At 72.3% G+C, this 45,588-nt stretch carries 47 protein-coding genes; 12 read left to right on the plus strand and 35 right to left on the minus strand.

The genetic code is table 11. The annotated features are described in order from the left end of the window. Window positions 1-124 precede the first annotated feature (124 nt). The 7 genes from Q1B24_RS20330 to Q1B24_RS20360 are packed head-to-tail and all read right to left on the minus strand — an operon-like array spanning window position 125 to window position 4,748. Window positions 125-541 (minus strand): pilus assembly protein TadG-related protein, encoded by a 417-nt coding sequence (locus Q1B24_RS20330; protein WP_299932155.1) that lies wholly within the window; start codon window positions 539-541, stop codon window positions 125-127. 23 nt (window positions 542-564) lie between these two features. Continuing rightward, window positions 565-1,068: a hypothetical protein gene (locus Q1B24_RS20335; protein WP_299932158.1), complete on the minus strand. Its 504-nt coding sequence runs from the start codon at window positions 1,066-1,068 to the stop codon at window positions 565-567. Next, on the minus strand, window positions 1,065-1,460 hold the full coding sequence (locus Q1B24_RS20340; RefSeq protein ID WP_299932161.1) for a TadE/TadG family type IV pilus assembly protein: 396 nt from the start codon (window positions 1,458-1,460) through the stop codon (window positions 1,065-1,067). The genes Q1B24_RS20335 and Q1B24_RS20340 overlap by 4 nt, the downstream gene beginning before the upstream one ends. 6 nt (window positions 1,461-1,466) lie before the next feature. Then, a complete protein-coding gene (locus Q1B24_RS20345) occupies window positions 1,467-1,652 on the minus strand; it encodes a hypothetical protein (RefSeq protein WP_299932164.1) in 186 nt (61 codons plus the stop codon). Between the two features lie 35 nt (window positions 1,653-1,687). Further along, window positions 1,688-2,629: a type II secretion system F family protein gene (locus Q1B24_RS20350; RefSeq protein ID WP_299932167.1), complete on the minus strand. Its 942-nt coding sequence runs from the start codon at window positions 2,627-2,629 to the stop codon at window positions 1,688-1,690. Further along, window positions 2,626-3,480, minus strand: coding sequence for a type II secretion system F family protein (locus Q1B24_RS20355; protein ID WP_299932170.1), 855 nt, complete (start codon window positions 3,478-3,480; stop codon window positions 2,626-2,628). Before Q1B24_RS20355 ends, Q1B24_RS20350 begins: the two co-directional genes overlap by 4 nt. Beyond that, entirely contained in the window at window positions 3,480-4,748 is a 1,269-nt protein-coding gene (locus tag Q1B24_RS20360; protein ID WP_299932173.1) for an ATPase, T2SS/T4P/T4SS family, read from the minus strand. Before Q1B24_RS20360 ends, Q1B24_RS20355 begins: the two co-directional genes overlap by 1 nt. A gap of 192 nt (window positions 4,749-4,940) precedes the next feature. Between Q1B24_RS20360 and Q1B24_RS20365 the strand changes: the two genes are divergently transcribed. The 3 genes from Q1B24_RS20365 (at window position 4,941) to Q1B24_RS20375 (ending at window position 9,605) form a co-directional block, all read left to right on the plus strand. Next, window positions 4,941-6,029, plus strand: a complete 1,089-nt coding sequence (locus Q1B24_RS20365; protein ID WP_299932176.1) for an SDR family oxidoreductase — start codon at window positions 4,941-4,943, stop codon at window positions 6,027-6,029. A 73-nt stretch (window positions 6,030-6,102) separates the two neighbouring features. Next, entirely contained in the window at window positions 6,103-8,190 is a 2,088-nt protein-coding gene (locus tag Q1B24_RS20370; protein WP_299932179.1) for a dehydrogenase, read from the plus strand. Between the two features lie 44 nt (window positions 8,191-8,234). Further along, window positions 8,235-9,605 (plus strand): wax ester/triacylglycerol synthase family O-acyltransferase, encoded by a 1,371-nt coding sequence (locus Q1B24_RS20375; protein ID WP_299932182.1) that lies wholly within the window; start codon window positions 8,235-8,237, stop codon window positions 9,603-9,605. On the opposite strand, the gene Q1B24_RS20380 is transcribed toward Q1B24_RS20375, so the two are convergent. The 4 genes from Q1B24_RS20380 to ligD (Q1B24_RS20395) all read right to left on the minus strand — a co-directional run bounded on the left by Q1B24_RS20380 (window position 9,535) and on the right by ligD (Q1B24_RS20395) (window position 13,355). Continuing rightward, complete coding sequence (locus Q1B24_RS20380; RefSeq protein ID WP_299932186.1) at window positions 9,535-10,725, minus strand: FAD/NAD(P)-binding oxidoreductase; 1,191 nt, start codon at window positions 10,723-10,725, stop codon at window positions 9,535-9,537. The two genes, Q1B24_RS20375 and Q1B24_RS20380, sit on opposite strands and share 71 nt — an antisense overlap. A gap of 33 nt (window positions 10,726-10,758) precedes the next feature. Next, window positions 10,759-11,451: a response regulator transcription factor gene (locus Q1B24_RS20385; RefSeq protein ID WP_299932190.1), complete on the minus strand. Its 693-nt coding sequence runs from the start codon at window positions 11,449-11,451 to the stop codon at window positions 10,759-10,761. 90 nt (window positions 11,452-11,541) lie between these two features. Then, window positions 11,542-12,444 carry a non-homologous end-joining DNA ligase gene (gene ligD / locus Q1B24_RS20390; protein WP_299932194.1) on the minus strand — a complete coding sequence of 301 codons (903 nt, stop codon included), beginning with the start codon at window positions 12,442-12,444 and terminating at the stop codon, window positions 11,542-11,544. After that, on the minus strand, window positions 12,441-13,355 hold the full coding sequence (gene ligD / locus Q1B24_RS20395) for a non-homologous end-joining DNA ligase (RefSeq protein WP_299932298.1): 915 nt from the start codon (window positions 13,353-13,355) through the stop codon (window positions 12,441-12,443). The genes ligD (Q1B24_RS20390) and ligD (Q1B24_RS20395) overlap by 4 nt, the downstream gene beginning before the upstream one ends. 84 nt (window positions 13,356-13,439) lie before the next feature. Between ligD (Q1B24_RS20395) and Q1B24_RS20400 the strand changes: the two genes are divergently transcribed. Next, a complete protein-coding gene (locus tag Q1B24_RS20400; RefSeq protein ID WP_299932197.1) occupies window positions 13,440-14,432 on the plus strand; it encodes a Ku protein in 993 nt (330 codons plus the stop codon). Between the two features lie 273 nt (window positions 14,433-14,705). Here the strand turns inward: Q1B24_RS20400 and Q1B24_RS20405 are convergent, their stop codons facing one another. The 3 genes from Q1B24_RS20405 to Q1B24_RS20415 are packed head-to-tail and all read right to left on the minus strand — an operon-like array spanning window position 14,706 to window position 17,658. Beyond that, complete coding sequence (locus Q1B24_RS20405) at window positions 14,706-16,169, minus strand: carboxyl transferase domain-containing protein (RefSeq protein ID WP_299932200.1); 1,464 nt, start codon at window positions 16,167-16,169, stop codon at window positions 14,706-14,708. Further along, the gene (locus Q1B24_RS20410) at window positions 16,166-17,368 is read right to left on the minus strand and encodes a CoA transferase (RefSeq protein ID WP_299932203.1); all 1,203 of its coding nucleotides are present in this window, start codon (window positions 17,366-17,368) and stop codon (window positions 16,166-16,168) included. The genes Q1B24_RS20405 and Q1B24_RS20410 overlap by 4 nt, the downstream gene beginning before the upstream one ends. Before the next feature lie 8 nt (window positions 17,369-17,376). Beyond that, window positions 17,377-17,658 (minus strand): hypothetical protein, encoded by a 282-nt coding sequence (locus tag Q1B24_RS20415; RefSeq protein WP_299932206.1) that lies wholly within the window; start codon window positions 17,656-17,658, stop codon window positions 17,377-17,379. Between the two features lie 132 nt (window positions 17,659-17,790). On the opposite strand from Q1B24_RS20415, the gene Q1B24_RS20420 reads away from it, so the two are divergent. Beyond that, a complete protein-coding gene (locus Q1B24_RS20420) occupies window positions 17,791-18,498 on the plus strand; it encodes a FadR/GntR family transcriptional regulator (protein ID WP_299932209.1) in 708 nt (235 codons plus the stop codon). Further along, window positions 18,495-19,265 (plus strand): sulfite exporter TauE/SafE family protein, encoded by a 771-nt coding sequence (locus tag Q1B24_RS20425; RefSeq protein WP_299932212.1) that lies wholly within the window; start codon window positions 18,495-18,497, stop codon window positions 19,263-19,265. Before Q1B24_RS20420 ends, Q1B24_RS20425 begins: the two co-directional genes overlap by 4 nt. Here the strand turns inward: Q1B24_RS20425 and Q1B24_RS20430 are convergent. Both Q1B24_RS20430 and Q1B24_RS20435 read right to left on the minus strand, forming a co-directional pair. After that, window positions 19,251-20,153, minus strand: coding sequence for an SDR family NAD(P)-dependent oxidoreductase (locus tag Q1B24_RS20430; protein ID WP_299932215.1), 903 nt, complete (start codon window positions 20,151-20,153; stop codon window positions 19,251-19,253). The genes Q1B24_RS20425 and Q1B24_RS20430 overlap by 15 nt on opposite strands. Then, on the minus strand, window positions 20,153-25,042 hold the full coding sequence (locus Q1B24_RS20435) for an NAD-glutamate dehydrogenase (protein WP_299932217.1): 4,890 nt from the start codon (window positions 25,040-25,042) through the stop codon (window positions 20,153-20,155). Before Q1B24_RS20435 ends, Q1B24_RS20430 begins: the two co-directional genes overlap by 1 nt. Before the next feature lie 74 nt (window positions 25,043-25,116). On the opposite strand from Q1B24_RS20435, the gene Q1B24_RS20440 reads away from it, so the two are divergent. Continuing rightward, a complete protein-coding gene (locus Q1B24_RS20440; protein WP_299932220.1) occupies window positions 25,117-25,584 on the plus strand; it encodes a DUF2505 domain-containing protein in 468 nt (155 codons plus the stop codon). 24 nt (window positions 25,585-25,608) lie between these two features. On the opposite strand, the gene Q1B24_RS20445 is transcribed toward Q1B24_RS20440, so the two are convergent. The 4 genes from Q1B24_RS20445 to Q1B24_RS20460 form a co-directional block, all read right to left on the minus strand. Continuing rightward, the gene (locus Q1B24_RS20445) at window positions 25,609-25,761 is read right to left on the minus strand and encodes a hypothetical protein (protein WP_299932223.1); all 153 of its coding nucleotides are present in this window, start codon (window positions 25,759-25,761) and stop codon (window positions 25,609-25,611) included. A 37-nt stretch (window positions 25,762-25,798) separates the two neighbouring features. Then, window positions 25,799-27,427, minus strand: a complete 1,629-nt coding sequence (gene pruA, locus Q1B24_RS20450; RefSeq protein ID WP_299932227.1) for an L-glutamate gamma-semialdehyde dehydrogenase — start codon at window positions 27,425-27,427, stop codon at window positions 25,799-25,801. A 70-nt stretch (window positions 27,428-27,497) separates the two neighbouring features. Next, entirely contained in the window at window positions 27,498-27,842 is a 345-nt protein-coding gene (locus tag Q1B24_RS20455; RefSeq protein WP_299932230.1) for a hypothetical protein, read from the minus strand. After that, window positions 27,839-29,290 carry a wax ester/triacylglycerol synthase family O-acyltransferase gene (locus tag Q1B24_RS20460; protein ID WP_299932233.1) on the minus strand — a complete coding sequence of 484 codons (1,452 nt, stop codon included), beginning with the start codon at window positions 29,288-29,290 and terminating at the stop codon, window positions 27,839-27,841. The genes Q1B24_RS20455 and Q1B24_RS20460 overlap by 4 nt, the downstream gene beginning before the upstream one ends. A 136-nt stretch (window positions 29,291-29,426) precedes the next feature. Here Q1B24_RS20460 and Q1B24_RS20465 point away from each other — a divergent pair, with 136 nt between their 5' ends. Continuing rightward, window positions 29,427-29,867, plus strand: coding sequence for a hypothetical protein (locus tag Q1B24_RS20465; protein ID WP_299932235.1), 441 nt, complete (start codon window positions 29,427-29,429; stop codon window positions 29,865-29,867). Between the two features lie 17 nt (window positions 29,868-29,884). Beyond that, window positions 29,885-31,207: a hypothetical protein gene (locus Q1B24_RS20470; RefSeq protein ID WP_299932238.1), complete on the plus strand. Its 1,323-nt coding sequence runs from the start codon at window positions 29,885-29,887 to the stop codon at window positions 31,205-31,207. Window position 31,208: 1 nt separating this feature from the next. On the opposite strand, the gene Q1B24_RS20475 is transcribed toward Q1B24_RS20470, so the two are convergent. From Q1B24_RS20475 to Q1B24_RS20485, 3 genes are read right to left on the minus strand one after another with little or no spacing between them, the layout of a single operon-like run. Then, the gene (locus Q1B24_RS20475; RefSeq protein WP_299932241.1) at window positions 31,209-32,066 is read right to left on the minus strand and encodes a calcium-binding protein; all 858 of its coding nucleotides are present in this window, start codon (window positions 32,064-32,066) and stop codon (window positions 31,209-31,211) included. Window positions 32,067-32,118: 52 nt separating this feature from the next. Beyond that, on the minus strand, window positions 32,119-33,402 hold the full coding sequence (locus Q1B24_RS20480; protein ID WP_299932244.1) for a hypothetical protein: 1,284 nt from the start codon (window positions 33,400-33,402) through the stop codon (window positions 32,119-32,121). Between the two features lie 14 nt (window positions 33,403-33,416). After that, window positions 33,417-34,133, minus strand: a complete 717-nt coding sequence (locus tag Q1B24_RS20485) for a hypothetical protein (RefSeq protein WP_299932247.1) — start codon at window positions 34,131-34,133, stop codon at window positions 33,417-33,419. 99 nt (window positions 34,134-34,232) lie between these two features. On the opposite strand from Q1B24_RS20485, the gene Q1B24_RS20490 reads away from it, so the two are divergent. Continuing rightward, complete coding sequence (locus Q1B24_RS20490) at window positions 34,233-34,478, plus strand: helix-turn-helix domain-containing protein (RefSeq protein ID WP_299932250.1); 246 nt, start codon at window positions 34,233-34,235, stop codon at window positions 34,476-34,478. A 15-nt stretch (window positions 34,479-34,493) separates the two neighbouring features. Here the strand turns inward: Q1B24_RS20490 and Q1B24_RS20495 are convergent, their stop codons facing one another. The 3 genes from Q1B24_RS20495 to sigE are packed head-to-tail and all read right to left on the minus strand — an operon-like array spanning window position 34,494 to window position 37,206. Beyond that, the gene (locus tag Q1B24_RS20495; protein WP_299932253.1) at window positions 34,494-36,056 is read right to left on the minus strand and encodes a trypsin-like peptidase domain-containing protein; all 1,563 of its coding nucleotides are present in this window, start codon (window positions 36,054-36,056) and stop codon (window positions 34,494-34,496) included. After that, complete coding sequence (locus tag Q1B24_RS20500; protein ID WP_299932256.1) at window positions 36,053-36,574, minus strand: anti-sigma factor; 522 nt, start codon at window positions 36,572-36,574, stop codon at window positions 36,053-36,055. Before Q1B24_RS20500 ends, Q1B24_RS20495 begins: the two co-directional genes overlap by 4 nt. Further along, on the minus strand, window positions 36,574-37,206 hold the full coding sequence (sigE, locus tag Q1B24_RS20505; RefSeq protein WP_299932301.1) for an RNA polymerase sigma factor SigE: 633 nt from the start codon (window positions 37,204-37,206) through the stop codon (window positions 36,574-36,576). The genes Q1B24_RS20500 and sigE overlap by 1 nt, the downstream gene beginning before the upstream one ends. A gap of 169 nt (window positions 37,207-37,375) precedes the next feature. Here sigE and Q1B24_RS20510 point away from each other — a divergent pair, with 169 nt between their 5' ends. Next, entirely contained in the window at window positions 37,376-38,035 is a 660-nt protein-coding gene (locus tag Q1B24_RS20510) for an O-methyltransferase (RefSeq protein ID WP_299932259.1), read from the plus strand. Window positions 38,036-38,083: 48 nt separating this feature from the next. Here Q1B24_RS20510 and Q1B24_RS20515 read toward each other — a convergent pair whose 3' ends face one another. The 3 genes from Q1B24_RS20515 to Q1B24_RS20525 are packed head-to-tail and all read right to left on the minus strand — an operon-like array spanning window position 38,084 to window position 40,157. Continuing rightward, window positions 38,084-38,422, minus strand: coding sequence for a hypothetical protein (locus tag Q1B24_RS20515; protein ID WP_299932262.1), 339 nt, complete (start codon window positions 38,420-38,422; stop codon window positions 38,084-38,086). Continuing rightward, the gene (locus Q1B24_RS20520; protein ID WP_299932265.1) at window positions 38,422-39,987 is read right to left on the minus strand and encodes a M17 family metallopeptidase; all 1,566 of its coding nucleotides are present in this window, start codon (window positions 39,985-39,987) and stop codon (window positions 38,422-38,424) included. Before Q1B24_RS20520 ends, Q1B24_RS20515 begins: the two co-directional genes overlap by 1 nt. 2 nt (window positions 39,988-39,989) lie before the next feature. Further along, window positions 39,990-40,157, minus strand: coding sequence for a DUF3117 domain-containing protein (locus Q1B24_RS20525; RefSeq protein WP_082602897.1), 168 nt, complete (start codon window positions 40,155-40,157; stop codon window positions 39,990-39,992). A 181-nt stretch (window positions 40,158-40,338) separates the two neighbouring features. Between Q1B24_RS20525 and Q1B24_RS20530 the strand changes: the two genes are divergently transcribed. Next, window positions 40,339-41,139 (plus strand): enoyl-CoA hydratase-related protein, encoded by an 801-nt coding sequence (locus tag Q1B24_RS20530; protein ID WP_299932277.1) that lies wholly within the window; start codon window positions 40,339-40,341, stop codon window positions 41,137-41,139. Window positions 41,140-41,141: 2 nt separating this feature from the next. Here the strand turns inward: Q1B24_RS20530 and Q1B24_RS20535 are convergent, their stop codons facing one another. The 6 genes from Q1B24_RS20535 to Q1B24_RS20560 all read right to left on the minus strand — a co-directional run bounded on the left by Q1B24_RS20535 (window position 41,142) and on the right by Q1B24_RS20560 (window position 45,435). Continuing rightward, window positions 41,142-41,909 (minus strand): M14 family zinc carboxypeptidase, encoded by a 768-nt coding sequence (locus tag Q1B24_RS20535; RefSeq protein ID WP_299932280.1) that lies wholly within the window; start codon window positions 41,907-41,909, stop codon window positions 41,142-41,144. Next, complete coding sequence (locus Q1B24_RS20540; protein WP_299932283.1) at window positions 41,909-42,331, minus strand: hypothetical protein; 423 nt, start codon at window positions 42,329-42,331, stop codon at window positions 41,909-41,911. Before Q1B24_RS20540 ends, Q1B24_RS20535 begins: the two co-directional genes overlap by 1 nt. 16 nt (window positions 42,332-42,347) lie before the next feature. Further along, the gene (locus Q1B24_RS20545; RefSeq protein ID WP_299932286.1) at window positions 42,348-42,683 is read right to left on the minus strand and encodes a DivIVA domain-containing protein; all 336 of its coding nucleotides are present in this window, start codon (window positions 42,681-42,683) and stop codon (window positions 42,348-42,350) included. Beyond that, on the minus strand, window positions 42,680-43,438 hold the full coding sequence (locus Q1B24_RS20550; protein WP_299932289.1) for a TIGR00730 family Rossman fold protein: 759 nt from the start codon (window positions 43,436-43,438) through the stop codon (window positions 42,680-42,682). Before Q1B24_RS20550 ends, Q1B24_RS20545 begins: the two co-directional genes overlap by 4 nt. 188 nt (window positions 43,439-43,626) lie before the next feature. Beyond that, on the minus strand, window positions 43,627-43,869 hold the full coding sequence (locus tag Q1B24_RS20555) for a helix-turn-helix transcriptional regulator (RefSeq protein WP_299932292.1): 243 nt from the start codon (window positions 43,867-43,869) through the stop codon (window positions 43,627-43,629). Window positions 43,870-44,229: 360 nt separating this feature from the next. Beyond that, the gene (locus Q1B24_RS20560) at window positions 44,230-45,435 is read right to left on the minus strand and encodes a type II toxin-antitoxin system death-on-curing family toxin (RefSeq protein WP_299932295.1); all 1,206 of its coding nucleotides are present in this window, start codon (window positions 45,433-45,435) and stop codon (window positions 44,230-44,232) included. Window positions 45,436-45,588: the final 153 nt, after the last annotated feature.

The raw sequence follows: 45,588 nt of genomic DNA on the forward strand, positions 1-45,588 counted from the left end.
AGACGCCACGCCCGCACCGCGTAGTGTCACCGATGTCCTGAGACATATGTGTCACCGATGTCCTGAGACATCACACGAGGTTCGGACCGACGGTCCTCATGACGTCCCGTGGTCGCGGCTCGCCTCAGCCGCCCGGCACGACCGTGACGGCCGCCGTGCTGCTGGCGCCGATGGTCGGGCTGCGGGGCGAGCCGGGGATCGTGAGCGGCAGCTCGAGGGGTGCGCTCAGCCGGACCGTGACGGAACGACCGACCGGGTCGACGCGTACGCCGACGGCGATGCCGGGGTATCTCGCGCCCGCGTCGGCGCGGGCGAGGTAGTCGCGCACCGCGGCCTCGACCGCCGCCTCCTGCTGGGTGAGGCGGTCACCGTCGAGGCCCTGCTCGTAGATGCCGGCCGCGCCGAGGTCGGCGCCGTAGAGGGCAGCGCCGTCGGCGAGGTTGTCGAGTCCCTGGCGCTGGAGGTAGGCCGCGGACGCGTCGATGACCACGACGATCGCCATCAGCAGGATGCTCGCGAAGCCGATGATCAGGAGCGTCACCTGCCCCTGCTCGTCGCGGCGCCTCATCGCTCGTCCGCCCCGTCCGTCCCGCCGTCGGACCCACCGTCGGAGCCGCTCTCGACGTACTGCCCGATCGGCACCGTGTGGGTCGCGTCGAGCGAGAAGACGGCGGCACCCTTGCCGAGGATCGCCGGGAAGAACGGCAGCTCCACCCCGGAGTCGACGCGCACCGTGATGACCGAGGTCCCGACGTGGCAGTTGCCGGCGGGGGCGTCGCAGGTGACGCTCACGCGGGCGCGCTGGCCGGGGGTGCCCTGGTCGGCGAGGACCTGGCGTACGACGGCCTCGGCCCGGGTCGCCCCGGTCGCGTCGTCGGGTGCCAGGGCGTAGGCCCGTCCGGCGGCACGGGCGGCCGCACTGGTGGCGAACGCGCCCTGCTGCACCTCGAACACCGAGATCACGATCCAGATGAGCGGTACCAGCAGGATGATCGCGAGCCAGCTGAGCTCGACGAGGGCCGAGCCGCGCTCGTCGCGCGTCCTCGCGGTCGGGCGCGGCCGGGTCACGGCGGCGCCACCTCCGCGATGGCGTGCCCGGACACCCGGACGGGCACGCCCGCTCCGCCGAACCCGAGCAGGCTCACGTCAGCCGTGACGACGGCCTCGTAGCCCGGCGCTCCGCCGACGAGCGCTGGGCGCACGGTCACCGAACGGACGAAGTCCCGCGACAGGGCACCGCTCACCAGCTCCTGCACCTTCGCCCGGCCCGCCGGCGCCGACGAACCGGCGACCGCGGCGTGCCGGGCCCCCTCGGCCGCTGCGGACGCGAGGGTGTTGCGCACGTGGAGCACCAGCGCGAGCTGGAGGATGCCGATGACCGGCGGGAGCAGGACGAGCAGGACGAGGACGAAGTCGACGACCGCTGCCCCGCGCTCGCCGGCGCGGGAGCGGCGAGGCACGTCGGCCTAGCCGCTGACCATCGCGAACGCCCGCGACAGCAGCGCACGCAGCTCGTCGCTGACGAACGGGGTGAGCGCGGCGACCACGATGGCGGTCATCAGCGTGACCATCACCCAGCCGGGCACGTCGCCGCGCTCGTCGCGTGGGCGTGCCGTCAGCAGGAGGAGGAGTCCCGAGAGGGACGGGTGCATGGCGTGTCCTTTCGTTGGAGTCGTCAGGGAAGGCGTCAGGGGGTGGTGAGCCGCAGGCCCAGCACCCCCGGGTAGAAGGCGAACAGGATCGTCACGGGCAGCACGAAGAACACGACGGGCGCCATCATCGCGATCTCCTTGCGGGCGGCGGTCTCGATGAGCAGGCGCCGACCGGCCTCTCGTACGTCGGCGGCCTGGGCGTGCAGGACGTCGGCCAGCGGGGTGCCACGCTCCATGGCCACGGTGATGCCGGTGGCGAACCGGGCCACGATCGGCAGGCCGGTGGAGCGGGCGAGCGACTCGAACGCGGCCCCGACCGGCTCCCCGGTGCGGATCCGGGCCAGCACCTGGGCGAGGTCGTCGGAGAGGGCGCCGTTGCTGCGGCGTACGACCCGGTCGAGCGCGGACACGGGGCTCTCGCCTGCCGCGACCGACAGCGCCAGCAGCTCGGCGACCGTGGGGAACTCGACGAGGACCTGACGCTCACGGTTCTTGACCTGGGTGCTGAGCCGGTTGTCGCGGAGGAAGACGCCGCAGACGAATCCGAGCACGCAGAACACCGCACCCGAGCCGACGCTGCCGACGCCGCCCAGCGCCCGCAGCAGGACGACGGCGGCAGCGGCCGCGAAGCCGACCAGCCCCCAGACGACCTGCTCGATGCGGAAGTCCTGGACGGTGCGGTCGAGGCCGGCGCGCTGGAGGCGGCGGCGTACGGACGTGCTGCCGCCGAGCACCCGCTCGACCAGGTCGGCGGCCCGGCGCAGCAGCGGGCCGAAGATGCCCGCGGCCGCCGAGGTGGGCGTGGACGTGACGGGCCGCAGGACGGAGGTCTCGTCGAGGCGCGGCACGTCGCGCAGGTAGGGCAGGACCCGCACCGAGAGCTGCGGGCGGCGCAGCACCGCGACCCGCAGCCCGACGAGGAGCAGCCCGGCTCCGGCCACGGCTCCGAGCAGGGCACCCCACACGGCGGTGCTCACGACAGGATCCGCTTCTCGGTCGGCAACCGCCCGATGCGCATCATCGAGACGTAGGCGAGGACGCAGACGCCGAACCCGATGCCCAGCACGAGCACGCCGCCGGGCGTGGCGTACTGCCGGATCGCGGTGGTCTGGAACGACATCAGCAGCAGCACGATCCACGGCGCGGCGACGGCCAGGCGGGCGCCGTTGACCGTCCAGGCCTGGCGCGACTCGAGCTCGGAGCGGGTGCGTGCGTCGTCGCGCAGGAAGCCGGAGAGGTTGCGCAGCAGTCGGCCGAGGTCGCCGCCGCCGACCTCGCGCGCGAGCCGCAGCCCCTCGATGACCCGGTCGCCGACGGGGTCGGCCAGGCGGTCCTTGAGCCGGTCGAGGCACTCGCCGAACCGGCCGGTGACCTGGTAGTCGAGGGCGAACTGCGCGAAGTCGGCGCGCAGGGCCTCGGGCCCGTTGGTGCCGAGCGCGGCGACGGCGTCGGGCAGGGAGAGGCCGGCGCGGACCGCGCTGGCGAGGTTGTCGACCGCCTCGGGCCACACCTCGGCGAAGTCACGGAGCCGACGGGCGGCTCGCTGGCGCAGGACGGCGACCGGGAGGTAGGCGGCCATGGTGGCGAAGACGAACGAGACCGGGACGGTCCGCGAGACGGCCTGGACGAGCGCGAACGCCACGGCGAAGAGCACCGCGCACAACGACAGCACGCTCGCCGGCGTGACGTCGGCGAGCCCCGCCCGGCCGAGGAGACGGCCCAGCGCCGTGGAGGTCGGAGCGGTCGACCGCGGGCGCCGCGGGAGCACGAAGGCGGACCAGATCAGCAGCAGGCCGACGCCCACCCCGAGACCGACGAGGGCGCCCATCAGCGCCCCACCTCCCCGGAGGCGAGCAGCTCGTGGACGTCGATGCCGACCCGCTCGTAGCGCTCGACCTGCGCCGGCACCCCTCCGGTGCGTCTCAGGTCGGCGCCGTGCCGCACGAAGATCGGCTCGACCTCGATGACGTCGGCCTCGACCCGCCCCGGCACGGACACGATCTCGTTGACGCGGCGTACGCCGTCGGCGCCGAGGCCGAGGTGGACGACGAGGTCGACGCTCGTGGCCACCGTCGGCACCACGAAGCGGGCGGAGATGTTGTCACCGGCCAGCAACGGCAGGGTGCACATCTTGACCAGCGCCTCGCGCGCACTGTTGGCGTGGAGGGTGCACATGCCGGGCAGGCCGGAGTTGAGGGCCAGCAGCAGGTCGAGGCACTCGGCCGCACGGACCTCGCCGACGAGGATCCGGCTCGGCCGCATCCGGAGGGCCTCCTTCACCAGGTCGCGCAGCACGATCTCGCCGGTCTGCTCGAGCCCGGCCTGCCGGGTCTGCATCGCGACCCAGTCGGGGTGGGAGAAGCGCAGCTCGAAGACTTCCTCCGCACTCACCACCCGTTCGCCACCGGGCACCGCGGCGGCGAGGCAGTTGAGCATGGTGGTCTTGCCGGCCTGGGTGCCGCCCGCGACGAGGACGTTGAGCCCGGCCCGCACCGATGCCTCGAGGAAGCGCGCCGCCTGGGGCGTGAGGCTTCCCAGCGAGACGAGGTCGGACAGTCGGTGGGCGCGCAGCAGGAACTTGCGGATGTTGACCGCGGTGAAGCCGCGCGTGATGCCTTCGAGGACGACGTGGAGGCGGTGGCCCTCGGGCAGCATGGCGTCGACGAACGGGGTGGAGATGTCTAGCCGGCGCCCGCTGGACTTGAGCATCCGCTCGACGAGCTCGTTGACCTGCGCGGCGTCGAGGCGGAGGTTGGTCAGCTCGTGGCGGCCGCGGCGGGCGATGAAGACCCGGCTGGGGTCGTTGATCCAGATCTCCTCGACCTCCGGGTCGTCGAGGAAGGGCTGGAGCGGGCCGAACCCCGACACCCGCGCGACCAGCTCGCCGACCATGGCGCCGTCGTCGGCGACGGGCGCCACGGCGCCGGTGAGGCTGAGGTCGTCGTGGTCGCGGACGACGTCCTCGGCGATGCGGCGAACGACCCCGGCCTCGCGCTGCGGGTCGACGCCCTCGCGTCGGACGCGCTCGCGCACCTGGAGGTCGAGCCGCTCGACGAGGTCGTCGGCGTGCGGTCGCGTGATGCGATCAACGGCCATCGTGCGGCACCTGCTTCCCCGAGAACGTGCTTTGTCACGCTACCCAGCGCGAGCCGTCCGGAAACAGGGGTGAAGCAAAGGTTGTGGAGAACCTGACCCATGCCGTCGGCGGCCGGGACGTTCGGCACTGGTGACGACCCCCGCGGGGCCGAAAGGCTGGGGGTACCGACGACCACGAGGTGTGAGCGACCCATGAGCGCACTGCTGATGACCGGGTTCCCCGGCTTCCTCGGATCCGCCCTGCTCGGCCGCCTGCTGGCACGGCGCCCGGGCACCACCGCGACCTGCCTGGTGCCGCAGCGCCACCTGGCGCTCGCCCGGGAGCGGCTGGCGGCGATCGAGCTCGACGAACCGCACGTCGCGGGCCGCGTCCGGCTCGTCGTCGGCGACCTCACCGCACCGGGCCTCGGTCTCGACGCGGGCGAGGAGGGCCTGCTCGAGGACGTCACCGAGGTGTGGCACCTCGCCGCGGTCTACGACCTCGCCGTCGGCGAGGAGGTGGCCCACCGCGTCAACGTCGACGGCACCGACCGGGTCCTCGACCTCTGCCGCAACCTGCCCGGGCTCCAGCGGCTGCACCACGTCAGCACCTGCTACGTCAGCGGCCGGTACGACGGCGAGTTCGGCGAGGACGACCTCGACGTCGGACAGACCTTCCGCAACCACTACGAGTCGACCAAGCACGAGGCGGAGCTGCTGGTCCGCAAGGCGATGGCCGCCGGGCTGCCCGCGACCATCTACCGCCCCGGCATCGTCGTCGGTGACTCCCGCACCGGGGAGACCCAGAAGTACGACGGCCCCTACTTCCTGGCCACCTTCCTGCGCCGCCAGCTCCCGGTCGCCGTCGTGCCCGCCGTGGCCGATCCCGACGCCGTCCGCTTCTGCCTGGTGCCGCGGGACTTCGTCATCGACGCGATGGACCGGCTGTCGGTGCTGCCCGAGTCGGAGGGCCGGACGTACGCCCTGACCGACCCCGACCCACCCACCGCCCGCCAGCTCGTCGACGCCTTCGCCCGCCGCCTGCACAAGCGGGTCGTCTGGGTGCCGCTCCCCCTGGGCGTGACGAGGGCCGCAGTGTCGCTGCCCCTGGCCGAGCGGCTGATGGGGCTCCCGGTCGAGGCGCTCGACTACTTCGCCTCCCCCACCACCTACGACACGACGCGCACCACGACCGACCTCGCCGGGACGGGCCTCAGCTGCCCGCGCTTCGAGGACTACGCCGACCGGTTGCTCGACTTCATGCTCGCGCACCCCGAGCACGACTCCGCGGCCATGGCGTGACCCCGGCAGCGCGCAACCGGCCCCACCACCCGACCCACCAGCGGACCGACCACCCGACCTCGGAAGGACCGACATGACACCCAGCACGACCGTGGTCCTCGAGCTCAGCCTGGACGGCCCCGAACGGGACCACGACACCCGCGTCACCTTCCTCGGGCAGCGCTTCCGGATCGTCCGCCGCGGCACGTCGGGCGATCTCGACGCGGCCACCGAGCTGGTCCGCGAGTGGGCGCCGACGGCGCGTGCCGTCGCGCTCACGGGCATCCGCGAGGCGCAGGCGGCGGGCCGGTACGCCGGCCCGGCCGACGCGGCCCGCAGGCGCATCACCCGCGAGGCGGGGTCCACCCCGGTCACCGAGGGCGACCAACTCCTCGAGGTGCTGCAGGAGTGGGCCGTCCGACGCGTCGACACCGAGCTGCCCGGCCACCTCACCAACGCGCGCACGGTCGTGCTGGGCGGACGCAACCACGAGCGCACGACCCGCATCCTGCGCGAGCACACCGACAACATCGAGCTCGCCGACCCGCTCCTGCGTCTCGACCTGTCCGACCGGCTGCACGCCAACCCGGTCGTCGGGCTCGCCGCCGACGTGCTCGGCGAGGTCGGCGCCCTGCCGGCACGGATGGTGCCGTACGCCCTGCGCACCCGGCTCCTCTCGCCCGCCCGTCAGGCGGCCCACGCGATGGCGCGCCGGGCCGCGCGGGACTGCGACGTGCTGGTGGCGACGTACGCCGAGCTGGCGGGGTTCGGGCTCGAGGACCTGGCCGGCAAGACGCTGATCACCTCGGCGATCGACGACCACCGCCTGGCCGAGCTCGGCGACCGGGGCGTCGACCTGGTCGTCGACATCACGCCCCAGCCGTTCGCCGTGGTCGTCGAGGCAGCCGTGCTCGAGGCACTGATGATCGCGTCGGTCGACGGCAACGCGCTCACCGACGACGACCTGCTGGACATGATCGTCGGCGCCGACCTGGAGCCCCGGCTGCTCCACCCCAACGGCCCGCGCCGCAAGAGCCGGTTCGCCTTCGTGATCCACCCGCTGTCGCAGCAGTACTTCCGCAACGTCGAGCCCCTGCGCACGGTCTCCCGGCTGGCCCCGCAGCCGGTGATGGACCTGGTGGAGAAGGTGGTGGCCTACAGTCCGCCGTTCACCTACAGCCACGTCACCGGCATCACCTCGCCGACCGGCGCCGAGGCGGAGGGCTGGCTCATCACCGTGGGCGGCACCCCGCGCGAGATGATGGCCCACGACCCCGAGTTCACCTATCGCCGGCTGCTGTCGGCGGCCGAGACGGCCCGCAAGCTCGGCGCCCAGATCATGGGGCTGGGCGCCTTCACCAAGGTGGTGGGCGACGCCGGGGTGACCGTGGCCCGCCAGGCGCCGCTGCCCGTCACCACCGGCAACAGCTACAGCGCGTCCGCGGCGCTCTGGGCGGCCCACGAGGCGTTGCACCGGCTCGACCTCGTCGAGGTCGGTGCCGACGGCGTCCTCGAGGGCAACGCGATGGTGGTCGGGGCGACGGGAGCGATCGGCTCGGTCTGCGCGCGCCTGCTGGCGGTCGCCGGGGCGCGGCTGTGGCTGGTGTCCCCGGAGTCGGCGAAGCTGCTGGCGCTCAAGGCGCTGATCGAGCGGGAGCACCCCGGCACCGAGGTCCACGTCGCGACCAGCCCCGACGGCGCGCTCCCCGGGATGGACCTCGTCGTGACCGCCACGTCGGGTGCCGGCAAGCGCGTCCTCGACATCACGGCCGTCAAGCCGGGCTGCGTCATCACCGACGTCGCCCGCCCGCTGGACCTCTCGGCGGAGGACGTCGCGAAGCGGCCGGACGTCCTGGTGATCGAGTCGGGCGAGATCGAGCTCCCCGGCCACGTGCGGATGCGCGACATCGGCCTGCCGGACGGCGTGGTGTACGCCTGCCTGGCCGAGACCGTGGTGCTGGCCCTCGAGGGCCGCTACGAGTCCTTCACTGTCGGGCGCAACATCGAGTGGGAGAAGGTCAAGGAGATCTACCGGCTCGGACTCAGGCACGGCATGCGCCTGGCGACGATCTCGGGCGTGAACGGCGTCGTCACCGCCGAGGACCTCGAGCAGGTGCGCGCACTCGCGCTGGCGGCCCGCGCCGGGACCGCGCCCAGCGACCTCGCCGGAGCGGTGCCATGACCAGCAGCGGCACGCGAGGGAGCGGCACCGACACCCGGAGGACCATGAGCGGCGCCGACGCGATGTGGCTGCACGCCGACCGCCCCAACCACCTCATGGTCATCGACGGCATCATGTGGACCGCCGAACCCCTGGACCCGGCACGCCTGCGACGCACCGTGCAGGAGCGGCTGGTCGACGTCTACCCCGTCTTCCACCAACGCCCCGCGGCCCCGGCGCACCCGTGGGAGCTGCCGGGCTGGGAGGACGACCCCGACTTCTCCCTGTCCCACCACCTGCACCACGCGAAGCTCCGCAAGCCCGGTGGCGACGCCCAGCTGCGCGCGTTCCTGGAGAAGAAGGTCCGCCGGCCCCTCGACCGCACCCGACCACTGTGGGAGACGTGGGTGATCGACGGGTACGGCGGCGGGTCGGTCGTCTTCTCGCGGCTGCACCACGCCATGGCCGACGGGATCGCGCTGGCGCAGGTGATGCTGACCCTGACCGACCCCACCCCCGACGGGCAGGACCCGCCCCCTGAGGTCGACGTCCACCGGGCGGGGCGCCTCGGCTCGCTCGTCTCGTCGGCGACCGGGCTGCTGCGCGCCACCGCGAGCCTCCCGACGGCACCGGTCACGGCCCTCAAGGGGGTCGGGGTCACCCGCAAGCTGCTGCTCGACGTGCTGCCCGACTCGCGGTTCAGCCACGAGCCCGGCGTGGAGAAGCGGCTGGCCTGGACCCGCCCCCAGCCGCTGGCCGACGTCAAGGCGATCGGGAGGGCGACCGGGAGCACGGTCAACGACGTGCTGATCGCCGCGCTGTCGGGCGCCCTGACCCGCTACCTGCGCAGCTTCGACGAGTCGGTCGACCGGCTGACGACGATGGTCCCGGTCAACATCCGGCCCCCCGACCAGCCGCTGCCCCGTGAGCTCGGCAACAAGTTCGCCCTGGTCATGCTGCACCTGCCCACCGCCGACATGTCCCCGCGGCAGCGCCTCGATGAGGTGCACCGGCGCATGGAGCACATCAAGCACTCCCCCGAGGTGTTCATCACCTCGGCCGTGGCCGAGGGGATCGGCCACCTGCACGCCGTCGAGAAGCCGCTGGTCGACTTCTTCGCCGGCAAGGCGGTCGGGGTCACCACCAACGTGGCCGGACCGCAGCAGCCGCGCTACCTCGCCGGCGTCGAGGTGACGGGCGTGCTCGGGTGGGTGCCCGGCTCGGGCGGTCAGACGCTGGGCGTGTGCATCTTCAGCTACGCCGGGACGGTGCGGGTCGGCTTCAAGGTCGACGCAGCCACGGTGCCGCAGCCGGAACGGCTGGTCGCGCTCGTCGAGGCCGAACTGGACGCGCTGCGCCGGCTCGTCACACCCGACCGCGCAGGATCCGACGCCAGTAGACCTGCGGCAGCACGTAGCGGTCCACCCACCACGTGACCGCGCGCGGCACGGTCAGGTCGGGGAACGGCACGGTCGGTCGCGGCCGGCCGTCGCGGTCGACCTCGACGAGCATCAGCCGACGGCGCCCCGTCGTGATCGGCATGACGGTGTAGCCGTCGTAACGCTGCAGCGGGCGGCCGAGGCGGGCAGCCAGGATGTTGGGCGCCAGGACCGCCACCTGCTTGCGCAGCGCTCCCCCGGACGGTCGGGTGCCCAGGTCGGCCACGTCGCCGAGCGACCACACGTCCGGGAAGGAGTGGTGCCGCATCGTCTCCGGGTCGACGTCGACCAGACCGGCCGGGTGCTCGCCCGCCAACCCGGCGTCGACGACCCAGCGGGGCGCCCGGTAGCGCGGCACCACGTGGGCGAACGCGACGTCCTCGATCGTCTCCGCCCCCGTCGGCGTGGCCAGGGTGACGCCGCGGCCGTCGAGCCGGGCGACCGTCGACCCGCGGTGGACGCGGACGCCGTACGACGCCAGCGCCGCCTCGAGCCGCGCGTCCGGGCCGTCGAGTCCGAGCGGCGAGGCGCCGGGGAGCACCAGGTGCACGTCGACGTCCTCGAGCACCTCGGCGCGGCGCCAGTGGTCGCAGGCCATGAAGAGCGGCTTGAGCGCGGTGGCGCCGCACGGCGCCGGCTCGGGCGGGACGGTGAAGACCACCCGCCCGGACTGCAGGCCGCGCAGCGCCGGCCAGACCCGTGCCGCGGTGTCGTCGTCGAAGGTCGACGCCGCCCAGCCGGCGTCGTACGTCTCACGCAGGCCGGGGGTGGCGTCCCAGTCCTCGTCGAGCCCGGGACACACGACAAGGCTCCTGCACGTGAAGCGGCGCCCCGACCGGGTCAGGACCGACGGTCCCGCCGGGTCGACGGAGACGACCTCGTCGCGCAGCGTCGTACCTCCCTCCGGGACGACGGTGTCGGCCGGGCGCGAGAGCGACGACATGCGCGCCTCGCCCCCGCCGACGTAGCTCAGCAGCGGCCGGTAGCGGTGGACCGGCCGCGACTCGATGACCGCCACGTCGGGCGCGCCGTCGCGCAGCAGCCGGGCGGCCAGGGACGTGCCGGCGTTGCCGCCCCCGATGACCAGGACGTCGTGGTGCTGCGGGTTGTCGGGCACGCTCCCAAACTAGCCCCGGCGTCGCGAAGGGGCTCAGACCCCGGTCTCGAGGCGGAAGCCGACCCCGCGGATCGCGACGACCTTCTCACCGGCCGCGGCGGCCTCGAGCTTGCTGCGCAGGCGGCCGATGGTGACGTCGAGGGTCTTGGTCGAGCCATACCAGTTCTGGTCCCAGACCTCGTTCATGAGGGTCTCGCGGGGGACGACCTTGTCGTGGTTGTTGGCCAGGACTGCCAGGACGTCGAACTCCTTGGCGGTCAGCGCGATCTCGCGGTCGCCGAGGTGGACGCGGCGCGAGCCGGCATCGATCCGCAGGCCCGAGGAGGTGGTGACGGTGGAGTCGTCGGGCGCGGGGGCGCTGCCGCTGCGTCGCAGCAGCGCGCGCACGCGCGCGAGGAGCTCGGCGAGACCGAACGGCTTGGCGAGGTAGTCGTCGGCTCCGACGTCGAGGCCGACGACGCGGTCGAGCTCGCCGGCACGGGCGGTCACCATGATGATGCCGCCGAGGTAGCCCCCCGAGCGCATCTGGCGGCACACGTCGATGCCGTCCATGTCGGGCAGGCCCAGGTCGAGGATCACCACGGCGGGCCCCTCGCTCACGGCGAACGACACGGCATCGGCGCCCACGGACACGCGATTGACCTCGTAGCCCTCGCGCTCGAGCGTGCGCATGAGAGGGACGGCGATGTCTTCCTCGTCCTCAACCACCAGCACGTCGTGAGCCATGGCGATGAGCATAGATGCAGGTCCTGACGCGGGGGCCCGAATCCCGGGGGTCGTCGGACCAGGGCACCCGCACGGGGGGTCGGGCCGGGGTCAGGCCTCGAAGACGTCCCCCAGCTCGGCCACCCGCTCCAGCACCTGGTCCATGGTGAGCTGCTCGAGCGCCAGGTCGTCCTCGGCGCCCTCCTCCACCTCGTCCCACGTCAGCGGGGCGGCGACGGTCGGTCGCTCCCGACCGCGCAGCGAGTACGGCGAGATGGTCGTCTTCGAGCCGGAGTTCTGCGACCAGTCGAGGAACACCTTGCCGGGCCGCTTGGCCTTGGTCATCACGCTCGTGACGAGGTCGGGGTGCTCCTTCATCAGCTCCTCGGCGACCTCCTTCGCGAGCGCCGTGGTCCCGTCGCTGTCCAGGCTGCCGCGTCCGGTGGGCAGCGGGGCGTAGAGGTGGAGGCCCTTGCTGCCGCTGAGGACGGGCGTGCACCCGAGGTCGCGCGCGGCCAGCGCGTCGCGCACCATCAGCGCGACCTGGGCGCACTCGTGGAGCCCGGCCGGCTCGCCGGGGTCGAGGTCGATCACCAGGCGGTCGGGGTTGCGCGGCCGGCCCTTCGCGTCGACGGTCCACTGGTGCACGTGCAGCTCGAGCGCGGCGAGGTTGGCCAGCCAGGTGAGGGTGGCCAGGTCGTCGCAGATCGGGAAGCGGATGGTGCCGTCTCCCTTGCCGGACCGCGAGCCCGCGGTCGACACCTCGTGCGTCCGCACCCACGACGGCGTACCCGCGGGAGCGTTCTTCTCGAAGAAGCTCGCGCCCTCCACCCCGTGCGGCCAGCGGATCCGGGTCACCGCCCGGTCCTTCAGGTGCGGCAGCAGGACGGGTGAGACCTGCACGTAGTAGTTGAGGACCTCGCCCTTGGTGGTGCCCGTGCGTGGGTAGAGCACCTTGTCGAGGTTGCTGATCGTGAGCGTGCGGCCCTCGACGTCGACCTGGAGCTCGCTCACTGAAGGTCCTCCGGAGACAGGTCGTCGCGGACGCCCTGGAACGACGGCTGGCGCAGGCGCTCGTAGCCGAGCCCGTGGGTGTCGACGTCGACCACGACCCGCGGCTCGACCCAGAACGTGCCGGCGGCGTCGACGCGCGGCACCTCGTCGCCGAACGGGGACTCCCCCGTCGCCAGCGGCGCCAGCAGCGCGGCGAGCCGGGTGCTGGTGGCGCCGGCGATGCCGCTGCCCACGCGCCCGCGGTAGAGCAGGCCGTCGGGGGTCGGCTCTCCCACGAGCAGCGACGCCAGCCGGTCCGTCGTACCGACCTGCGGGCGCCAGCCGCCGACGACGAACGACCCGCGGTGGCGGTGGGCGAGCTTGCGCCAGTCCTCGCTGCGGGCGTCGAAGCGGTAGCGCGAGGAGCGGCGCTTGCTCACGACCCCCTCGAGCCCCTGCTGGAGGGTGGCGTCGAACAGCATGTCGCCGTCGTCGTACGCCGCTGGCACCTGCCACGTCGAGTCCGCGAGCGGCAGCCCCTCCAGCAGCGCGCGGCGCTCCTCCAGCGGGCGGCTGGTCAGGTCCTCCCCGTCGAGGCGCAGCAGGTCGAACACCATGAGCGTGGCGGGCACCGACCTCACCAGCCGTGCGACCTCCCGGGCATTGCGCACGTGCATGCGGTGCTGGAGCACGCGGAAGTCGGGGACGCCGCGCTCGTTGAGGGCGATCACCTCGCCGTCGACCAGGAGGTCGCGGTCGCCGAGCGGCGCTGCGGCGAGGTCGGGCCAGGCCGCGGTGACGTCGTTGTCGTTGCGGCTCGTCATGCGTACGACGCCGTCGCGGACGTCGACGAGCACGCGCACGCCGTCCCACTTGACCTCGTGCAGCCACTGCGCGCCGGTGGGGACGCGGTCGGTCTTGCTGGCGAGCATCGGGCGCACGCGTGCAGTCTGGCATCCCTGCGTCCCCCCATCTGGAGGGAGACGAGTGTCTGGAGTGACGGCTATCGTCGTGTCATGCGTGCGATCTGGAAGGGTGCCGTCTCCTTCGGCCTGGTCAGTGTGCCGGTCAAGCTCTATGCCGCCACGGAGAGCCACGACGTGTCGTTCCGGCAGGTGCACGCCAAGGACGGCGGCCGGATCAAGTACCAGCGCGTGTGCTCCCTCGACGGCGAGGAGGTGGCCTACGCCGACATCGCCAAGGGCTACGAGACCGAGGACGGCGAGATGGTCATCCTCACCGACGACGACATGGCCGAGCTGCCGTCGACGTCGTCGCGCGAGATCGCGGTGGAGAAGTTCGTGCCCCGCGAGCAGATCGATCCCCTGCTCTTCGAGAAGTCCTACTACCTCGAGCCCGAGGGTGCCGGGGCCAAGCCCTACGCCCTGCTGCGCCAGGCCCTCAAGGACGCCGACCGGATGGCCGTCGTCACCGTCGCGCTGCGCCAGCGCACCACCATCGCCGTGCTGCGCGTGCGCGAGACCGAGGCCGGGGAGGTCATCGTGCTGCAGACGATGATGTGGCCCGACGAGGTGCGCGTGCCCGACTTCAAGGTCGAGATCGACGACGCGAAGCCGCAGGAGGTCAAGATGGCCCACATGCTCGTCGAGACCCTCGCCGGCGACTTCGACGCGACCGAGTTCGAGGACGACTACGCCGGGGCCGTCGAGGCGCTCGTGAAGTCCAAGATCGAGGGCGGCGAGATCAAGCGCACCGAGACCTCGACCAGGACCTCGGGCGAGGTCGTCGACCTGCTCGCCGCGCTGCAGAAGTCCGTCGCCGCCGCCAAGACCGCGCGGGGTGAGGCGGACTCGTCCGACGACTCCACCGACGACTCCTCGGACGATTCCGACAAGCCGGCGAAGAAGTCGACGGCCCGGAAGTCGGCCGCCAAGAAGGCGCCGGCCAAGAAGGCGCCGGCGAAGAACGCTGCGGCCAAGAAGACCGCTGCCAAGAAGACGACCACCAAGAAGACCGCCGCGAAGAAGCAGGCCAAGAAGGCCAGCTGACCCCCCGGTCCTGGGCCGCCTGCTCGAGCCGCCCGTTCGAGGCGCCTGCTCGAGCGGTGGTCCACCCACCTTCTCGAGGTGCGGACCGTGGGCTGGCCACCGCCGCCCGGCGGGTCGGCGTACGACACGCGGCTGGGCGGTGCGTGAGGCAGGTTCCCGGGCCTCAGAAGCTGCGCCACGCACCGCTCAGCGACGAACGCCCACGCAGCGGTGCGTGAGGCACGTTCCCGGGCGCCAGAAGCTGCGCCACGCACCGCTCAGCGGCGGCATGCCTCAGGAGGCGTGGGCCACGGGCACCCGGCCGCCGAGCTCGCGCAGCCGCGCCCCGACCTCGGCCGCGACCGCGACCGCGAGGTCGTGCGGCGACTCGCCGTCGACCTCCGGGACGATGTGGTGCACGATGCCGTCGGCCAGGAGATCCACGGCGCGGACCCGCTGCTGGGTGGCCATCTCGGGCGCGTGGGTGACGTCGCCGTGCACGATCACGCTGGCGCCCTCGGGGGGCAGCGGCGAGAGCCAGGCGTGCTCGGTGGCGATGACCATCTGCGCCGGGAGCAGCGCGAGCGCTCCCCCGCCACAGCCCTGGCCGAGGACGACCGAGAGCGTCGGCACCCGCATCGTGGTGAGCGTGGCGATGCACCGCGCGATCTCGCCGGCGATGGCGCGCTCCTCCGCCTCGGGCGAGAGCTCGGCGCCGGGGGTGTCGATCACGGTGACCAGCGGCAGCCCGAGCTCCTCGGCCAGCCGCATGCCGCGGCGCGCCTCGCGCAGCGCCCCCGGCCCCATGAGGTGACCCGGCGTCTGGCGCGAGCGATCCTGTCCCACGACCACGCAGGGCTGGTCGTCGATGCGGGTCAGCGCGACCGTCACGGTGGAGTCGCGCTCGCCCTCGTCCGTGCCACGCAGCCGGACCGTGCCGGTGGCCCCGTGCGCGAGGAGGTCGCGCAGGCCGAGGCGATCCGCCGCCCGGGTGCGCTCGATGCTGTCCCAAGCCGGGTGGTCGCCCAGCAGGCGCTTCGGCCGCTGTCGCAGCCCTCCCGGGCCGGGCCGGTCGACCAGCACGCCGAGGGCGAGGTCGACCATGGCCGGGAGGTCCTCCGACGCGACCACCCCGTCGATCACGCCGGACGCCGCGAGGTGCTCGGCGACCTGGACGCCGGGTCGGAACGGACGACCGTTGAGCGCCTCGAAGACCTTCGGCCCGAGGAAGCCCACGAGCGCGCCCGGCTCGGCGACGGTCACGTGCCCGAGCGAGCCCCACGAGGCGTACACGCCGCCGGTGGTCGGGTGGCGGAGGTGCACGAGGTAGGGCAGCCCGGCCGCGCGATGGGCCATCAGCGCCCGGGAGATCTCGGCCATCCGGACGAACGCCGGCGTGCCCTCCTGCATGCGGGTGCCGCCCGACGCGGTGCTGGCGAGCAGGGGCAGGCCCTCCTCGGTGGCGCGGCGTACGGCCGCGATGATCCGGTCCGCCGCGACCCGACCGATCGAGCCGGCCAGGAAGCCGAACTCGTTGACGACGAACGCCACCGGACGCCCGCGCACCTCGCCGCGGCCGGTGAGCACCGACTCGTCGGTGCCGGCCTTGGCTGCAGCCGCCTCGAGGACGGCGCGGTAGCCGGCGTCGACCCCGCTCAGGTCTACCGGCTCGTCCCACGAGGCGTGGGTCCCGGGGTCGAGGACGAGGTCCAGCAGCTCGTGGGCGGTCCAGCGCTTCGCCCTCACCGGGGTCGTCACGCTCCCCCGCCTCCGACCCAGGCGCGGATCTCGTCGGCGTGCTGGTCGAGCAGCGGCGGGGCGACGTGGTCGCGGCGCGTCACCTCGGCACCCTCGGCGTCGAAGAACCGCAGCGGCGGGCCGGGCAGCGTCAGCCCACCGAGCGTGGGGTGCTCGACGTCGACGAGGAGGCCCTGGCTGGCGACCTGGTCCCACTCGTAGACCTCGTCGAGGGTCCGCACCTTGCCGGCCGGGATGCCGACCTCGGCGAGCCGGGCCAGCAGCGGCTCGGCGTCCCAGTCGGCGAACGCCTGCTCGACGACCGCGATGACCTCCTCGCGGCGGGCGACCCGCTCGCCGTTGGTGGCCATCCCGTCGGCGTCCGGGTCGAGCCCGAAGCCCGCGCAGAACTTCTTCCACAGCCCCTCGCTGCCGAGCGCGATCTGCACGGCGCCGTCGCGGCAGTGGAACAGCCCGTAGGGAGCGATCGAGGGGTGGTGGTTGCCCTGGGCGCGACCGACCTCGCCGGCCACGGTCCACCGGGTGCCCTGGAAGGCGTGCACGCCGACGACCGACGCGAGCAGCGACGTACGCACGACCGTGCCCTTGCCGGTGCGCTCGCGCTCGTGGAGCGCGGCGAGGACGCCGTAGGCGCCGTACATGCCCGAGAGCAGGTCCGCGATGGGTACGCCGACCCGCTGCGGGTCGTCGGGACCGGAGCCCGTCAGCGACATCAGCCCCGCCTCGCCCTGGGCGATCTGGTCGTAGCCGGCGCGGCCGCCCTCGGGGCCGTCGTGGCCGAAGCCGGTGATGGAGAGGACGACGAGGCGCGGGTTGCGCCGCATCAGCTCCTCGATGCCGAGGCCGAGACGCTCGAGGACGCCGGTGCGGAAGTTCTCGACGAGCACGTCGGCGCGCTCGACGAGGCCGACCAGCACGTCCTTGTCGCCCGCGTCCTTGAGATCGAGGGCGATGGACTCCTTGTTGCGGTTGGTGCAGAGGAAGTACGTCGACTGCCGGGCGTCGGGCTCGCCGACGAACGGCGGCCCCCAGCCGCGGGTGTCGTCGCCGCTGCCGGGTGCCTCCACCTTGATGACGCGGGCGCCGAGGTCGCCCAGCATCTGGGTGGCGTGAGGGCCGGCGAGCGCTCGGGTGAGGTCGACGACGAGGAGGTCGGAGAGCGGCCCGCTCGTGGCCGTAGTCGTGGAGGGGGAGGTCATGTGGGTGTTCACCATCCTGGGAGGACGAGGGCGGCCCAGACGAGCAGGGGGCCGACGAGGGTCACGATCGTGGCGTAGCCGAGGATCTGCTTGTAGTAGGTGTTCTCGTCGATGGTGTCCGGCCTGTTGGCCAGCATCAACGCACCGTTGGTGCTGAAGGGGCTGACGTCGACGATGGTGGAGCTGACGGCGAGCGCGGCGACGAAGAGGCCCGCGGACAGCCCGCCCTCGGCGACGAGCGGGATCGCGATCGGGCGAAGAGGGCGACCAGCGCGATGATCGCGATCCATTCCGGACCCATAGTTGTTGCCTTCCGAGTCGAGTGTCCGCACAGCGGGGCCGCGGGGGGTGGCCCTCGTCACAGTGCTGGCTCAGTGGCCTAGCCAATAGGACAATGAGCCGATCGTCAATACTGTGGTGCCATGTCCGAGTCGTCCCCCTTTCCGCCGCGGTTGCTCCGCACGCGTCTGTACGAGCAGGTGGCCGGGCAGATCTCGACGTGGATCGACGACAACGGCCTGCAGGCCGGCGACAGGCTCCCGCCCGAGCGCGAGCTCGCCCAGCGCCTCGGCGTCAGCCGTGCCACGCTGAGCCAGGCGCTGGTCGCGCTGGAGGTCGTCGGCGTGGTCGAGGTGCGCCACGGTGACGGCACCGTCGTCACCGCCGGCCACCAGAAGACGAGCCGCATCGTCGAGGCGATCCGCAACCACGCCGACCGGTTGCCCGAGATCATCGAGACCCGTGACGCGCTGGAGACCAAGATCGCCTCCCTGGCCGCCGTCCGCCGCACCGACGACGACCTCGCCCGCATCGACGACGCCCTGGCCTTCATGGCCGCCGACGTCGAGGCCGGCGGTCGAGGCGTGGAGGGCGACGAGCGCTTCCACGGAGCCGTCACCGCCGCGTCCCACTCCCTCCTGCTCGCCCGGCTGATGGACGAGATCGGCGACCTGATCAAGGAGACCCGGCTCGAGTCGCTCGGCCAGCCCGGCCGACCCCAGGACTCCCTGGCCGGGCACCGCGCGATCGCCGAGGCGATCCGGGCCGGCGACCCGGCCGCGGCTGCGGAGGCGATGCACGCCCACGTCGCGATGGTCAGCGACGTCGCCCTCATCCGCGAGGCACAGTGACCTCACTCGAGGCGCTCCTGGTGCTCGCCACCGGGTTCGGCGCCGGGGTGCTCTCCTCGACGGTCGGGGTGGCGTCGCTGCTGAGCTTCCCCGTGCTGGTCGCGCTCGGCCTGCCGCCGGTCGTGGCCAACGTCTCCAACACCCTCGGCCTGATCCCCGCCGGCATGGGTGGCGTCCTGGGCTACCGCAGCGAGGTCCGCGAGGCGGGCCCGATCGCGAAGACGATCGTCCTCGTCTGCGCCCTCGGGGCCGTCATCGGAGCCGCCCTGCTGCTGGGCCTCCCGCCGGGCGTCTTCGAGGCGATCGTCCCCTACCTCATCCTCTTCACCTGCCTGCTCGTCGGCGTGCAGCCCCGCATCGCGAGGTGGCTGCGGGCCCGCCACGAGACCCGGCACGGCGTCGCCCTGGCCGAGCGCCGGCACATGTCCCCCGCCACCACGGCCTTCGCCACGATCACGGGCGTCTACGGCGGCTACTTCGGCGCCGGCGCGGGCGTGATGATGGTGGCCGTGCTCGGCATCGGCACCGACCTCGAGCTGCGCATCGTCAACGGCCTCAAGACGCTGGCGCTGATGGTGGGCAACGTCGTTGCCGGCCTGATCTTCATCGTGGTGGCCGACCCGCGCTGGGACGTCGTGGTGCTGCTCGCCGCCGGCTCCCTGGTGGGCGGCTACGTCGGTGCCCGCATCGGCCGCAAGCTCCCGGACGCGGTCTTCCGGTGGGCGGTCGTCGCGGCGGGCGTGGTGGCGGCGCTACTGCTGTTCTGACCCGGACGACGAGCCGGTTCGTCCCGGCACCGCGCCCCGGGCGGCGGCCGAGTCCGGCACCGCCCGGTGGAAGCGGGACATCAGCGCGTCGCTGAGCCGTGGGGCGACGACGTTGACCACGGCGCCGATCCGTCCCGCAGCAGTGTCCCAGGTGACCCGACGGTCCTCCAGCACGCGGACGACGGCAGCCGCTGCCTGCTCGGCCGTCATGCTCGCGCGACCGTCGTACGCGTCGGTGGGCACCACCATCGGGGTCCGCACGAGGGCGAAGCGCATGTTGGTGAAGGTGACCCCGTCGGCGTAGGTCTCCCGGCCCGCGATGCGCGCCCAGGAGTCGAGCGCGGTCTTGGAGGCGATGTAGGCGGCGAACTTCGGCGCCTTGACCTGCACGCCCCAGGTGACGATGTTGACGACGTGGCCGAAGCCCTGCTCCCGCATCGTCGGCAGCAGGCCCATCGTGAGGCGCACCGGGGCGAAGTAGTTGATCGCCATGGTGCGCTCGAAGTCGTGGAACCGGTCGTGGGAGAGCTCGAGCGACCGGCGGATGGACCGGCCGGCGTTGTTGACGAGGTGGTCGACGGTGCCGACATCGGCCAGCACCCGCTCGACGAGGACGTCGATCGCGGCGAGGTCGCTCAGGTCGACGGCGTACGACGACGCCCGTCCGCCCGCGGCCTCGATCGTCGCCCGGACGCGGTCCAGCTCGGCCTGCCGCCTGGCCACCAGCACGACGTGGGCACCCCTCGCCGCAGCCGCCACGGCCGTGGCCTCGCCGATGCCGGAGCTCGCCCCGGTCACGAGGACCGTGCGACCGGCCAGGACGCTGGGCGCGCCCGGCCGGACCAGGCGCCGCAACCGCGCCCGGGGCGTGGTGAGCAGCAGGCCCATCAGGACAGCAGGCCCCGCACCACCCGGAGCCCGACGGACAGGCGCGCCAGCTCGGCGGTCTCCTCGCGGCAGATCTCCTCGAGCGTCCTGGACGCGCGGCCGACCAGCTGCTCGTCGGAGTCCTCCCACTGCGCCACGCGGGCGGGCGCGGAGTCACTCGCGTCGGTGGACTCGAGCACCTGGGCGGTCAGCTGCTGGTGGACGCCGTAGAGGTCGTCGCGCACCGCGGCCCGGGCCATCGTCTGCCACCGGTCGTCACGGGGCAGGGCGAAGATCCGCTGGACGAGCGCCGGAAGCCCCAGCCGCTCGCCCAGGGCGAAGTGGACGCGGGCCACCTCGATCGGGTCGAGGTCGAGCCGGTCAGCCGTCTCGACGATGCCCAGCAGGGCGTAGGCCGACGCCAGGACCGCGACACGGGAGGCGAGGTCGTCGGGGACACCCTGGTCGGTGAGCCGCTTCACGCGGGCCCGGTAGTCGTCGAGCTCGCGCCCGCTCATGATGCGGGGCAGCTCGGCCATCACCGCCTGCACGGGACCCCGGAAGAACTCGACCGTGGCGCTCGAGTCGAGCGGGGGCCTCCGGTTGGTGACCAGCCAGCGCGACGCGCGCTCCACGAGCGTGCGCATCTCGATCCGCATGCGGGTCTGCCGCTCGGCGGGCACCTGGTTGTCCAGGGCGGCGATCTCCTGGCGCAGCGGGAGCGAGCCGAAGATCTCGCGGGCGACGAAGTTGGCACGGGTCAGCTCGGCGGGGCTGGCACCGGTCTCGCCCTGCAGGCGCGGCCAGAAGGTCATGCCGGCGCCGTTGACCAGGTCGTTGACCACCTGCGTCACGATGATCTCGCGCCGCAGCGGGTGGTCCTCGATGGCCGTCTCGAGGTCGGGCTTCATGCGACTGGGGAAGTAGGCGAGCAGGTCCTCGCGCAAGTAGGGGTCGTCGGGCAGGTCGGAGGCGACGAGCTCCTCGGCCAGCACGATCTTGGTCCACGCCAGCAGCACCGACAGCTCGGGAGCCGACAGCTCCTGCTTGCGGTCGAGACGGCGCCTGACCTGGCGGGTGCTGGGCAGCCCCTCCAGCTCCCGGTTGAGCACGCCGCGCTTCTCGAGGGCGCGCATCCAGTCCTCGTGGACGTGCAGCAGCGACGGGGCGTGGGCCTGCGCGTTGGCGAGCGCGAGGTTCTGCTCGTAGTTGTCGCGCAGGACGAGGCCGCCGACCTCCTCGGTCATCTCCGCCAGGAGCTCGTTGCGGGCGTCCTCGCCCATCGCGCCCGACCGTACGACGCGGTCGAGCAGGATCTTGATGTTGACCTCGTGGTCGGAGGTGTCGACGCCGGCCGAGTTGTCGATGAAGTCGGTGTTGATCCGTCCGCCGTTGCCGCGAGCGCCGAACCGGGCGTACTCCACCCGGCCCAGCTGCGTGAAGCCGAGGTTGCCGCCCTCGCCCACGCACCGGGCCCGCAGGTCCTCGCCGTTGACGCGGATGGCGTCGTTGGCCTTGTCGCCCGCGTCGGCGTCGGTCTCCTCCGACGACTTGACGTAGGTGCCGATGCCGCCGTTCCACAGCAGGTCGACCGGCGCCAGCAGGATCGCCTTCATCAGCTCCGCGGGGGTCATCGCGGTGGTGCCGGCGGGGATGCCGAGGGCCTCGCGCACCTGCGCCGAGATCGTGATGGACTTGGCCGAGCGCGGCCAGACGCCGCCACCCTCGGAGATGAGGGAGGTGTCGTAGTCCTTCCAGCTCGAGCGGGGCAGGTCGAACAGCCGGCGCCGCTCGGCGTACGACGACGCGGCGTCGGGCGAGGGGTCGATGAAGATGTCGCGGTGGTCGAAGGCCGCCACCAGCCGGGTGTGCTCGGAGCAGAGCAGCCCGTTGCCGAAGACGTCGCCGGACATGTCGCCGATGCCGACCGCGGTGAAGTCCTCGGCCTGGCAGTCGACGCCCATCTCGCGGAAGTGCCGCTGCACCGAGACCCACGCGCCCTTGGCGGTGATGCCCATCGCCTTGTGGTCGTAGCCGACCGACCCGCCGGACGCGAAGGCGTCGCCGAGCCAGAAGCCGTAGTCCTTGGCCACGCCGTTGGCGATGTCGGAGAAGGTCGCGGTGCCCTTGTCGGCGGCCACGACGAGGTAGGTGTCGTCACCGTCGTGGCGCACCACCTCGCGCGCCGGGACCGTGACGCCGTCGACGAGGTTGTCGGTGATGTCAAGGAGGCCGGAGATGAAGGTCTTGTAGCAGGCCACGCCCTCGGCCAGCCACGCATCGCGGTCGGAGGAGTCGGGGAGCTGCTTGCAGAAGAACGCGCCCTTCGCGCCGACGGGCACGATCACGGTGTTCTTGACCATCTGCGCCTTGACCAGGCCCAGCACCTCGGTGCGGAAGTCGTCGCGACGGTCCGACCAGCGCAGGCCGCCGCGCGCGACGGCTCCGAAGCGCAGGTGGGAGCCCTCGACGCGCGGGCTGTAGACGAAGATCTCGAAGCGCGGGCGCGGCTCGGGCAGGTCGGGGATGGCCGACGGCTCGAGCTTGAAGGAAATGTAGGGGTGGACCTCGCCGTCGGCCGAGCGCTGGAAGAAGTTGGTGCGCAGGGTCGCGCGGACCAGCGTGCGGTAGGACCGCAGGATGCGGTCGTGGTCGAGGCTGACGACGTCGTCGAGGGCCTTGGCGAGCCGCTCCTCGATCGCCTCCACCTTGGCCACCCGCGCCTCGGCGTCGTGCTCGAGCGCCCGGTCGCCGCGCCCGGGGTCGAAGCGCGACTCGAACAGCTCGACGAGCAGCCGGGTGATGTCGACGTTGCTGCGCAGCGCCTCCTCGATGTAGTCGAGGGCGAAGGGCGAGTTGCCCTGCTTGAGGTACTTGGCGTACGCGCGCAGCACGGTCGCCTGCCGCCAGGTCAGCCCGGCGGCGAGGACGAGTTGGTTGAAGCCGTCGATCTCGTTGAAGCCGTCCCAGACCGCGCGGAGCGCCTCGGCGAACAGGGTGCGCTCCTCCGGCGAGAGGGTGCGTCCGTGGCGCAGGCCGAACTCGTAGATGTAGGAGGGCCGCGGGAGCCCGCTGAGCTCGTAGGGGCGCTCGTCGACGACCTCGACGCCCATCGAGGTCAGCATGGGCAGCATCGCGCTCAGCGACAGCGGCTCGCCGACGCGGAACACCTTGAGCCGCGACTCGCCGCGGCGGTAGGTGCCGCGCTGCTCGTCCTGGTCGAAGAGCGCGAGGTCGATGCCCACGTCGCCCTGGATGGCCTCGATCCGACCGAGGTCGGCCGATCCGCGCTGGGGCTGGAAGTCCTCCTTGTAGGCCTCGGGGAACGCGTTGGCCCAGGCCCGGGCCAGCCGCGACCCCTCGTCGACGCCGAACTCGGACACGACGGCCGTCACGAAGTCGTCGCGCCACGACCGCGAGGCCTCCATCAGCCGTCGCTCGAGGTCGGGGACGTCGATCTCGGAGACGTGCGCGCCCTTCGGCGGGTGGACCACGAAGTGCACGCGCGCGGTCGTCGACTCGTTGACCCGTGCGGTGAACTCGACGTGCTCGCCGCCGAGCTGGTCGCGCAGGATGTCGGAGAACCGCTCACGCACCGCGGTGCTGTAGCGGTCGCGCGGGAGGTAGACCAGGACCGAGACGTAGCGTCCGTAGGTGTCGCGGCGCACGAAGGCCCGCAGCTGGCGCCGCTCCCGGGCGCCCATCACGTCCTGCGCGACCGGGGCCAGCTCGTCGGGTGAGGTGTGGAACAGCTCGTCGCGCGGGTAGTTCTCCAGCGTGTCCATCAACGCCTTGCCGCCGTGGCTGCGCGGGTCGAAGCCGGCGTGGCGCATGACCTCGGTGACCTTCTCGCGCAGCACCGGGATCCGGGTGACCGACTCGGTGTAGGCGGCGCTGGAGAACAGGCCGAGGAAGCGGCGCTCCCCCACGACCTCTCCGTCGGGGCCGAACGTCTTGACGCCGACGTAGTCGAGGTAGGCCGGACGGTGCACGGTGGCGCGCGAGTTGGCCTTGGCCAGCACCAGCAGCTTCTTCTCACGGGCCTTCGCCTTGGCCAGCGGCGGCAGCTTGGCGAACGACGCCGACAGGTCCTGGTCGTGGCGCAGGATGCCCAGGCCCGATCCGGCGACGGCGCGCAGCCCGCACTCCTCGGGCGCGCCCTCCTCGGCCTCGAGCTGGTACTCGCGGTAGCCGAGGAACGTGAAGTGGTCGTCGGCAAGCCACGTCAGGAAGTCACGGCCCTGGCGCAGCTCCTCCGCTGACAGCGGCGGCGGGTCCTGGTCGAGCTCGGCCACCACCGCGAGGACCTGGGCGTGCATCTTCTCCCAGTCCTCGACCGACTCGCGTACGTCGCGCAGCACCCGCTGGAGGCCCTCCGTGATCTCGGCCGCCTCGTCGTCGTCGGTGCGGTCGATCTCGACGTGCATCCACGACTCCGCCCCCTCCTGGGTGGCGGGCCGGGTCTCGGCCTGCACGGCGGCCCGGCCGCCGCCCGTCGGCTCGTGGGCGTGCACCTCCTGGAGCTCGCCGGTGATGTCGCGCTCGACGGTGAGCTGGGGGTGGAAGACCGCGTGCACGGTGTGCCCGAGCCGGTTGAGCTCCATCGTGACCGAGTCGACGAGGAACGGCATGTCGTCGGTGACCACCTCGACGACCGAACGTCCCGACGCCGACCAGCCGGCGTCGGCGATCGTGGGGGTCACCACCCGCACTGCGGCGGTGCCCTGCGGGCGGGAGGACGCGAGCTCGCGGTGCGAGGCCACGGCTCCCAGCAGGTCCTGCGGGGAGCGCTCGGCGACCTCGTCGGGAGCGACGTGGCGGTAGTAGTCGCGCACCAGGTCGCCCCACTCCGGACGTGCGGCCGTTGCCGCGTCGAGCTGCTTTTCCTTGGTCTTCTCAGACGTCGCCACGCTCCGACCCTAGAACCCGGGTGTGACGGCCACAACATGGGGGTGCGAGCGCCGTTTGGGCCATGATGAGCGCCATGAAGAAGCTCACGAAGACGCTGACCTACGACGCCTCCACCGACGCCGTCGGGGCCATGCTCGACGACCCGGCGTTCCGTGAGGAGGTGCTGCGCCGGCAGCGCGTCGTACGCGGCTCGGCGGACGTGGACGGCGACGTGGTGCGGATCGAGCAGGTGCGCTCGGCCGGGGACGTCCCGTCGTTCGCGCGCTCCTTCGTGGGTGAGGAGATCGTCGTCGTCCAGACCGAGACGTGGACCTCGGCGACCACGGCCGACGTGGCGATCGCGATCGCCGGCAAGCCCGGTGAGGCGTCCGGCACGATCGGGCTGACCGAGTCGGGGGGACGGACGACGCAGCAGGTCGACCTGGCCGTCACCGTCCGGGTCCCGCTCCTGGGCGGCAGGATCGAGACGATGGTCGTCGACCTGCTGGGGCACGCGCTCGACGTCGAGCACCGCGTGGGCCAGGAGTGGCTGACCCGCTAGCTCACCCGCTGGCTCACGGCTGGCTCACTCGGCGTCGTCCTCGCGGCGCCGCCGCCAGATCACCAGTCCGAGGACCAGGAACGGGCCGAAGGCGAGCAGCAGCGTGAGCGCCTGCTCGTAGGGGTGGAGAGACCCCATGTGCCACAGGGGCCGGAGCGGGAGGACGGGGTCGAGCACGACCCCATCCTCCCCCACTCCGCGGAGCGCCCGGACGTCAGCCCTGGTCCGGGTAGCGGTGGTCCTTCGGAGGCACGAAGGTCTCCTTGATCGAGCGCGGCGAGGTCCAGCGCAGCAGGTTGACCGCGGCGCCGGCCTTGTCGTTGGTGCCCGACGCACGACCGCCGCCGAAGGGCTGCTGGCCGACGACGGCGCCGGTCGGCTTGTCGTTGATGTAGAAGTTCCCCGCTGCGAAGCGCAGCGTCTTGCGCGCCCAGGCGATGGCGGCGCGGTCCTGCGCGATGATCGCGCCGGTGAGGGCGTAGGGCGCGAACGACTCCATCTGCGCCACCACGGACTCGAAGTCGGCGTCGTCGTAGACGTGGACGGCCAGGATCGGCCCGAAGTACTCCTCGGAGAACATCTGGTCGGTCGGGTCGCTCGACTCCACGATCGTGGGCCGCACGAAGTAGCCCACCGAGTCGTCGGTCTGGCCGCCCGCGAGCAGCGTGAGGTGGTCGGTGCCCTCGATGCGGGCGATCGCCTTGCGGTGCTTGGCGAACGCGCGGTCGTCGATCACCGCTCCCATGAAGTTCGACAGGTCGGTGACGTCACCCATCGCCAGCGCCTCGGTGTCGGCGACGAGCTGGTCCTTGATCTTCACCCACACCGAGCGCGGGACGTAGGCGCGCGAGGCGGCCGAGCACTTCTGGCCCTGGAACTCGAACGCGCCACGGATCATCGCGACGCGCAGCACGTCGGGGTCGGCCGACGGGTGGGCGACGATGAAGTCCTTGCCCCCGGTCTCGCCGACGATGCGCGGGTAGGCGCGGTAGCCGGTGATGTTCTCACCGACGGTGCGCCACAGGTGCTGGAACGTCGGGGTGGAGCCGGTGAAGTGGATGCCCGCCAGGTCGCGGTGGGCCAGGGCGACCTTGGAGACGTCGAGACCGTCGCCGGGAAGCATGTTGATGACGCCGGGCGGCATGCCGGCCTCCTCCAGCAGCTCCATCGTCAGCGACGCGGCGAGCTGCTGGGTCGGCGAGGGCTTCCACAGCACCGTGTTGCCCATCAGCGCGGGCGCAGTGGGCAGGTTGCCCGCGATCGCGGTGAAGTTGAACGGCGTGATCGCGTAGACGAAGCCCTCGAGCGGGCGGTGGTCGGTGCGGTTCCAGATGCCGGGGCTGTTGGCGATCGGCTGGTCGGTGAGGATCTGCTTGGCGTAGTGGACGTTGAACCGCCAGAAGTCGATCAGCTCGCACGCCGCGTCGATCTCGGCCTGGAAGGCCGTCTTGGACTGGCCCAGCATGGTCGCGGCGTTCAGGCGCTGGCGCCACGGGCCGGCCAGCAGGTCGGCTGCCTTGAGGATGATCGCGCACTTCTCGTCGAAGGGCATCGCCTGCCAACCCGGGGCGGCAGCGGCCGCGGCCGCGATGGCGTCCTCGGTGTCCTTCGTCGTGGCCCCGCGCAGGGTGCCCAGCACGTGCTGGTGGTCGTGGGGCTGGACGACCTGGGTCTCCGCGCCGCCGCCCTCGCGGTGCTCGCCGCCGATGACGGCGTGGAAGGTGTGCTGCTCGCCCTCGAGACGGGCGAGCTCGGTGACCAGGGCCTCGCGCTCCGGGGCGCCGGGCGCGTAGGTCAGGTTCGGCTCGTTGGTCGGCGCCGGAGGAAAAGTGATCGCGTCCATGCGGCTGATCGTGTCAGACGCGCTTGCGCGCCTCAAAGTGTTGGATCAGGGGCCCGACCAGGCGGCTCGGTCAGCGGGCGGCGACGAGGTCGCCGATCTCCTGGGTGGCCCACCAGGCGAGGTCGTCGTCGGCGTCCGCGTCGTCCTCGGTGTCGACGTGCACCGCGACGACGTCGCGCCAGCGGACGGGGGCGTCGGCCGTGGCGGTCTCGGCGACCACGACGACGCGCCGTCGCTGCCCGTCGGAGAGCCCGGCCACCAGCTCGGTGGAGGCGTCCGCGGCGGTCATCAGGGCGTCGTACTCGCTCTCCTCGGCGTCGTCGGCGGCGAGGACCGCGTCGACGACGCGGGGACCGTCGGCCGCCCAGTCGTCGGCCAGGCGCGGCAACGACGACGGCAGGTAGCGGCGTGTCACTTCTCCCCCTTCCCGGCAGCCTTCTTGCGACCGCGCGGGGCGCGCGGCCGGGTGTCGGACGCCGAGTCCTTCAGCTCCTCGAGCGACTCCAGCACGCACTGCCCCAGGACGTCGGCGTCGGGTACGGCGTCGCGGTCGGCCGTGATGCCGTAGAACACCTTGCCGTCGTAGGACGTCACGCCGATGGCCAGCGGGTGGTCGGGAAGCAGCGGGTGCACCGGGTAGGACTCGAGCATCCGGGCGCCGTCGGCGTAGAGCGGGAACTGCGGACCCGGCACGTTGGTGATGGAGACGTGGAACCCGCGTCGCAGCTCGGCGGTCGCGAGGCGCGCCCCGAGCGCGTGGAACGTCGTCGGGGCGAAGCCGGCGATGCCGGAGAGCCGGCGGGCCGAGACGTTGCGCCCGTTGTCGCGGTGGGCGCGCAGGTCGTAGCTGACCTGGTGCAGCCGGACGACGGGGCTGGGCTCGCCGATGGGCAGGTTCACCAGGTGGCCGGTGATCTGGGTGCCGAGCGACGTCGGCTCGAGCTCGTCGTCGATGACCGACATCGGCACGATGGCCTTGATCGTGCGGAGCCCGCCGAGTGACTCCGCACGGGCCATCAACCAGCCGCGGAGACCGCCGGCCAGGGTGGCGAGGATGACGTCGTTGACCGTGCCGCCGTGCACCTCGCGGATCGCGCGGTAGTCGGAGAGCTCGGTGCGCGCGGTCACGAAGCGGCGCTGCTGGGAGAGTCGCCTGTGCACCGGCGTGGAGTGGACCGGACCACGGCCGGCGAGGGCGTTGGCCACCTCGGCCACGCGGGCGCCCGAGGCGGAGGCCGCGCGACCGAGCGACTCGGCGTTGGCGCGGGTGGTCATCCAGAGCGTGCGGGGACTCTCGAGGCTGTCGGTCACCGCGTTGAGCGCGGCCGCCACCGGACCGGCCGGGCGACCCGGTCGCCAGTCGTCGTCGTGCCCGAGGGTGGAGCGGTCCGGGGACGTGTCGAGCAGCACCTGGCCGATGTCGACGGTCTCGCGCCCGTCGACGAGGATCTGGTGGCTCTTGGTCAGCAGGGCGACGCGGCCGTGCTCGGGGCCCTCGACGAAGTAGCATTCCCACAGCGGGCGGCTGCGGTCGAGCGGCCGTGACGCGATGCGCGCCACGAGCTCGCGGAGCTGGTCGATCGACCCCGGTCGCGGCAGCGCGGAGCGGCGTACGTGGTAGCCGAGGTCGAAGCCCTCGTCGTCCACCCACGCCGGGTTCGCCAGCCGCCCCGGCACCAGCTGCAGGCGCTGGCGGTAGCGGGGGACGAAGGCGATCCGGTCGGCGATGAGCTGCACGAGCCGGTCGTGGTCGAACCCGGACTCCCCCGGGTCGAAGATCTCCACCGTGGCGTTGTGCATGGGCGTCGTGGGGGACTCGGCGGCCAGGATGGCCAGGTCCCGCGGCCGGAGCCGCTCACTCATGCACGCACTCGCTGCGCTCACTCATGTGGTGCCCTCTCGTCGGTGATCTTGTCCCGCATGGGATTCTGGCAGAGGCAGTGACGCCGCGAGTGCCGCGGTCGCTGCCTGCCCGTGCAGTCGTCGAAGGAGAACCCCCGTGTCCGGTCGCGTCCTCACGCGCCTCGCCCCCGTCGTGCTCGTCCTGGCCGCGTCGCTCACCGCGTGCGGCGGCGACGCTGACACCGACCCGCCGGCCGCCGACCAGGCCGCGACCCCCTCCGAGTCCCCCTCCGAATCCCCCTCCGAGTCCCCGTCCGACTCGGGCACGGAGTCCGACGCCGTCGCCCTGACCGTCACCCGCGAGGGCGACTCCTTCACCCCCAACGGCGAGCGGGTGGAGCTCGGGATCGACCAGCCCCTGGTCCTGACGATCGAGGCCGACGAGGCGGGCGAGCTCCACGTGCACACCACGCCCGAACAGACGATCGCCTACGACGCCGGCACGTCCGAGCACGAGATCGTCGTCGACCGACCGGGCGTGCTCGAGGTGGAGAGCCACGACCCCGACGTGATCCTGCTGCAGCTCGAAGTCCGGTGAGCCTCTTTCCCGCAACCGTGGGCGGCTCCATCTCCGCCCACGGCCTCGGCGGCGCCAAGGACCTGCCGATCCCCTCCGAGCTCGCGATCGCGGGCGCCGTCGCCGCGCTCGTGGTCTCCTTCACCGTGCTCGCCGTGGCCTGGCGCGAGCCCCGCTACGACGCGGCCACCAGCGGCCGTCCGGCACCCCCGTGGCTGGACCGGTTGGTGTCGTCCCGCGCGCTCGCCGTCGCGGCGCGGGTGTTCGGCATGGTCTTCTTCCTCTACCTCGCCGCAGCCGCGGTGCTCGGCGAGGACACCCTGATCAACCCGTTCCTCGGCACCGTCTACGTGCTGCTGTGGGTCGGCCTCGTGCCCGCCTCGCTGCTGCTGGGTCCCGTCTTCCGGGCCATCAGCCCGGCGCGGACCATCAGCATGCTGTTCGCGAAGATCTCCGGGGCTCCCGAGGGCGAGGGCCTCTACGCCTATCCCGCTCGGCTCGGCTACTGGCCGGCCGCGGCCGGGCTGTTCGCCTTCGTGTGGCTCGAGCTCGTCTACCCCTACTCCACCGACCTCGGCCCGGTGCGGCTCTGGTTCGCGGCCTACCTCGGCATCATGTTCATCGGCTCCGCCCTGTGGGGTACGACGTTCCTCGCCCGGGCCGACCCGTTCGAGGTCTACTCCTCGCTGGTCGCGAAGCTGTCCGTCTGGGGTCGCCGTGACGGAGCGCTCGTGCTGCGCAGTCCGCTCGCCAACCTCGACACGGTCGTGCCGCGGCCGGGCCTGGTGGCGGTCGTCGGCGTCCTCTTCGGGAGCACGGCCTTCGACTCCTTCCGGGATTCGCCGCCCTGGCTCCAGCTCGTGCAGTCGATGTCGACCTCGCGGGTGTGGCCCGACACCCTGGCGCTCATCGCGTTCTCGGCCGGCGTCTCACTCGCGCTGGCGGTGGCCACCATGGCGACGGGCGTCACGAGCGACGTCCCGCGGCGCGCGCTGCCCAACCTGTTCGCCCACTCGGTCATCCCGATCATCGTGGGCTACATCGCGGCCCACTACCTGACCTACTTCGTCGAGTACGGCCAGCAGACCCTCATCCAGCTGAGCGACCCGTTCAGCCGCGGCGACGACTACCTCGGCACCGCCGACCTCCAGGTCAACTACTGGCTCTCCCAGCACCCGACGTTCCTGGCGGTCATGAAGGTGTGCGCGGTCACCCTCGGCCACGTGGTGGGCGTCGTCGCGGCGCACGACCGGGCCGTCAAGCTGCTGCCCAAGCGGCACCAGCTGACAGGTCAGCTGCCGCTGCTGGTGGCGATGGTCGGCTTCACCGTGGGAGGCCTGTACCTGCTGTTCGCTGCATGACCTAGCGCTGCGACGGGATCGAGCCGTAGGGCCACCCGGCCGGCAGCGCCGACGTGACCTCGATGATGTCGCAGGAACCGCGGTAGTCGATCACGTCGGCGGGGTCGCGCCAGCCGACGAAGATCACCCGGTCGGCGTTGCCGACGCCGCCCAGGGTCGGGTCGTCGCAGTGGATGCGGTCCTCGTCGCCGTCGGGAAGCACGTAGATGGTGTCGTTGCCCTGCTCGGTGAAGACCTTGTCGCGGCCGGGACCGAGGAAGACGGCGTCGTCGCCCTCGTCGCCCTTGATCTTGACGTCGTTGCCCTCCCCGTCGATCAGCACGTCGTTGCCGGGTCCGCCCTGGATCGCGCCGTCGTCACCGGGACCGGCGTCGATCCAGTCGTTGCCGTCGTTGCCGATGTGCTTGTCGATGCCGTCGCCGCCGAAGAGTTGGTCGTCACCGTCACCGCCGCCGACCAGGTCGTTGCCGCCCTCGCCGTGCACGACGTCGATGCCGGCTCCGGCGGTGAGCTTGTCATTGCCCTCGCCGCCGTACATGACGTCGTCGCCCTGACCGCCGTCGAGGGAGTCGTTGCCGAGCCCGCCGGAGCCCCAGTCGTTGCCGGGCTGCAGGGTGATCCAGTCGTCGCCGTCGTCGCCGCTGACGGTGTCGTGCCCGTTGCCGGCGTAGACCCTGTCGTTGCCGCCACGGGCGGTGACCTTGTCCTGGCCACCGATCGCCATGATCTTGTCGGCGCGGTTCTTGCCCTTGATGGTGTCGTGACCGGTGGTGCCCTGGAAGAGCTTGGCAGACGCCGGAGCTGCGGACAGGACGACCGCCAGGGTGGCGATGGTGGCGATGCGGAAGTGACGCGACATGGAAGTTCCCCCTCGGGTTCGGGGCCCAAATTACGTCAAATCTTGATGGTTTTCAGAATTTTGCCCTCTTGACTTGCCCGAATTGACGCCGAAGGTGGCGGGTTCGTCCGGAGGAGCGGTCCGCTCCTCCACTGCTGTGAGCCGGGAGCACGGCGTCGGCCAGCGCGGCGAGGGCCCGCACCAGGGACGAGTCGCCGAGGTCGGCGACCGGACGGCCGCTGACCAGCGCCCGGTCGAGACCGGGCCGGTCCTCGGGCAGGAAGTGCAGGCCGGCGACCCGACTGAAGCCCTCGACCATGCCGGCGATCTCCTTCTCCGACCACCCGATCGAGGAACGCATCCGGTTGACGACGACCCGCACGGGGGTGCCTGCCGTGAGGTCGCGCAGGTCGACGAGCCCGCGGGCGAGGCGGGTGAGCCCCACGGGGTCGGCCGAGCCCACGACCACCACCTCGTCGGCCTGCTCCAGGGTCGCGAGGGTCAGCGTGTTGCGACCGGGACGGCCGCCGAGGTCGGAGCCGGTGTCGTCCTCCAGGCTGAAGCCCGTGTCGACGACGACCTGGCCGTGACCCCGCGCGCGCTCGAGCAGCTGGTCGACCTGCGCCGCCCTCACCTCGCGCCACCGGTCGGCCCGCGGGAGGCCGGTGACGACCGCCAGCCGGTCCCCCACGCTCCGGCACACCGAGGCGAACCGGTCGTCCAGCTGGCCGGCGGAGGCGAGGCGCGCGGCCGACAGCAGGCCGGACACCTCGTCGAGGATGCCGAGCTGCTGCGCGACGGCACCACCGTAGGGGTCCAGGTCGGCAAGGACCACGGCCACGTCGCGCCGGGCGAGCTCCCAGGCCAGGTTGGTCGCGACCGTCGTACGGCCGGGGGCGCCGGCCGGCCCCCAGACGACCACGAGCCGGCCCGCCTCCGCCGCGGGCGGGGCAGCGGCGGCGACCGGGTCGAGGACCGACAGGTCGTCACCCCGTGCACGGGTGTCGGCGACGTCCTCGACCGTCGTGACCACCCGGGGCAGGGTGGCCAGCTGTCCCCTCCCGACGAGTGCGGTGATGCCCAGGCGTGCGGCGTGCTCGCGGGCGTCGAGGTCGTCGGCCAGGGCCGAGGTCACGGCGACGGGCCGCACGGCATGGCGCCGCAGGTGGGCGACGCTGGTCGGGTCGAGGCCCGGGGCGTCGAGGGAGACCACGGCCACGTCGGCCTGGCCGCTGGTGACGGCTGCGAGCAGGTCGTCGACGTCGACGCAGCGCTTGAGCACGACCACACCGGGATGGGCCTCGAGGTCGGCCATGGCCGGCGACTCCCACGCCTCGCCCGCCGCGAGGAGCAGCACGCAGATCACGGTCGTCAGCCCCTCCCCACGACGCGGACCCGGTCGTCGCCGACGGCCGCCAGGACCACCCCCAGCGACTCCTCGTCGGTCTCGGGGACGGCGAGGACGAGCTGTCGGCTCGTCGCCGATGCGAAGGCGTCGGCCACCACGGGCGCGTCGAGGACCACGACGTCCCCGAGCACCAGCTCGGCGGCCGGCCGACCGCGGCGCTGGAGGACCGTGCGGTCGGCCACGACCCACACGTCCACCCGGGACCCCCGGACCAGGTCGGTCGGGACGTGCTCGGCCGCCACGGCGATCGACAGCGACACGGTGTCGTCGGCCGGCTCGTCCCCCAGGGCGGCGGCCGGCACCAGCTCACCGGCAGACAGCGGCCGGGTGAGGGTGAGCGCCGCCGGGAGCTCGTCGTCGACGCCGAGGTAGCGGTCGTGGTCGGCGGACTCGGCGAAGCGCACCCGAGCGGGCTCGAGGTCGGCGGCGGTGATCGTCTGCCCCGCGACCAGGTCGGACGACGCGGCCCAGACCGGGGTCAGGTCGTCGGCGCCGGACAGGATGCGGGCACCGGCCACCACCGAGCCCGTCACCAGGACCACCCCGACCCACAGCCGGGGGTCGCGCCACCCAGGGGTCGTGGCCCGCGTCGCGGCCGGCACGTCGGTGGCGCGGCCGGGCGGCGCGGCCGCGTCCGGACGGGCGTGACGGGAGGAGGTCCGAGAGCTGGTCCGAGGCACGACGACATCATTGCCGCACGAGCCGGACTTCACACCTGTCTCTCCACAGGGACGGCCGGGCGGCGTCGGGAGCCGCACCCGCGGTGGCACGATGGCCCCATGGCCGACGACCCCCGCTTCCTGACGCTCGCCGACGTCGCGGAGGTGCTCAACACCTCCGGCGCGCAGGTCTACGCGCTCGTCCGCCGGGGCGAGCTGCCGGCCATCAAGATCGGTGGCCGCGGCCAGTGGCGCGTGGAGCGGGTGCAGCTCGAGGAGTTCATCCAGCGGATGTACGCCGAGACCAGGACGTTCGTCGACCAGCACCCGTTCGTGGACGCTGAGACCGAATCGTCCGACACCTAGGTCGCGTCGGGGTGACTATCCCACCTTGCCGTCGAGCTCGACCTGCACGACCCGCTCCTCGCCACCGCGGACGACCGACATCTCCACGGTCTCGCCGGGGAGGTGGGTGCGGATGGCCACGATGAGGGAGATGCCGTCGCTGACCGGCTGGTCGTCGACCGCGGTGATGACGTCGTCCTTCTCGAGGCCGGCGCGTTCGGCCGGGGTGTCGGGCATGACCTCGGTGATGGTGGCCCCGTTGGCGTCGGGCTCGCCGCCCGTGCGCACCTGGGCGCCGATGACGGGGTACTCCGCCTCGCCCGTGCGCAGGATCTGGTCGACCGTCGTGCGCACCTGCTCGATGGGGATCGCGAAGCCGACACCGATGTTGCCGGCCTCACCGGACGCGCCTCCGTTGGTGGCGATCGCGGAGTTCACCCCGACCACCTCTCCGGCGAGGTTCACCAGCGGACCACCCGAGTTGCCGGGGTTGATCGCGGCGTCGGTCTGCACGGCGTTGATGTAGGACGAGTCGTCGTCGGACTGCCCCGACGTGGTGACCGGCCGGTTGAGCGCGCTCACGATGCCGGAGGTGACGGTCTGGCTGAGCCCGAGCGGAGCCCCGAACGCGATCACGGGGTCGCCGACGCGCAGCACCTGCGAGGAGCCGAGGGCGGCCGGCTCGAGGTCCCCGGCCCCCTTGACGGACAGCACGGCGAGGTCGTAGACCGAGCTGCGGCCGACCACCGTGGCCTCGCGGCGCTCCCCCGTGTGGTCGATGACGACGATCGGACCGTCGTCCTCGGCGGCGGACGCGACCACGTGGTCGTTGGTCACGACGTGGCCATCGCGGTCCAGCACGAAGCCGGAGCCGGTGGCCCCGCCACTCCGGCCGTCGAGCTCGGCCACGATCTGGACCGTGCTGGGCAGCAGCGCCTGCGCCACCGCGGCCACCGACCCGTTGTCGACCTCCAGCGGTGCCGCGGTCTGCGTGCGTACGCCGTTGAGGCCGTTGTCGTTGGTGCCCGGCCGGGCAGCGAGCTCGTCCTGGATCGCGCCCCCGGCGAGGCCGCCGAGGATGCCGACGACCAGGGCGAGGCAGGCGACGGCGGGCCAGACCCACAGCGGGATCCGGCGGGCGACGGTCGTCGGACCGGCGTACGGCTGGCGCGGGTAGGGCCCCGGGCCGAACCAGGCCTGGTCGGGCTGCTGGCCGGGCTGCTGCTGGCCGGACTGCTGCGGATAGGGCCCCTGCGTCGGGTAGGAGACGGTCGGAGCCGCGGCCTCGTGGCCGTGACCCGCGCGCGGCTGCTGGTTCGGCGGCTCGCCGTACGGCGTCCGGTGCGGCGGCGGGCCGGCGAGCATCCCGGGCCGGTCCGGCTCGACGTCGTCAGGAGCGCCGTACGGGCGGCCCTCGGGCTGGACGTCGGCACTCCCAGCGGCGGTGGGCTCAACAGGATCGGGCTCGACATCGTCGGCACCGGTCGGGTGCCAGCCGGCCAGCGGCTGGGTGGGCTCGTCGTGCTGCCGGCCGGGCTCGGGGCGGTCGGTGCCCTGCTCGTCCGGGACCTGCTCGTCGGGCCTGTGCTCGTCGCTCACGGAGCAATCTTCTCCCGGATCGCCACGAGGCGCTCGGCCAGGGGCGTCCGGGAGGGGGTGACCGGGCCGCGGGCGCCACGGTCGTCGGTGACGGCCGGGGTCGCGGGACCGGTCGGCCGACTCAGGTCGGTGACGGGCGGGCGGGGCTCGACGCGCGGGGTGCCGGCCACGCCGAGGGCGAGCACGCCGACGACGCAGGCGCTCGCCGCGCCCCCGCCGATGGCGACGAGGCCACGGCGCGGGCGGTGCCGTGCGGTCGGGAACTGCGGTGGGACCAGGCCGTGGCTGGGCCCGGGCTGCATCGCCGAGCAACGACCGACGAGCGCGGACTTGAAGTCGTGCGACGGCTCGCCGGGGCCGAAGGAGAGCTGGGCGAGCTGGGTCTTGACCCACCCCTCCTGCTCGACGAGGTCACGGCAGGAGTGGCAGGAGTGCACGTGGTTCCAGCACCGCTCCTCCTCGTCCGGCGCGAGGCGACCGTCGAGGAGGGCACTGATCCGGGATCCGAGGTGGCTCATCACGACACCGGTCCGCGGGGCCGGGGCGCGAGGGGGCCCGAGTAGCGCGAGCGTCCGGCTGCCGGCTCGCGGTGGGCGAGGGCCTTGCGGAGCATCGTGCGCCCCCGGTGGATGCGCGAGCGCACGGTGCCGAGCTTGGCGTCCATGATCTCGGCGATCTCCTCGTAGCTGAGTCCCTCCACGTCGCACAGCACGACCGCTGCCCGGAAGTCGGGCGGCAGCGTCGCCAGGGCCGTCTCGATGTCGTCGTCGAAGGTCTGGTCGGCCACCGCGAGCTCGGGGGCCGGCGCGGCGCTGGTCAGCCGGGCGGCGCGCTCGTCGGAGAGCGGGTCGAACCGGATCCGCTGCTTGCGGCGCGCCCCGTCGAGGAACAGGTTGGTGGTGATGCGGTGCAGCCACCCCTCGAAGGTCCCGGGGGTGTAGCCGTCGAGCGAGCGGAAGACCCGGACGAAGACCTCCTGGGTGAGGTCCTCGGCGTCCGGCCGGTTGCCCGTCAGGCGGTAGGCAAGGCGGAACACGCGGTCGGAGTGCTGCTCCACGACCTCGTCCCACGTGGGTACGTCGACGGCTTCCGACGTGGCATCGACCTGATCACCCACGGGCGCTCCCTGGCTCGTCTTCCTCGACCGCAGCTGCAACGGTTCGATGTCCTTCCTGACGGTAGGTACCCCGCCTGAGAGTTCCCTGTGAACACCATGCGGTCCGGCCAAGAACTCCTGCCCGGGTCACCGCCTCCAACGAGCGAGGGGGCCCGTGTGTTCCCGGCCACGTGGCACGGCTGCTGCGCGATAGAGTCGCCGCGTGCCGAACCACACCCCCCCGATCAAGCCCGCGAGCTGGTCCTACGCCGAGACGTTCGTGGCCGAGGACGAGCTCCTGGCCGCCGCCCGCAGCCGAGCCGAGGAGGTGGGCGTGGCCCCCGTCGGGCCCGGCGTGGGCGCGGCCCTGCGCTTCCTCGCCTCCGTGCTCGACGCACGTGCGGTGGTGGAGGTCGGCACCGGCACCGGTGTCTCCGGCCTGTGGCTGCTGCGCGGCATGCGCGCCGACGGCGTGCTCACGACCGTCGACATCGAGGCCGAGCACCAGCGCCTCGCCAAGGAGACCTTCACCGAGGCCGGGATCCCGGGCAACCGTGCGCGCACCATCGCCGGCGCCGGGCTCGACGTGCTCCCCCGCCTCACCGACGGCCACTACGACCTCGTGTTCTGCGACGGGGACAAGCGCGAGTACGCCGCGTACCTGAAGGAGGCGCTCCGCCTGCTGCGCCCGGGCGGGATCGTGGCGTTCGACAACGCGCTGTGGCACGACCGGGTTGCCGACCCCGCACAGCGTGACGAGGAGACCGTCACCATCCGCGACCTCGGCCGGGCCATCCTCGAGCACGACGACCTGGTGCCCGTGCTCCTGCCCGTCGGCGACGGCCTGCTGGCGGCGAAGAAGGAGTGGGCCCCCGAGGCCTGATCCGGCTCGACCCGGCTCGACCCGGCTCGAACCGTCCAGGTCCGGGCGTCAGAGGCGCGGGGCGGCGGTGAAGCCGTCCCAGCCCTCGGCGACGGCGACGACGTCGCACGCCTCGACGAGGATCGGCGGGCTGCCGATGATCCGGGTGCCGGGAGCCTCCGCGGCCCCCTCGGTGAACGTGCGCTGGAACTCCTCGCGCGCCTCGCTGGTGGCGAAGACGTAGCAGCCCTCGAACCACTCGCCCGGCACCTGGCGCCAGGTCTTGAAGCGCAGCCCGGCCATCCCGGTGAACCGGGCGTGCGAGGTCTCGGCGACGTAGGACGCCAGCTGCTCCTCCACCCCCGCGGGCGCGTCGAGGAGCGACCAGCGGACGGTGAGCCCGAGCATCAGGCGATCCCGGCCAGCGGGTCGTCCGAGCCCAACCAGGCCAGGAGCAGGCGCGGACCCCAGCCGCTGGGCCCGGCCGTCCACTCGTAGCGGTCGGCGGGTGACTCCGCGGCGGAGGCGAAGTCGATGTGGGCCCAGGGCACGTCGCCGGCGAAGTGCTGCAGGAAGAGGGCCGCGGTGATCGCGCCGGCGCCGCCCGCGGCGTTGTCGCCGTCGGCGATCTTGGAGGCGACCTTGTCCTCGTAGTCGGCGACCAGCGGCATCCGCCAGGTGTTCTCCCCCGACGCGGTCGCAGCGGCGCTCACGTGGTCGGCGAGGCCCTCGTGGTTGGCGAAGTAGCCGCCGGTCCACTGGCCGAGCGACACCTTCATCGCACCGGTCAGCGTCGCGATGTCGACCAGGGCGGCCGGGGCGAGCTCGCTGACGGCGTACGCCATCGCGTCGGCCAGGACGAGCCTGCCCTCGGCGTCGGTGTTGTTGACCTCGGAGGTGCGGCCCCCGAAGTGGGTGATGACGTCGCCGGGACGCATCGCGGAACCGCTGACGGCGTTCTCGGCGGCGGGCACGAGGCCGACCACGCGGACCGGGCAGTCGACGTCGCGGAGCGCGGCCATCGTCGCGATGACGGCGCCGCCGCCGCTCATGTCGCGCTTCATCGTCAGCATGCCCTCGCTGGGCTTGATGTCGAGGCCGCCGGTGTCGAAGGTGATGCCCTTGCCGACGATGACCACCGTCGGCATGCGCTTGGTGGCCCCGCGGGGGGTGTAGTCCATGCGGATCAGCCGGGGCTCGTTGACCGAGCCGCCGCCGACGGCACGGATGCCACCGAAGCCCTCGGCCTCCAGCCGCGCGTCGTCCCAGACCTGCACGTCCAGGCCGGCGGCCTCGCCGACCTCGATGGCCTGCTCGGCCAGCCATGCCGGCGTCTTGAGGTTGGCCGGGACCGTGGCCAGGGTGCGCGAGCGCCAACCGGCACCGCCCAGCGCGATCGCGCGGGCGAGCTCGTCGTCGGCCCCGTCGTCGTCGACACCTGCCAGCACGATCCGGGCGACCGGACGCTCCCTGGGCCCGGTGGAGCGCCAGTGGAAGCCGAACGAGCCGAGCATCGCTCCCACGACGAAGGCGCCGAGGCCCTCGACGGGAGCGATCGCCGCCAGCGACGTCGCGGCGCTGGCGCGGTCCTTGGTCGCGCGGGCGAGCGTGGCGCCGGCCCGGCGGAGGTCGGTGGGGGTCGCCTCACCGACGCCGACCAGGAGCACCAGCCCGGGCCCGTCGGACGCGTCCTCGGAGCCGGCCGTGGCTCGGGCCCCGGAGGTCGCGCGACCGACCGGGACCGTCGTGAGCTCGCCCGTGCGGCCGGTCGCCCGCGCCGCCTCGAGCGCGGCGAGGAGGTCGACGCCGAGGGCCTCACCGGCCTCGTCGGCACCCGGCCCGAGAAGCGGACCGTCCTCTCCCGGCAGGACCGGGAACGCCCAGACCTCCGCGCCCCCGATCTGGTGCGGCAGCGCGGGGCTCAGCGCGAACCCGGGCGGGGAGACCTGAGGCGGCAGCGAGGTGGTGGGCACGATCAGCCGACGACGCCCTTGAGGGCATCACCGAGAGCCGTGGCCTCATCGGCGTTGAGCTCCACCACCAGCCGTCCCCCGCCCTCGAGCGGGACCCGCATGACGATGCCGCGCCCCTCCTTGGTGACCTCGAGCGGTCCGTCGCCCGTGCGGGGCTTCATGGCGGCCATCGGCGCACCCTCTTCCTGGTTCAGCCATCACTGGATGTGGCTCTTCACATGCGAAACGAGGCGGCTGAGTCGTGCTGGCCACCTCGATCGGCGTCGTACGACGTCCATTATCCCCCATGACCCGCGTGATCGGCACCACAGGGCGAACCGACACCCGATGTTCGTCGGGCAGACTGCGCCCATGACGACCTCCGAGGCCCCCGTCCTGCTCCACGTACAGGACGGCATCGCGACCATCACGCTCAACCGCGCCGAGGCGATGAACGGCCTCGACGTCGCCACGAAGGACCTCCTGCGCGACACCGTCCACCGGGTCGCCGACGACCCGGAGGTGCGGTGCGTGGTGCTCACCGGCAGCGGCCGCGCCTTCTGCGTGGGCCAGGACCTCAAGGAGCACCTCGCCGGGCTGAAGGGCGAGGCGGACGTCCCCCTCTCCGACACCGTCGAGCAGCACTACAACCCGATCGTGCTGGCCCTCTCGACGATGCCGAAGCCCGTGATCGCGGCGGTCAACGGCGTCGCGGCCGGCGCCGGGGCCAGCCTGGCCTTCGCCGCCGACTTCCGGATCGTCGTCGACTCCGCCGGCTTCAACACCTCCTTCGCGGGCGTCGCGCTCTCGTGCGACACCGGGTCGAGCTGGACGCTGCCCCGCCTCGTCGGCCGCGCCAAGGCCATGGAGCTGCTCTACTTCCCGCGCACCGTGTCCGCCCAGGAGGCACTCGAGCTCGGGCTGGCCACCCAGGTCGTCACGGCCGAGGAGCTGCCGCAGGCCGTGGCCGAGCTGGCGTCCCGCCTGGCGTCCGGCCCGACCGTCGCCTTCGGCTCCATCCGGCAGGCGGTGGCGTACGCCGCTGCGCACCCGCTGGAGGAGTCGCTGGCCTTCGAGGCCGACAAGATGGCGCTGACCGGCGGGACCGAGGACCATCTCGCGGCCGTCGACGCGTTCATGGCCAAGCAGAAGCCGGCCTTCCACGGCCGCTGAGCTCAGTCCCGGCGCGCGCGGTGGGCGCCGATCGCGCCGAGCAGCTGCCGGGGCGCCTGGACGGCCATCCGGTGCCGCGGGGGCCGGCCGCCGTACTCGACGGTGAGCGCCGAGCCGCGGAAGTGGCGGTTGAACCACATCGTCATCGTGCCGTGGCACAGCCCGCCGCAGTCGAGGGACGTCCGCGGCAGCCGCAGCGCCCGCGCCAGGCGGCGCGCGAAGCCGGCGTCCTTGGTGTCGGTGTCGACGCCGTGCAGCGGCTGGTGGAAGCTGATCACGCGGCGCGGGTCGACCTCGTCGAGGAAGGTCATCACCGCCCGCGTCTCCGGCTCGCTCGCCGGCCGCGGGCCGGACTCGTAGGTGCCGTCGAGGTCGGCCCACTGGTAGGGGAAGTTGCGGTTGAGGTCCACGCCGCGGGCGTTGCGCCGGGTGCCGCGGGCCAGCCCGTCGGGGTTGTACGTCGGCACCACCCACAGGTCGACGCCGCGGACCGGTCGACCGTCGCGCAGGGTCTCCAGGATCCGGCGGGTGTGCGGCTCGTCGCCGTGCATCGTCGAGACGAGCACCATGCGCCGCTTGCCCGGCTCGCCGAGGCGCCACGCCCGGATCGGGCGCCCCTTCACCGAGTGGCCGATCGTGCGCACCTCGACGACGGCCGGGCGGGCGCCGGGTCCGGCGCCGACGACCGCTGCCTGGGCCGGCAGGGCGAGCCCGGTGGCGGTGAGCGCCAGCGCGACGGCGTACGCCGACCAGTGGCGCAGGGCCGCCATCACACGGCTGCCGTGAGGTAGGCGTAGGTGAACACGAGGACACCGACGACCATGCCGAGGTGGGCCAGCAGGGACAGCCCGGGGCCGTCGCTCCACGAGTCCCCGGCAGCCGCGGGCGCGTGCCGACCCCTGGCCGGGAGCCAGCGCATGAGGATCAGCAGCCCGCAGATGGCGGTCACCCACCAGAAGGCGATCGCGAGGATCCCGACGAACGGTCCCCCGACGAAGGAGTCCTCCGGGGCGAGCAGCACGCCCAGCCACAGGACGAGGGCGACCACCCCCGCCACGAAGTGCGTCAGCGGCACGCGGCTGCTGATGGAGAAGCGGCCCGCCGCGGCCTCGCCCCGGAGACGGAGCCGGGTCAGCACGATCGCCACGGCGGCGAGGGCCGTGAGGATCCAGACGACGATCGGGAACGACATGACGGGGCAGTCTGCCCTAGACGCGAGGTGGCTCGCCAGACGAGGCGGAGCTGTCCGGACCGGCGCCGGGCTCGTCCCTTGGCTCACCCCCGGGCTCGTCCTCGGACCGGTCCTCGAGCTCGCTCGCGAGCCGCGCGAGCAGGACGTCGACGTCGGACATCCGGTAGCCGCGCAGCGCCAGCGGGAACCGCACGGTGCGCAGGTCCTGCGCCCCGAGGGGGCGGTCGGCGGGCAGCGCGAGGTCAGGACGGTCGTCGTACGCAGGGGGCATCGAACCGCCTCGCCCGGAGGCCACCATCGCGACACCCCCCATGGCCAGGACGACGAGGACCGCGAAGAACCACATCATCATTCGGGCTGCTCCGGCTCGGGCGTGGGCCAGCGGTCCTCGCGCGCGGCCACCATCAGCGACACCGCCTCGTCGACGTCGTCGGTGAGCACCATCATGTCGAGGTCGGCCTCGTTGACCTTGCCCTCGGCCAGCACCGTCTCGCGCAGCCAGCCGATGAGGCCCGACCAGTAGGACGTGCCGAGGAGCACGATGGGGAACGACGTCACCTTGCGCGTCTGCACCAGGGTCAGCGCCTCGAAGAGCTCGTCGAGGGTGCCGAGGCCGCCGGGCAGGACGACGAAGCCCTGGGAGTACTTGACGAACATCGTCTTGCGCGCGAAGAAGTAGCGGAAGTTGATGCCCTTGTCGACCCACTGGTTGAGACCGGACTCGAAGGGCAGCTCGATGCCGAGGCCGACGCTGGCACCCCCGGCCTCGCAGGCGCCCTTGTTGGCGGCCTCCATCGCACCGGGGCCGCCGCCGGTGATGACGGCGAAGCCGGCCTCGACCAGCTTGCGGCCCACCTCCTCCCCGATCGCGTAGAACGGGTGGTCGGCCGGGGTGCGGGCGGAGCCGAAGACCGCGATGGCCGGGCCGGTCTCCGCCAGGGCGCCGAAGCCCTCGACGAACTCCGCCTGGATCCTCAGCACGCGCCATGGATCGGTATGAAGCCAATCCGTAGAACCCCTTGAATCGAGCAACCGTTGATCCGTGGTGCTCTCATCGTGGATCTGTCCACGTCGCTCGACGACTGGACCCTTCACTCGTTCTGTCACGACGCCATCCGCCCATAACCGCAGGTCAGAGCTAGGTTTCGTCGCGTCAGCTTATGAGATTGCGAGCATCCGAAGGTCACGCTCGCACACTATCCAACGGCCAGCAGCACCCGCCGGGGCGGCGGTGACAGGCGAAGACCCATCGCGGCGCGGGGCTCTTGCGCATCCAATAGAACTCGCTATGCGCGTCAAGGCATGCGCGCACGCTCGGCATCTTTCAGGAGCTCCGACAGGCGGAGTCCCAGGCTCTGGGCGAGCCGATCCGCCACATCGAGCGTCATGCTCCGCTGACCACGTTCGATCAAGCCGATTGAGGTCCGGTGCACGCCTGCCTCGTCTGCAAGCCTCTCCATCGACCAACCGAGTTCGCGCCGCTCACTGGCGAGACGCCCCGCGATCAGCCGGGAGAGTTCGGCATCGCGGGAGGTCACTGGAGGACGCTAGGGATACGCCGCGCGATCTGTCACCGAGACTATAGTCTCGGGGCATGAACGACGAAGCGCCGTGGGCGGCAGCAGCGAGAGAAGTCGCTGCGAGCGCACCCCCGCTGAGCCTGGAGTCCACAGAGGAACTGATTGCGAAACTCAAGGTGCTCGCCGCGCAGCGGGCCGCTCAGGAGCCCGACTCGGTCGCCAGAAGAGAGCGCCTAAATGACCTCCGGACAGAGATGCGCCTGACCTGCGAGAGGTACCTGGGTGGCGAGATTGAACTGACTGCCCTTGTTAGGCGCCTTCGCTTCCTAGAGCGAGAACGCGACGGCTTCGGGCGAGGTTCAACCCAACGCTCCGGGGTTAGAGCTTCGCCAGGCGGCGCAAGATCCTGCGGTACTCCAAGATGAACTCGCCCGCGGGTCGAGGGTCACCGTCGTAGAAGGCGCTCGAGTCCACTCCATGCTCATCGTCGAGCTGCAACGCGGTTCGCAGCCGTCGCAGGTCGCCGCGATTCACCTCTCGCCCCTCGTCGCCGTAGACAACCTGGCACTGCAGGGTCCGCTTCCGTTTGCCGAACCCGAGGGACCGGCGCTCTTCGACGTCGCGGTAGAGGTTCATTCGGTTGCCGACATTCTTTGCCTGTTCGCACCGAACTCCGTACTCGCCCAGCATCTTCCGCAGCTGGTGCCACTTGATAATCCGCTCGCCGTGCGACAGCTGGCGGGTGTTCGCCTTGGTCCATTCGGCCATGGCAAGCACCTCTCTGTCTGGCAACTCCGGCCAATCGCGCGGGACAAGGCGGTGCTGAGACACCTTCAAGATGAACCGGAAGAGGTCCTCGTCGCTGCATGTGACGACGAACCCGTTCTCATCTAGGAAGACGAGGTACGCAACGAGCGCGGTTCGCTTGTTCCCATTCCAGAACGCGTGGTTGTTGACCAAGGAGTGAGCCAGCGCCGCAGCTGCTAGCTCAACAGAGGGGTACTTCAGCGTGCCATCGAGACCTGTCCGGGGTCGTTCGCATGCGGAAGACAGCAGGTCGTCTGAACGAGTACCCGGGGTGTCGATGGGGTTGTCTGTCTGAAGGAAGTCGTCGAACAGCTGCTGGTGGATGTCTCGGACCTCCGCGTCCTCCAAGTAATGGAGGTCTCTGGGACGGCCGACGCACCTCCACTCGACCGGGGGCGGTGGAGCACTATCGATCCCGTGGCGCTTGCGACTCGCGCGAACCGACTCCGCCTTGGCGATCTCGACTACGAAGGCACCCGCCCGTTCGAACTTCCGCATCGCGGCAACGCCCCCCTTCGGAAGCGTGCGGGCGCCAATTGACAACTCGAGACCCTCGCCGGCCAAGAGCTCGCGGAGCTTGCGATCGTCGATGTCGAGGCGGTTGCACCAGTAATTTACAGAGTTGAGTTCTCTTTTCGAGGCGAGCCCCAAGGCACTCCGAGCCTGGCTCAGCACTGCCGGACGGATCGCGTCGCTTGGACGCCGCACACTGTCGAGTCCTGCATCCCACAGGGTCACGAGCGCCTCGTCTATGTCGAGGCCTGCCTCGACAGCCAAGTCGGCCACGGTATGGCGCGCAGCCACATCTCCCCCATATCCACGTTCTCACGCGACGGTTACAGCCAGGTCCTCCCCTAAGCCTCGATCCACCGATGGGCACGGTTGGGATGGGTTGATTGTCGCCGTCGTGGGGTGAGTGTTCGGTGGCGT

This window comes from uncultured Nocardioides sp., assembly GCF_947488025.1.
GTDB lineage: Bacteria > Actinomycetota > Actinomycetes > Propionibacteriales > Nocardioidaceae > Nocardioides.

Coding starts and splice junctions, on each gene's coding strand:
- Q1B24_RS20530 (WP_299932277.1), top strand. CDS start 40,339: ATGACGACCTCCGAGGCCCCCGTCCTGCTCCACGTACAGGACGGCATC.
- Q1B24_RS20345 (WP_299932164.1), bottom strand. CDS start 1,652: ATGCACCCGTCCCTCTCGGGACTCCTCCTCCTGCTGACGGCACGCCCA.
- Q1B24_RS20415 (WP_299932206.1), bottom strand. CDS start 17,658: ATGGATCGCGATCATCGCGCTGGTCGCCCTCTTCGCCCGATCGCGATC.
- Q1B24_RS20375 (WP_299932182.1), top strand. CDS start 8,235: ATGAGCGGCGCCGACGCGATGTGGCTGCACGCCGACCGCCCCAACCAC.
- pruA (WP_299932227.1), bottom strand. CDS start 27,427: ATGGACGCGATCACTTTTCCTCCGGCGCCGACCAACGAGCCGAACCTG.
- Q1B24_RS20500 (WP_299932256.1), bottom strand. CDS start 36,574: ATGAGCCACCTCGGATCCCGGATCAGTGCCCTCCTCGACGGTCGCCTC.
- Q1B24_RS20355 (WP_299932170.1), bottom strand. CDS start 3,480: ATGGGCGCCCTCGTCGGTCTCGGGGTGGGCGTCGGCCTGCTGCTGATC.
- Q1B24_RS20400 (WP_299932197.1), top strand. CDS start 13,440: ATGCGTGCGATCTGGAAGGGTGCCGTCTCCTTCGGCCTGGTCAGTGTG.
- Q1B24_RS20385 (WP_299932190.1), bottom strand. CDS start 11,451: ATGGCTCACGACGTGCTGGTGGTTGAGGACGAGGAAGACATCGCCGTC.
- Q1B24_RS20460 (WP_299932233.1), bottom strand. CDS start 29,290: ATGAGTGAGCGGCTCCGGCCGCGGGACCTGGCCATCCTGGCCGCCGAG.
- Q1B24_RS20360 (WP_299932173.1), bottom strand. CDS start 4,748: ATGGCCGTTGATCGCATCACGCGACCGCACGCCGACGACCTCGTCGAG.
- Q1B24_RS20540 (WP_299932283.1), bottom strand. CDS start 42,331: ATGTCGTTCCCGATCGTCGTCTGGATCCTCACGGCCCTCGCCGCCGTG.
- Q1B24_RS20365 (WP_299932176.1), top strand. CDS start 4,941: ATGAGCGCACTGCTGATGACCGGGTTCCCCGGCTTCCTCGGATCCGCC.
- Q1B24_RS20370 (WP_299932179.1), top strand. CDS start 6,103: ATGACACCCAGCACGACCGTGGTCCTCGAGCTCAGCCTGGACGGCCCC.
- Q1B24_RS20420 (WP_299932209.1), top strand. CDS start 17,791: ATGTCCGAGTCGTCCCCCTTTCCGCCGCGGTTGCTCCGCACGCGTCTG.
- ligD (WP_299932298.1), bottom strand. CDS start 13,355: ATGCTCGCCAGCAAGACCGACCGCGTCCCCACCGGCGCGCAGTGGCTG.
- Q1B24_RS20475 (WP_299932241.1), bottom strand. CDS start 32,066: ATGTCGCGTCACTTCCGCATCGCCACCATCGCCACCCTGGCGGTCGTC.
- Q1B24_RS20430 (WP_299932215.1), bottom strand. CDS start 20,153: ATGGGCCTGCTGCTCACCACGCCCCGGGCGCGGTTGCGGCGCCTGGTC.
- Q1B24_RS20440 (WP_299932220.1), top strand. CDS start 25,117: ATGAAGAAGCTCACGAAGACGCTGACCTACGACGCCTCCACCGACGCC.
- Q1B24_RS20490 (WP_299932250.1), top strand. CDS start 34,233: ATGGCCGACGACCCCCGCTTCCTGACGCTCGCCGACGTCGCGGAGGTG.
- Q1B24_RS20410 (WP_299932203.1), bottom strand. CDS start 17,368: ATGACCTCCCCCTCCACGACTACGGCCACGAGCGGGCCGCTCTCCGAC.
- Q1B24_RS20515 (WP_299932262.1), bottom strand. CDS start 38,422: ATGCTCGGGCTCACCGTCCGCTGGTCGCTCCTCGACGCGCCCGCGGGG.
- Q1B24_RS20525 (WP_082602897.1), bottom strand. CDS start 40,157: ATGGCCGCCATGAAGCCCCGCACGGGCGACGGACCGCTCGAGGTCACC.
- Q1B24_RS20535 (WP_299932280.1), bottom strand. CDS start 41,909: ATGGCGGCCCTGCGCCACTGGTCGGCGTACGCCGTCGCGCTGGCGCTC.
- Q1B24_RS20545 (WP_299932286.1), bottom strand. CDS start 42,683: ATGATGATGTGGTTCTTCGCGGTCCTCGTCGTCCTGGCCATGGGGGGT.